Genomic DNA, 56,355 nt, shown 5'->3' on the forward strand with positions numbered 1-56,355 from the left:
GGCGCCGTCCGCTCTGCGTGGCGGGCGAGCGCCTGTTCCCGCTGGCCCCGCCCGCCGAGGAGGAGGCGGTCCGGCTGCTCGTGACGCGGGCCGCCCAGCACGGTGTGTCCGTCCGCGGCGGGGATCCCGCGGTACGGGAGCTGTGCCGGCGTCTCGAGGGGCTGCCGCTGGCGGTCGAGCTGGCCGCCGGGCGGCTGCGGACGCTGTCGCCCGCCCGGCTGCTGGAGCGGCTCGACGACCGGTTCGGGCTGCTGACCGGCGGGCCGCGCGACGTCCTGCCCCGGCACCGGACGCTGCGCACCGCGATCGGCTGGAGCCACGAGCTGTGCACGCCCGCGGAACGGCTGCTGTGGGCGCGGCTGTCGGTGTTCACCGGGACGTTCGACCTGGAGGCGGTCGAGTACGTGTGCAGCGGCGGCGGGCTGGCCGCCGGCGACGTCCTGGACGTGCTGGGCGAGTTGCTCGCCCAGTCCGTGGTGGCGCGCGAGGAGACGGCGGCGGGGGTGCGCTTCCGGATGCTGGAGACGGTCCGTGCCTACGGCGCCGACTGGCTGGCCGCCACCGGGGACGCCGACCGGCTGCGGCGGCGCCACCGCGACTGGTACGTCGGTCTGGCCACCTGGTGCGAGCTGGAGTGGTTCTCGCCCCGGCAGGCGGAGGTGGCGGCGCGGATCGAGACCGAGCTGCCGAATCTGCGCAGCGCCCTGGAGTACTGCACGACCGGCCCGGGCGAGGCGCATCTGGGGCAGTACCTCGCGGGCTGCCTGTGGTTCTGCTGGGCGGGGTGCGGCCGGCTCTCGGAGGGCCGGCACTGGCTGGAGCGCGCCGTCGCGCTGGACGGCGGCCACGAGCAGTCCCGGCTGAAGGCCCTGTGGGTGCTGGCGTACGTGGCGATCCTGCAGGGTGACACGGTGCCCGCGCTGGCGGCGCTCCAGGAGTGCCGTGAGGCGGCCCGCACCTCGGCGAGCACGACGGCGCTGGCGTACGCGGAGCACCGCGCGGGCTGCCTGGCCCTGGTCACGGACGACATGGAGCGCGCGGAGAAGCTGCTGCGCTCGGCGCTGGAGCGCTACCGGGAGATCGGTGAGCTGAACAGCACGGTGCTGATGGGCCAGGTCGAGCTGGCGATGACCCGGGCCTTCCAGGGCGATCTGCCGGACGCGGTCCGGCTGTGCGAGGACGTCCGCCGGATCTGCGACGACCACGGGGAGCGCTGGTCGCGGGCCTACGCGCTGTACGTGCTGGCGTACGCGGCCTGGCACGAGGGGAACGCGGGGTACGCCCGGGACCTGCTCGCCGACTGTCTCACCGACGCGCACGGCTTCCACGACCTGCTCGGCTCGGTGCTGGCGGTGGAGCTGCTCGCGCTGGTGACGGTGAGCGAGGGCGACGCCGAGGAGGCGGCGGTGCTGCAGGGCGCGGCGGGCGTGATGTGGGCGTCGGTGGGGCTGCGGCTGTTCGGGTCGGCGTACTACAACGCGCCGCACGAGCTGTGCGCGGCGCGGGCCCGCGAACGGCTGGGCGACGAGCGTTACGAGGAGTGCGTGCGCGAGGGGGCCGCCCTGGGCCGGGAGGCGGCCGTGGCCCGGGCCCTGGGGCGGGCCGGGAGGCGGGCGCTGCGGGCGCTGCCGGAACAGCGGGGGCAGGCGCGCGGCAGGACGGCGGGCAAGCGCGAGCCCGCCGCCTCGCCCACCCGGAAGGGCGGGGAGACGGCGGGCTGAGGTGCTACGGCCTGCTGGTGATCAGCGGGCGTAGTACTCGACGACGAGCTGCTCGTCGCAGATCACCGGGATCTCCTTGCGGTTCGGCTCGCGGTCCAGGCGGAACGCCAGGGCCTTGAGGTTCACCTGGAGGTAGCGCGGGGTCTCGCCCTCGGGGGCGAAGCCGCCCTCACGGGCGATCGTGAAGAGCGTCTTCTCCTTGGAGCGGTCGCGGACCTGCACGACGTCGTCGGGGCGGACGCGGAAGGACGGCTTGTCGACCTTCTGGCCGTTGACCTGGATGTGGCCGTGGACGACCATCTGGCGGGCCTGGTAGATCGTGCGGGCGATGCCCGAACGCAGGACCAGCGCGTCGAGACGGCGCTCCAGCTCGACGATCAGGGCCTCACCGGTCTTGCCCTGGACCTTGGAGGCACGCTCGTAGGCGCGGACGAGCTGGCGCTCGGACACGTCGTACTGCGCGCGCAGACGCTGCTTCTCCAGCAGACGGACCTTGTAGTCCGAGTTCTGCTTGCGGCCGCGGCCGTGCTCACCCGGCGGGTAGGGGCGGGCCTCGAAGTACTTGACGGCCTTCGGGGTCAGCGCGATACCGAGGGCACGCGACTTCTTGACCTTGGGGCGGGACTGGTTCGCCACTGTCTCTCATTTCGTAGTTCTCGGCTTGTCAGGGTTACGGAGGTCGCATCCGCAGCCGGGAGAACCCGCTGGTCCGCGAGGGACCGGTCGGGCAGCCGCTTCCCTGGTCTGGGCACATACGTGCAGCACGCGAGTGGCCCACCGACCGTCCCGGATCCCCGGGTGGTGGTGGGCTGCCCGCGACACCGTTCGACGGTGCGCGACGCTCCTGGAGCCGGTTCACGGGGAACCGGATCTCCGGCTGACTGTCCCGCTCTGACGGCACGGGACTCAGCGCTCCGGGCAGTCTACAGGGTGTTCAGGACCGCTTCCGACCGAGGTGTTTGCGGGTCCATTCCACCGCGTCCGCGTACCGGGCCTCGGCGCCGTGCCGGCTCGGGCTGTAGTACTCGCGGTCCTTGAGGGCGTCCGGCGCGTACTGCTGGGCGGCGATGCCCTCGGGCAGGTCGTGCGGGTAGACGTAGCCCTGGGCGTGGCCGAGCTTGGCGGCGCCCTTGTAGTGGCCGTCCCGCAGGTGGGGCGGCACGGACCCGGCCAGTCCCTTGCGCACGTCCTCCAGTGCGGCGCCGATCGCGGTCGTCGCGGAGTTGGACTTGGGGGCGAGGGCGAGCGCGATGGTGGCGTGGCTGAGGGTGAGGGCGGCCTCGGGGAAGCCGATCATGGCGACGGCCTGGGCGGCGGCGACGGCGATGGGCAGCGCGGTCGGATCGGCGAGGCCGATGTCCTCGCTGGCGGAGATCATCAGGCGGCGGGCGATGAACCGGGGGTCCTCGCCGGCCTCGATCATCCGGGCGAGGTAATGCAGCGCGGCGTCGACGTCGGAGCCGCGGATGGACTTGATCAGGGCGCTGGCCACGTCGTAGTGCTGGTCGCCGTCGCGGTCGTACGTGACCGCGGCCCGGTCGACGGTCTCCTCCAGCGTGGTCAGGGCGATCTCCGCCTCGCCCTTGTCCAGGGCGGCTCCGGCGGCGGCCTCCAGGGCGGTCAGCGCGCGGCGCGCGTCGCCGCCCGCGATGCGCAGCAGGTGTTCCTCTGTGTCCGCGGGCAGGGCGACGGCGGACTTCAGGCCGCGCTCGTCGGTGAGGGCGCGGCGCAGCAGGCCGCGCACGTCCTCGTCGGTGAGGGGTTCGAGGGTGAGCAGCAGGGAGCGGGAGAGCAGCGGGGAGATCACCGAGAAGTACGGGTTCTCGGTGGTGGCGGCGATCAGTGTCACCCAGCGGTTCTCGACCGCCGGGAGCAGGGAGTCCTGCTGGGCCTTGCTGAAGCGGTGGATCTCGTCGAGGAAGAGGACGGTCTCCTGGCCGTACCCGCCGGAGGCGCGGCGGGCGCCGTCGATGACCGCGCGGACCTCCTTGACGCCCGCCGTGATCGCCGACAGCTCCACGAAGCGCTTGTCGGTGACCTTGGAGACGACGTAGGCGAGGGTGGTCTTGCCGGTGCCGGGCGGGCCCCACAGGATCACCGACGAGGGTCCCGCCGGTCCGCCCCGTCTGCCGGCACCGGCCGTGGCCGCGGCCCCGCCCTTGTGGTCCGCGCCCTCTCCCACGAGCCGGCGCAGCGGCGAGCCGGGCTTGAGCAGGTGCTGCTGGCCCACCACCTCGTCGAGGGTGCGCGGGCGCATCCGGACCGCGAGGGGGCTGGCGGCCGGGTCCTTCTCCTGGCGTTCTTCTGCTGCGGCGGTGAACAGGTCGGGCTCCACGCTGAAACCCTATGGCACACCACTGACAACGCGGCCGGGCCCCGGGACCCGGGGGGCGGCTCAGGCCCAGAGGCTGCTGCCCCAGCGGGTCAGGATCAGCATGGCGATGACGCCGCTGTGCGTGACCGGGATGACCCAGGTGAACTCGGCGAGGAAGTTCTTCACCGGACGCGGGGCGGGCAGGAAGCCGTTGCGGATGTTGAAGGACGTCGTGTACCAGAAGGCGGTGAGCGTGGCCACCCAGGCCAGCGAGCACCACAGGCACAGCGCGTTGATCCGGTACAGGGACTCGAACTGCAGCCAGGTGACGAAGCAGACACCGAAGAGCGTGCCGAAGTTGAAGGTCAGCCAGTACCAGCGGGGGAAGCGGGCGCGGGCGAGCAGGCTCATGCCGACGCAGATGACGATGCCGTAGCAGACCAGGCCGAGCATGGGGTTGGGGAACCCGAAGACGGCGGCCTGCTTGCTCTCCATGACGCTGCCGCAGGACACGATCGGGTTGAGGCTGCAGCTCGGCGTGAAGGTCTTGCCGGACAGCTTGCCTTCGAGGATCTTCTGCTTGTCGATCGTGATGACCCAGGCGGCGAGCAGCCCGGCCGCGCCGGTGATCACCAGCAGCAGCGCGAAGGCACGGCTGCCGCCCACCGTCCGCGGTCCGGTGGCCGCGGGTTCCGGTCCGGGCTCCGTGGAGACGTCCTTGACTGTCGTCTTGCTCATCACGCCGATTCCGTCACTTGAGAGTTGGACCTTCTTCGGGCAGGGCCATTGTGCCGCACGCGCGCGTGTGCGCACCGTTCGATCAGCATAAGGAAGGGCGCGCGCAGGTCCCGGGAGGACGGTTCCGGGCGACGCTGTGCGCACCACGTCGAACGGACTCGCGGGGCCCGTACGGGGGCTCCGCGAGCGCTACGGGGACGTGGCCGCCGTCGACGGCATCGACCTGGGCGTCGAGAAGGGCGAGGTCTTCGGCCTGCACGGGCCCGGCGGGGCGGGCAGGAGCACCACCCCGGGGATCCTCCTGGGCGACCGCGCGCGGGATGCGGGAGAGGTCCCGGTGCCGGGAACGGGCCCGGCGAGCGGCACCCGCGCGTGGCGCTCAGGCGTCGGCATCGTCCGGCAGGACGAATCCGCGCCCGCCGGGTTGACGAGTGGCTCCGCCAGGGCTTGGGCGGGGTCTTCCTGCCGGACTCGGCCCGGGCGCCGGAACCGGGGCGGTCCGTGGCGGGTGTGCGCCGGGCGCCCGGCGCACACCCGCCCCGTGCTCAGCCGAGCCGGGCCTCCAGCTCGGCCACGATCTCGTTGACGCCGATCGCCGTCTGCTCGCCGGACTGCATGTCCTTGAGCTGGACGACGCCCTCGGCGAGGTCGCGCTCGCCGGCCACGAGCGTGTAGCGGGCGCCGCTGCGGTTGGCGTTCTTCATCGCGCCCTTGAGGCCCTTGTGGCCGTAGGAGAAGTCGGCCGCGATACCCACCTTGCGCAGTTCGGTGACCTTCGCGAACAGCACCCGGCGCGCCTCCTCGCCCAGCGGCACCGCGAACACGCTGGTGGCGGCGGGGAGATCGAGTTCGATGCCCTCCGCCTGGAGGGCCAGGACCGTGCGGTCCACACCGAGCGCCCAGCCGACCGAGGGCAGCGCGGGGCCGCCGATCATCTCGGACAGGCCGTCGTAGCGGCCGCCGCCGCCGACCGCGGACTGCGAACCGAGGCCGTCGTGGACGAACTCGAAGGTGGTGCGCGTGTAGTAGTCCAGGCCTCGCACCAGCTTGGGATCGTCCTCGAAGGAGACGCCCGCCGCACGGATCAGGTCGCGGACCTCCTCGTGGTACGCCTTGCAGGCGTCGCACAGGTAGTCGCGCAGCAGGGGGGCGCCGGTCAGCTGCTCCTGCACCGACTCGCGCTTGTCGTCCAGGACCCGCAGCGGGTTGATCTCGATCCGGCGGCGGGTGTCCTCGTCCAGGTCCAGGCCGCGCAGGAAGTCCTGCAGCGCGGCCCGGTAGACGGGACGGCACTCCTTGTCGCCCAGGCTGTTGAGCAGGATGCGGAAGTCGCTCAGTCCCAGCGAGCGGTACGCCTGGTCCGCGAGGATGATCAACTCGGCGTCGAGCGCGGGGTCCTCGGCGCCGATGGCCTCCGCGCCGACCTGGGAGAAGTGCCGGTAGCGGCCCTTCTGCGGGCGCTCGTAGCGGTAGTACGAGCCGGAGTACCAGAGCTTGACGGGGAGGTTGCCCGCCTTGTGGAGGCTGGCCTCCAGGGCGGCGCGCAGCACGGAGGCGGTGCCCTCGGGGCGCAGCGCGAGCCGGTCGCCACCCTTGGTCTCGAAGGCGTACATCTCCTTGGTCACGATGTCCGTGGACTCGCCGACACCGCGGGCGAACAGCTCGACGTTCTCGAAGCCGGGGGTCTCCACGTAGCCGTAGCCGGAGTTGCGCAGCGGGGCGGCGATGGCCTCGCGGACCGCCAGGTACGTCGCGGAGTCGGGCGGGATCAGGTCGTACGTGCCCTTGGGGGCCTTGAAGGTGCTCACGAAGTCTCTCGTCACATTCCTCGTCGGGGAGCCTCACCGGCGCCGTGTTCACGGCGGTCCGCGGCCAGCTGCCGCAGGTACGGGTTGGTGGCGCGCTCCTGGCCGATGGTCGTCTGGGGGCCGTGCCCGGACAGCACCACGGTCGAGTCGTCGAGCGGCAGGCACACGCGGGCCAGCGATCCGAGCATCTCGTCCATGTCACCGCCGGGCAGGTCGGTGCGTCCGATGGAGCCGGCGAAGAGCAGATCCCCGGAGAAGAGGACCGACGGGACGTCCGCGGCCTCGGGCATCTGGAAGGTCACCGACCCCTTGGTATGGCCGGGCGCGTGCGCGACGGAGAACTCCAGACCGGCCAGCCCCAGCTTCGCGCCGTCGGTCAGTTCCTCGACGTCGTCGGGCTCGCCGACGGTCAGCTCGCCCATCAGCGGCGCCCCGACGGAACGGCCGAGGGCCTTCTCGGGGTCGCTCATCATGTACCGGTCGGCCGGGTGGATCCAGGCCGGGACGCCGTGCGCGCCGCAGACCGGGACGACCGACGCCACGTGGTCGATGTGGCCGTGGGTGAGGACGACGGCGACGGGCTTGAGGCGGTGCTTCCTGAGCGCTTCCTCGACGCCCTGGGCGGCCTGGTGGCCGGGGTCGATGATCACGCACTCCTCACCGGCGGCGGGGGCGACGAGGTAGCAGTTCGTCCCCCAGGCCCCGGCGGGGAACCCGGCAATGAGCACGTTCGTCCTTCGTTTGTGTCGGTACGGGCGGGCATCGGGTGACTGCGCCTGTGGTCAGAGACTACCGGCGCTGCCGGATCCTCAGCGAACCCATATACGGTACGGGGCACACACGGGCGCCCGGTCCACCGGTCGCGCCGGTGCCGGTCGACACACGAGACGCATGAGGAGAGAACCCGGTGGTCAGCCAGGAGCAGCGGCGGCGTCAGCTCGCCCGGGAGAAGTTCTTGCGGCAGCAGCAGCGGCGCACCGCCGCGCGGCACAAGGCGCGCACGCGCAACGCGGTGATCGCGTCGGTGCTCGGCGTGGTCGTCATCGGTGGTGTGACGCTGTACACGACCGGGGCCCTCAAGAGCGACAAGAAGGACGACAAGGCCAAGGCGAGCGCGGACGTCTCCCCCAGCGCGTCGGCCCCCTCGAAGATGCCCGACCCCTGCGCGAAGCCGGCCGCGGGTTCGGTGAAGAAGCTGAGCTGGAAGAAGGAGCCGGCGATGTCGATCGACACGTCGGCGAAGTACACGATGAAGCTCGCGACCACGTGCGGCGACATCGACGTGTCGCTGAAGGCGTCCGCCGCCCCGCACACGGTGAACTCGTTCGACTACCTGGCCGGGAAGGGCTTCTTCGACCACACCAAGTGCCACCGGCTGACCACGAACGGCATCTACGTGCTGCAGTGCGGCGACCCGACCGGCACGGGCACCGGCGGCCCCGGCTACACGATCCCGGACGAGAACCTCAAGGACACGAGCCTCAAGGGCAACGTCTACCCGGCGGGCACGGTCGCGATGGCGAACACCGGGCAGAAGCACACCGGGGGCAGCCAGTTCTTCCTGGTCTACCAGAACAGCCAGCTGCCGCCCAACTACACACCGTTCGGTACGATTTCCGCATCCGGGATGACGGTGCTGAAGAAGATCGCCGCCGCCGGTGAGAACACGGGCGCCGGCGACGGGGCGCCCAACGCGACGGTCGTGATCAACCAGGCGACGGTCACGAAATCCTGACCGTCAACTGCGTAATTTCGGTCGCGCTGGATGCGGACAGGCCACCTGCCGGTCGCCTATGTTGGCCGTGACGAAACTGTGGACGATGCCCGGGGGAGCCTCGAAAGCCCCTCGCAGGCATCATGTGGAGGAGGCGCTGTGAGCAGCGACCCGTGGGGCCGCGTCGATGAGACGGGGACCGTGTACGTGCGTACGGCCGACGGCGAGCAGGTCGTCGGCTCCTGGCAGGCCGGCTCCCCCGAGGAGGCACTGGCCTACTTCGAGCGCAAGTACGAGGGACTGGTGGTCGAGATCGGCCTCCTCGAGAAGCGTGTGCGGACCACCGATCTGTCGGCGAAGGACGCGCAGGCCGCCATCGACCACCTCCGGGAGCAGGTGGACGCGCACCACGCGGTCGGTGACCTGGCCGCGCTGCGCACCCGCCTGGATCATCTGGTCGAGACCGTCGAGTCGCGGCGCGAGGAGCGCAAGGCGCAGCGCGCCCGGCAGGCGGACGAGGCCCGGCACGCCAAGGAGGCCCTGGTCACCGAGGCGGAGGAGCTGGCCGGGTCCGACCAGTGGCGGGTGGCCGGTGAGCGGCTGCGGGCGCTGGTGGACACCTGGAAGGGGCTGCCGCGCCTGGACCGCAAGTCCGACGACGAGCTGTGGCACCGCTTCTCGCACGCCCGGTCGGCGTTCTCCAAGCGGCGCAAGGCGCACTTCGCGCAGTTGGACGCGCAGCGCGAGGAGGCCCGCAAGACCAAGGAGCGGCTGGTCGCCGAGGCCGAGGCGCTGTCGGACTCGACGGACTGGGGTGCGACGGCGGCGCGTTACCGCGAGCTGATGGCCGAGTGGAAGGCCGCCGGCCGCGCGCAGCGCGAGCACGAGGACGACCTGTGGAACCGTTTCCGCGGTGCCCAGGACGTGTTCTTCGCCGCCCGCGGCTCGGTGTTCGCCGAGCGGGACGCCGAACAGGCGGAGAACCTGAAGCTGAAGGAGGAACTGGCCGAGGAGGCCGAGAAGCTCCTGCCGGTCGCGGACCTGAAGGCCGCCCGGGCCGCCTTCCGCTCGATCAACGAGCGCTGGGAGGCCATCGGCCATGTGCCGCGGGACGCCCGCCCCCGGGTCGAGGGCCGGATGCACACGGTGGAGCGGGCCCTGCAGGAGGCCGAGGAGAGCGAGTGGCGCCGGACGAACCCGGAGGCACGCGCGCGTGCCGAGGGTCTGACCGGTCAGCTCCAGGCCGCCGTGGACAAGCTGCGGGGCCAGATCGAGCAGGCGCGTGCCCAGGGCAACACCGCCAGGGCCGACAAGCTCGCCCGGGAGCTGGAGGGCCGCCAGGCGCTTCTGGACCAGGCTCTGAAGGGCCTCCAGGAGTTCGGCGGCTGACAGCTCCGGCAGGAGGCACGACCCGCCGCGGCAGGAGAGAGACCGGCCGGCCGCGGCGGGAGAGACCGGCCGAGAGGGCCCCGTACGGCGCGTACGGGGCCCTCTCGCCGTCCTGCCAGGCTTGGAGCTGCGAACAAAAGGCGCAGCTCTTACGCCCTGCTGCGGGCCGAGGTGACGCGGTACACGTCGTAGACACCCTCCACGCCGCGCACGGCGCGCAGCACGTGGCCGAGGTGCTTGGGGTCGCCCATCTCGAAGGTGAAGCGGGAGGTGGCGACCCGGTCGCGGGAGGTCTGGACGGCCGCCGAGAGGATGTTGACGTGCTGGTCGGACAGGACCCGGGTGACGTCCGAGAGCAGCCGGGAGCGGTCCAGGGCCTCGACCTGGATGGCGACCAGGAAGACCGAGGACTGGGTGGGCGCCCACTCGACGTCCAGGATGCGCTCGGGCTCCCGGGACAGTGACTCGACGTTGACGCAGTCGTTGCGGTGCACCGATACGCCGCTGCCGCGCGTGACGAACCCGATGATCGGGTCGCCCGGGACCGGCGTGCAGCAGCGGGCCAGCTTGACCCACACGTCGTCGACGCCCTTGACGACGACGCCCGGGTCGGCGCTGGAGCGGCGTTTGCGGCCGCGCCCGCGCGCGGGCGGCATGCTCTCGTCGATCTCCTCGGTGGCGGCCTCCTCGCCGCCGAGGGCCTGGACGAGCTTCTGCACGATGTTCTGCGCCGAGACGTGCCCCTCGCCGATCGCCGCGTACAGCGCGGAGATGTCCGAGTAGCGCATCTCGTGGGCGAGCGTGACGAGCGAGTCGCCGGTCAGGATGCGCTGGATCGGCAGGTTCTGCTTGCGCATGGCGCGGACGATGGCGTCCTTGCCCTGCTCGATCGCCTCGTCGCGGCGCTCCTTGGAGAACCAGGCCCGGATCTTGTTGCGGGCGCGCGGGGACTTGACGAAACCGAGCCAGTCGCGGGAGGGCCCGGCGCCCGCCGCCTTGGAGGTGAAGACCTCCACCAGGTCGCCGTTGTCCAGGGTGGACTCCAGCGGGACCAGGCGGCCGTTGACCCGGGCTCCTATGGTGCGGTGGCCGACTTCGGTGTGCACGGCGTAGGCGAAGTCCACGGGGGTGGCGCCGGCCGGGAGCGCTATGACGTCGCCCTTGGGCGTGAAGACGAAGACCTCGTTGCGGGAGAGGTCGAAGCGCAGCGACTCCAGGAACTCGCTGGGGTCCTCGGTCTCCTTCTGCCAGTCCAGGAGCTGGCGCAGCCACGCCATGTCGTTGATGGCGGCGTCCTTGCCGGCCTTGCCGGTGGACTTGGGCGCGTCCGTACGGACCTTGGAGGCACCCGCGACGGCCTCCTGCTTGTACTTCCAGTGCGCGGCGATGCCGTACTCGGCGCGGCGGTGCATGTCGAAGGTGCGGATCTGCAGCTCGACGGGCTTGCCGTTGGGGCCGATGACCGTGGTGTGCAGCGACTGGTACATGTTGAACTTGGGCATCGCGATGTAGTCCTTGAACCGGCCGGGGACCGGGTTCCATCGCGCGTGCACGGTGCCGAGGGCGGCGTAGCAGTCGCGGACCGTGTCGACCAGGACACGGATGCCGACCAGGTCGTAGATCTCCGCGAAGTCACGGCCGCGGACGATCATCTTCTGGTAGACGCTGTAGTAGTGCTTGGGGCGGCCGGTGACGGTCGCCTTGATGCGGGCGGCGCGCAGGTCCGACTGGACCTCGTCGGTGACGATCGCCAGGTACTCGTCGCGCTTGGGCGCGCGCTCGGCGACCAGGCGGACGATCTCGTCGTACATCTTGGGGTAGAGGATCGCGAAGGCGAGGTCCTCCAGTTCCCACTTGATGGTGTTCATGCCCAGGCGGTGGGCGAGCGGCGCGTAGATCTCCAGGGTCTCGCGCGCCTTCTTCTCCTGCTTCTCGCGCTTGAGGTAGCGCATGGTGCGCATGTTGTGCAGGCGGTCGGCGAGCTTGATGACCAGGACCCGGGGGTCCTTGGCCATGGCGACGACCATCTTGCGCACGGTCTCGGCCTGCGCGGCCTCACCGAACTTGACCTTGTCCAGCTTGGTGACGCCGTCGACGAGCAGGGTGACGACGTCACCGAAGTCGCGGCGCAGGTCCTCCAGGCCGTACTCGGTGTCCTCGACGGTGTCGTGCAGCAGGCCGGCCATCAGCGTGGCCGGGTCCATGCCCAGTTCGGCGAGGATGGTGGTGACGGCCAGCGGGTGCGTGATGTACGGATCGCCGCTCTTGCGCTTCTGCCCGCGGTGCCAGCGCTCGGCGACCTGGTAGGCGCGCTCGATCTGGCGCAGCGTGGCCGTCTCGATCTTCGGGTCGTTGCTGCGCACTATCCGCAGCAGCGGCTCCAGCACCGGGTTGTACGGGTTGGCGCGCTGGACGCCGAGCCGGGCGAGGCGGGCGCGGACGCGGTTGGAGGAACCGGAGCGGGCACTCTGGCCGGCGGCCGGGCGCACGGGGGCGGGCTTGGGACGCACGGACTCGGCGCTCTTCTCCACGGGCGCGGACTGGGCGCGCTCGACCGGCCCGCGCGTGTCGTTCTTCGCGTTCTTCGCGTTCGGCGCGGGCTTCGCCGCGGCTGCCGAGGCGGACTCGGGCTTGGCGGCGGTCAGTGGCTGGGCCTCGTCTGGCAAGAGGACTCCTCGTGCGCGATCCGGGTCCCCCGGTCAGGCTCCGGAGATCCCATGGTAGCGATCCCGGGCCTGCGGATCGCCTCCAGCCCGTGCGGGGGGCTGTTCACTGGAGGAACGCACGAGACGGGCACCGGATTCCTCCGGGCCCGTCTCCACCGGCCTCCCGCGGCGCCGCGGGAGGGGGCCTGCGAGGTGGTCAGACCCGCAGCAGCGCTTCCAGCGGGGCTCCGGCCAGGACGTCCTCCAGGCGGGCTCGGCCGCCGAGGAAGCCCAGTTCCATCAGGACCGCCACGCCGGCGACCTCGGCGCCCGCGCTGCGGATGAGCTGGACGGAGGCCTCGGCGGTGCCGCCGGTGGCGAGGACGTCGTCGACGACCAGGACCCGGTCGCCCGCGCTCAGGTCCTCGGCGTGCACCTCGATCTCGGCCGAGCCGTACTCCAGGTCGTAGGCCTGGCGCAGGGTCGCTCCGGGGAGCTTGCCCGCCTTGCGCACGGGGATGAAGCCGAGGCCGGCGCGGAGCGCGACCGGGGCGCCGAGGATGAAGCCGCGGGCCTCCAGGCCGACGACCTTGGTGGCGCCCTGCCGGGTGCCGATCTCCGCGAGCGCCTCGGTCAGCGCCGAGAAGGCCGCCGGGTCCGCCAGGAGCGGGGTGATGTCCTTGAACATCACCCCGGGCTCGGGGTAGTCGGCCACATCACGGATGCGGCTGAGCAGCAGTTCCCTGATGTCGGTCATCGGCGCTTCCCCGAGGGCCGGCCACGGCCGCGGCTGCGGGACGCGGACTGGTCGCGGGGACCGACCACGGCGGGCGCGGCGTCCTCGGGCTCGTCGTCGAAGTCCGTGGCGTCGTCGGAGGTGTCCGCCACCGGGGCGCCCTCGGTGCCGGCCTGCGCCCGCTTGGCCAGTACGCGCTTCTTGAGGGCCTTCATCTGCGGCTCGCGCTCCTTGAGGTCGGCGACGAGCGGCGTGGCGATGAAGATCGAGGAGTACGCACCGGCGGCCAGACCGACGAACAGCGACAGCGAGATGTCGTTGAGCATGCCCGCGCCGAGCGCGCCGCCGCCGATGAACAGCAGGCCGGCCACCGGCAGCAGCGCGACCACGGTGGTGTTGATGGACCGCATCAGCGTGCCGTTGATGGAGCGGTTGGCCAGGTCGCTGTAGGTCCAGCGGCTCTGCTTGGTGATGTCCTTCGTCTGCTCCTTGAGGCTGTCGAAGACGACGACCGTGTCGTAGAGCGAGTAACCGAGGATCGTCAGCAGACCGATCACCGTACCGGGCGTGACCTCGAAGCCGACGAGGGCGTAGATACCGGTGGTGATCGTGATGTCGTGGACCAGGGCGACCAGCGCGGCCACCGCCATGCGCCACTCGAAGGCGATGGCCAGGTAGATCACGACCAGCACCATGAAGATCGCCAGGCCCTCCCAGGCCTTGTTGGCGATCTGCTCCCCCCAGCTGGGGCCGACCAGGTCGGCGTTGATCTGCTCGGAGTTGACCTTCAGGTCCTTGGAGAGCGCGTCCTTGATCTCGTCGGACTTGCCGGTGTCGATGCCGGCGATCTGGATGCGCAGGCTGCCGTCACCGAGCTTCTGGACGATCGCGTCGTGCCCGGAGGCGTCCTCGGCGAACGTCTCGGCCTGGCTGACCGAGGCGCTCATGTGCTTCGGGGTGGTGAAGACCGCTCCGCCCTGGAACTCGATGCCCATGTTCAGGCCGCGCACCGCCAGGCCGAGGATGGCCGTGATGGTGATCAGGATGGAGATGCCGTACCAGATCTTGCGGTTCTTGACGAAGTCGTAGCCGACCTCGCCACGGTGGAGTCGGGCGCCGAGGCTGCCGATCTTCGACATCTCACGCCTCCTTCGGGTCGACGGGGCCGGTGGGACGGTTGGGGCGGCGTGTGCGGCGCAGCGGCGCCTTCGCACCCAGGGCCTTGGGGTCGAGGCCGGACCACTTGTGGCCGTTCGCGAAGAACTTCCTGCGGGCGAGGATCGTCATGAGCGGCTTGGTGAACAGGAACACGACGACCACGTCGAGCAGGGTGGTGAGCCCGAGGGTGAACGCGAAGCCCTGCACCTTGCCGACGGTGACGATGAAGAGCACCGCGGCCGCGAGGAAGGACACGAAGTCGGAGACGAGGATGGTGCGGCGGGCGCGCGGCCAGGCGCGCTCCACGGCGGGCCGCAGCGAGCGGCCCTCGCGGATCTCGTCCCGGATGCGTTCGAAGAACACGATGAACGAGTCCGCCGTGATGCCGATCGCGACGATGGCACCGCAGACGGCCGGGAGGTTCAGCGCGAAGCCGATGGCCGGGCCGAGCAGCGCCATGATCACGTAGGTGAGGATCGCGGAGACCAGCAGCGAGGGGATCGCGATGACCGACAGGCCACGGTAGAAGATCAGCAGGTAGAGGACGACCAGGGCGAGGCCGATGGCGCCCGCGATGAGGCCCGCGTGCAGCTGGTCGCCGCCGAGCGCGGCGGTGACGGTGGTGACGCTGTCCTCCTTGAAGGTCAGCGGCAGCGCGCCGTAGGACAGCATGTTGGACAGGCCCTCGGCCTCGGTCTGCGTGAAGCGGCCCGAGATCTCCGCGTTGCCGCCGGTCAGCGCCTGCTGGACGTACGGGTTGGAGACGACGTTGCCGTCCAGGACGATGGCGAACTCGTTCTGCGGCGTCTGGTTCTTGGCCAGCTGGCCGGTGATGTCCGCGAACTTCTTGGCGCCCTTGGAGGTGAACTCCATGGTGACGGTCCAGCCCGACGCGTTCTGCGTGTTGAAGACGGCCTGGGCCTTCTTGACGTCGGTGCCGTCCACGGCGGCCGGGCCGAGGAGGTACTTGGCCCACTGGCCCTGCGAGTCCTTGCCGCAGGCGACGGTCGGCTCGGTGGGCTTGACGCCCTTGCCGGCGGTGGCTCGGGCCGAGTCCTTGGAGCAGTCGAGGGCGGCGTACTGGGCCTGGAGCTTGGCGTTGGCGTCGCCGGAGGTGCCGCCGCTCGCCGAAGGGGAGGCGGAGCCCTTCGGGGTGGAGGACTTCTTCGGGTCCGCGCTGCCCGTGGCCCCGGTGGACGGGGTGGCGTCGGCCTTCAGGCCGTCGGTGACGGCGCGGCCCTGCTGGGACGCGGTCGAGGACGGGCTGGCGGAGCCGGAGGTGGCCTTGTCCTTGCCGCCGGTCTTGTCCGTGGCCTTGTCACCGGCCTTGTCACCGGCCTTGCCGGAGGCGCTGGAGGAGGGGGTCGGCGTCGGGCTGGCCGGAGGGGCCGCGCCGGAGACCTCGGTGGCGAGCACCGGACGGAAGTACAGCTTCGCGGTGGTGCCGACCTGCTCGCGGGCCTGCTTGGAGTTCGTGCCCTTGGGGATGTTGACGATGATGTTGCGATCGCCCTGGGTCTGGACCTCGGCCTCCGAGACACCGAGACCGTTGACACGGCGGTTCATGATGTCGACCGCGGTGTCCATGTTGGTCTTGTTGATCGCGGATTCCTGACCGCGCTCGGGGACCGCCCGCAGGGTGATGCTCGTACCGCCGGCCAGGTCGATGCCGAGGCGCGGGGTGGTGTGCCCCGAGGCGAACATGCCTCCGGTGAGCGCCACGATGGCGATCAGGATGAGGGCCAGCGAGCGCCATGGCTTGCTCTGGGCGCTCGCGCTCCGGCCCTTCTTAGGTGCTGCCACCTTCTCGTACTCCCTCTCGGGCCGCTCCGCGCCGGGTGGGCCCGGTCGGCGGCCATGACATGGTGTCGGGATCCCGCGCGAAGTGAACACGTCCCAGGGCGCGCGGGCGGTACCGCGCGCCCTGGGTGGTGACTACTTCGCCTCGGAGTCGCCGTCGGTCTTCTTCGGCTCTGCGTCCGTCTTCGCCTCGGTGGGGGCGTCGGCGGGCTCCTCCGCCTCGGCCGCGTCCTTCTTGCCGAGGTCGATGGGCTTGTCGTCGGAGGCGGCGGAAGCGTCGGCGGCGGGCTCGTCGGTCTCGGTGAGGGAGGAGGCGTCGTCGGGGACGATGTCGGCGTCGGACTTCAGGTCGTGTTCGATGCCGTGGACGATGCGGTTGTACTCGTCGTCGGACAGGACGGTCGCGATCGCGTTCTTGGCGAAGAGCAGCTCCACGCCCGGTCCGGCGTCGAGGAGGACCGTGTCGTCGTTGACCTCCTTGACCGTCGCGTACATGCCGCCGATGGTGCGGACTCCGCTACCGGGCTGCATCTGGTTCCGCATGGTGGCGGCCTGCTGCTGCTTGCGCTTGGCCGACCGGGTCATCAGGAACATGGCCCCGATGAGCACGATGAACGGGAGGAGGGTCACGAGACTCACGGGTCGGAACTTCCTTCACACGACCGCGATGGGGAGCGGCCTGATGGTTGGGGGTGTGCATGCTGCCTGCAAGGGCGGCATCGGCGGAGTCTAAGGGAGTCCGCGCGCAGGGAACAACGCTCAGCATGGCACCTGGGTTCCTCCCCGGGCCAATGGATCGCCGTCACGCCCCGAACAGGTCCTGTTGTCCGTTTCCCCCGCCCGGCGCGCCGGGCGGGGTGAGGCCGAGGTGCGCCCATGCCGCGGGGGTGGCCACCCGGCCGCGCGGGGTGCGGGCGAGCAGGCCCTCGCGGACGAGGAAGGGCTCGGCGACCTCCTCGACGGTCTCGCGCTCCTCCCCCACCGCGACCGCCAGCGTCGACAGGCCGACGGGGCCGCCGCCGAACAGCTTCAGCAGCGCCTGCAGGACCGCCCGGTCCAGCCGGTCCAGGCCCCGGGGGTCGACCTCGTAGACGGCGAGGGCCGCCGCGGCGATCTCACGGGTGATGACGCCGTCGGCCTTGACCTGCGCGTAGTCCCGTACGCGGCGCAGCAGGCGGTTGGCGATGCGGGGGGTGCCGCGGGAGCGGCCGGCGATCTCGGCGGCGCCCTCGGTCCCGATCTCCACGTCGAGCAGGCTCGCCGATCGGTGCACGACGCGTTCCAGCTCGGCGGGCTCGTAGAACTCCATGTGGGCGGTGAAGCCGAAGCGGTCGCGCAGCGGAGGCGGCAGCAGTCCCGCGCGGGTGGTGGCGCCGACCAGGGTGAACGGCGGCAGCTCCAGCGGGATGGCCGTGGCGCCGGGGCCCTTGCCGACGATGACGTCGACGCGGAAGTCCTCCATCGCCATGTACAGCATCTCCTCGGCGGGCCGGGACATGCGGTGGATCTCGTCGAGGAAGAGGACCTCGCCCTCCTGGAGCGAGGACAGGATGGCGGCGAGGTCGCCCGCGTGCTGGATGGCGGGGCCCGAGGTGATGCGGATGGGGGCGCCCATCTCGGCCGCGATGATCATCGACAGGGTGGTCTTGCCGAGGCCGGGGGCGCCGGAGAGCAGGACGTGGTCGGCGGTGGCGCCGCGCGCGCGGGCGGCGCGCAGCACCAGGTCGAGCTGCTCGCGGACCTTCTCCTGGCCGATGAACTCGCCGAGGTCCTTGGGGCGCAGGGCGGCCTCGACGGCCTGGTCCTCGCGGTCGGCCGCGGAGCCCACCAGCCGCTCGGCGGCGGTGTCGTCCGTGTCGTCCCAGTTCATGTGGTGTGCCTTACGACGGTCGGGGTCAGCGGGCTCGGTTCAGGGTCTGCAGGGCGGCCTTGAGCAGGGCGCCCACCTGGGGGGTGCCGCCTGCGGCCTCGGCCTGCGGGGCCACGGCGGTGACGGCCTCGTCGGCCTCCCGGGTGGCGTAGCCGAGGCCGATCAGCGCGGCGTGCAGCTGGTCGCGCCAGCCCTGGGTGACGGGTGCGCCGACCGCGGGGGCGCCGACGGGTGCGCCGAGGCGGTCCTTCAGTTCGAGGAGCAGCTTCTGGGCGCCCTTCTTGCCGATGCCGGGGACGGCGGTGAGGGCCTTCTCGTCGCCGGTGGCGACGGCGCGGCGCAGGGCGTCGGGCGTGTGCACGGCGAGCATGGCCTGGGCGAGGCGGGGGCCGACGCCGCTGGCGGTCTGGAGCAGTTCGAAGACCTGGCGCTCGTCGTCGTCCGCGAAGCCGTACAGGGTCAGTGAGTCCTCGCGCACCACGAGGGAGGTGTGCAGCCTGGCGGGCTGTCCGGTGCGCAGCGCGGACAGGGTGTTCGGGGTGCACTGGACGGCCATCCCGACGCCGCCGACCTCGATCACCGCGGCGTCGGGGGCGAGGGCGGCGACCGTGCCGCTGACGAAGGCGATCATGCCGTGCTGCCTTTCGGATGCGGGGCTGTCCTCCGGGACGGGGGTGCCGCCGGGGACCGGGTGGCCGGGGACGCGGCCGACCCCGGTGCCGCGGCGGTGTGCAGGGCGACGGCCCGCTGGAGCCGGTTCTGCGCGGGGGCGCGCCAGATGTGGCAGATGGCGAGTGCGAGCGCGTCCGCGGCGTCGGCGGGCCTGGGGGGCGCGGCGAGCCGCAGCAGGCGGGTGACCATGGCACCCACCTGGGCCTTGTCGGCCCGTCCGCTGCCGGTGACGGCGGCCTTGACCTCGCTGGGGGTGTGCAGGGCGACCGGGATGCCGCGGCGCGAGGCGCACAGGATGGCGACGGCACTGGCCTGGGCGGTGCCCATGACCGTACGCACGTTGTGCTGGCTGAAGACGCGCTCCACCGCCACGTACTCGGGGCGGTGCTCGTCGAGCCACTGCTCGATGCCCTGTTCGACGGCGACCAGGCGGTGGCCGAGGTCGGCGTCCGCGGGTGTGCGGACGACCCCGACACCGACCATGGTCAGCGGCCGGCCCGCGACGCCCTCCACGACACCGACCCCGCAGCGGGTCAGCCCCGGGTCCACCCCCAGTACGCGCACGCGATCTTTCCCTTCGATCTCCTGTCCGCGCAGGCTATCGGGTGCCACTGACAACGGCGGCGGGCCGGGGGACGTGTCCCTCCGGCCCGCCGGGACCGCCGTGCGTGCGGGGTGTCAGGCGTCGACCTTCTCCATGACCTCGTCGCTGACGTCGAAGTTGGCGAAGACGTTCTGCACGTCGTCGCTGTCCTCGAGCGCGTCGATCAGCTTGAAGATCTTCTTGGCGCCCTCCTCGTCCAGCTCGACCTGCATGGTCGGGACGAAGTTGGCGTCGGCGGAGTCGTAGTCGATGCCTGCGTCCTGGAGGGCGGTGCGGACCGCGACCAGGTCGGTGGCCTCGCTGAGGACCTCGAAGGTCTCGCCGAGGTCGTTGACCTCCTCGGCGCCCGCGTCCAGGACGGCCGCGAGGACGTCGTCCTCGGTCAGCTCGCCCTTGGGGACGATCACGACGCCCTTGCGGTTGAACAGGTACGACACCGAGCCCGGGTCGGCCATGGAGCCGCCGTTGCGGGTCATGGCGACGCGGACGTCGGAGGCGGCGCGGTTGCGGTTGTCGGTGAGGCACTCGATGAGCACCGCGACACCGTTCGGCCCGTAGCCCTCGTACATGATCGTCTCGTAGTCGGCGCCGCCGGCCTCGAGACCGCCACCGCGCTTGATCGCGGAGTCGATGTTCTTGTTCGGGACCGACTGCTTCTTGGCCTTCTGCACGGCGTCGTAGAGCGTCGGGTTGCCGTCCAGGTCGACTCCGCCCATGCGCGCGGCGACCTCGATGTTCTTGATCAGCTTCGCGAAGAGCTTGCCGCGCTTGGCATCGATGACGGCCTTCTTGTGCTTCGTCGTGGCCCATTTAGAGTGGCCGGACATCTGCCTGTCTCCTTCGCGTAAACCCATCCTGTACGAACGCCCCCGGGCCTGAAGCAGCCGGGAGGTACCCCCGGAGATCCTACAAGGACTCCGCCGCCCGCATCGCGCGCACCATGTCGACGAACAGGGCGTGCACGCGGTGGTCGCCCGTCAGCTCCGGGTGGAACGACGTGGCCAGCGCGTTGCCCTGGCGGACCGCCACGATGTGGCCGCCATGCTCGGCGAGCACCTCGGCCCCGGCGCCGACGGACTCGACCCAGGGGGCACGGATGAAGACGCCCTCCACAGGATCGCCCTCCACGCCCCGGACGTCCACGGCGGCCTCGAAGGATTCGTTCTGCCGTCCGAATGCGTTGCGGCGCACGATCATGTCGATGCCGCCGACGGTCTCCTGGCCCGAGCGCGGGTCGAGGATCTTGTCGGCCAGCATGATCATGCCCGCGCAGGTCCCGTAGACCGGCATGCCGGCGCGCACACGCGCGCGCAGGGGCTCCATCACGCCGAAGAGGACGGCCAGCTTGGAGATGGTGGTGGACTCGCCGCCGGGCAGGACCAGGCCGTCGACCTCGGCGAGTTCTTCGGGGCGCCTGACCGGCCTGGCCACGGCGTCGGCCGCGGCCAGGGCGATGAGGTGCTCCCGCACGTCGCCCTGGAGGGCCAGGACGCCGATGACAGGGGCTGCGCTGCTCACGGGGTGGTCACCAGCCGCGGTTGGCGTAGCGCTCGGCCTCGGGGAGGGTGTCGCAGTTGATGCCGACCATGGCCTCGCCCAGGTTGCGGGACGCGTCCGCGATGATCTTCGGGTCGTCGTAGAAGGTGGTGGCCTTCACGATGGCGGCGGCACGCTTGGCCGGGTCGCCGGACTTGAAGATGCCGGAGCCGACGAAGACGCCCTCGGCGCCGAGCTGGCGCATGAGCGCGGCGTCGGCCGGGGTGGCCACACCGCCGGCGGAGAACAGCACGACCGGGAGCTTGCCCAGCTCGGCGACCTCCTTGACCAGCTCGTAGGGGGCGCGCAGCTCCTTGGCGGCGGCGTACAGCTCGTTGTTGTCGCAGCCGCGCAGCTTGGCGATCTCGCCCTTGATCTGACGCAGGTGGCGCACCGCCTCGACGACGTTGCCCGTGCCGGCCTCGCCCTTGGAGCGGATCATCGCGGCACCCTCGGCGATGCGGCGCAGGGCTTCGCCCAGGTTGGTGGCACCGCAGACGAAGGGAGTGGTGAAGGCCCACTTGTCGGAGTGGTTGACCTCGTCGGCCGGGGTCAGGACCTCGGACTCGTCGATGTAGTCCACGCCGAGCGACTGCAGGACCTGCGCCTCGACGAAGTGGCCGATGCGGGACTTGGCCATGACCGGGATGGAGACGGCCTCGATGATGCCCTCGATCATGTCCGGGTCGGACATGCGGGCCACGCCGCCGTCCTTGCGGATGTCGGCCGGGACCCGCTCCAGGGCCATGACGGCGACGGCGCCCGCGTCCTCGGCGACCTTCGCCTGCTCCGGCGTGACGACGTCCATGATCACGCCGCCCTTGAGCTGCTCGGCCATGCCGCGCTTGACGCGGGCGGTGCCGGTCTCGGGAGTCTGGGCGGAATCGGGAATCGTGGTGGACACGGGTGACCTCACTCGGGTGGAAAGAGGGGGTTGATGCACCCCAGAGGTAACGCGAGTGGACCAGTCCACGGCAAGGGCCAATGGTGAGCGGGTGGATCCTTTTCACCGCTCCCCTTCGGCGGCGGGCCGGGCGGGCGGACCGGGCGGGCGCGCCGGGCGGCCGGTCCGCTAGGCGACGCGTTCCACCAGTGCCTGCGGCGGTTCGTCGTCCATCTCGAAGGCCAGCGGGAACGGGGCGTGCCCGGCGAGGCGGAACCAGCGCACCTTGCGGTGCTCGCGCAGTCTGCGGGCCGCGCCCACGGCGTCGTTGTGGAAGCGGCGGGCCATCGGGACCCGGCGCACCGCCTCGGCCAGCTCGCGCGCCGCCGCCTCGCCGCCGGGCACCGCCCGGACCGCCTCCACCTGCTGCGTCTCGGCGAACACCGCCCGCAGCGCCTGGCTCAGCTCGCTCTCGGCGACCTCTCGGTGCTCCTCCTCGGACTGCCGGGCGGCGTGCGCGGCCTCGTAGAGCACGATCGAGGCGGCCGGGTCGAGCACTCCGGAGGTGGCCAGTTCCTGGGCGACGGAGGCGCGGCGCAGCAACTGGGCGTCGAGCGCGGCCCGGGCGGCGTCGATCCGGGCGTGCAGCCGGTCCAGCCGCCCCGCCGTCCAGCTCAGGTACAGCCCGACGACGACGAGCGCGACAAGGATCCAGATGAGCGTTGCGGTCACGGGCGGCAAGGCTACCGGGAGGGCCGGGAGCCGACGCCCGCAGCCGGCACGCCGCCGCTGCCCCTGCGCTCCCCCGCGCCCGGTGGCCCCCGGCCGGGCCGGCTCCCGCCCCGGCCGGGGCCCGGTCAGTCCCGGGCCAGTCCCAGGCGGGCGCGCAGGCCCGTGGCGCGGTCGTCGGCGGCCACCGCCGCGGCACCGGCGGTGACCGTCTCGTAGACGGAGAGGATGTCCGCACCGACCGTGGACCAGTCGAAGCGGCGCACGTGGGCCCTGCCGCGCTCACGGAGTCCGGACCGGCGGGCCGGATCCGCCAGCAGGCGCACGGCCGCCTCGGCCAGGGCGTCCGCGTCCTCGTTGGCGAACAGCTCGCCGGCCTTGCCCTGGTCGAGGACCTGCGCGAAGGCGTCGAGGTCGGAGGCGAGCACCGGGGCACCGGCGGACATCGCCTCCACGAGGATGATGCCGAAGCTCTCCCCGCCGGTGTTGGGTGCCACGTAGAGGTCGACGCTGCGCAGGAACCGCGCCTTGTCCTCGTCGCTGATCACGCCGAGGAACTGCACGCGCGCGTGCAGCTCGCGCGGCAGGCTCGCCACGGCCTCCTCCTCGTCACCCCGGCCGGCCACCAGCAGCCGGGCCCCCGGGCGGGCGGCGAAAATCTTCGGCAGGGCGCGCATCAGCACGGGCAGGCCCTTGCGGGGCTCGTCGATGCGGCCCATGAAGCCGACCGTCTCCCCCTGCCACTCGGGCCGGGGTTCGGCGCGTGCGAAGAAGTCGACGTCGACGCCGTTGGGGATGACGACGGCGTCCCCGCCCAGGTGTTCGACGAGGGTGCGCCGCGCGTACTCGCTCACCGCGATCCGGGCGCTGATCTTCTCCAGGGCGGCCTGGAGGATGGCGTACGCGGCGACCATCGCCCTGGAGCGCGGGTTGGAGGTGTGGAACGTCGCCACGATCGGTCCCTGCGCCGCCCAGCAGGTCAGCAGGCCCAGGGACGGCGAGGTCGGTTCGTGGATGTGGATCACGTCGAAACGGCCCTCGTGCAGCCAGCGCCGTACCCGGGCCGCCGAGAGGAAGCCGAAGTTCAGCCGGGCCACCGACCCGTTGTACGGCACCGGGACCGCGCGGCCTGCCGAGACGACGTAGGGCGGCAGCGGGGTGTCGTCGTCGGCGGGGGCGAGGACGGACACCTCGTGGCCCAGGCGGACGAAGTACTCGGCGAGGTCGCGGATGTGGAACTGCACGCCCCCGGGGACGTCCCAGGAGTACGGGCAGACGATGCCGATCCTCACGCCGCCTCCCCGCGCGTCTGGGCACGGCGGGGCTCCAGGTCAGCGAGCCACAGGCGCTGCAGCATGTGCCAGTCCTCCGGATGCTCGGCGATCCCCGAGGCGAAGGCATCGGCCAGCGCCTGTGTCATGACGGACGTCTTCTCGGGCCGGGTGCCTGTCCCGGGTACCTCGATCGGGGGATGGACGCGGCCCTTCATGACGGGTGAGTCGTCGTACCAGAGGGTGACGGGCAGCAGCAGGGCCCCGGTCTGCTGGGCGAGCAGGGCGGGTCCCGCGGGCATGCGGGCCGTCTCGCCGAAGAACTCGACCTCGACGCCGGAGGAGGACAGGTCGCGGTCGGCGACGAGGCAGACCAGGCCGCCCTCGCGCAGCCGCCGGGCGAGCGTGCCGAAGGCGGAGCCGCCGCTGTGCGGCAGGACCTCCATGCCGAGGCCCTCGCGGTAGGCGACGAAGCGGTCGTAGAGCGTCTCGGGCTTGAGGCGCTCGGCGACGGTGGTGAAGGGCGTGTTCAGCTCGGTGGTGACCCAGGCGCCCGCCAGGTCCCAGTTGGCCAGGTGCGGCAGCGCGAGGACGACACCCCGTCCGGAGGCGAGGCCGTCGGTCAGGTGGTGCACGTCCTTGGGGGCGAAGCCGCCGCGCACCCGCTGCGGGCTCCAGGCGGGCAGCCGGAAGGACTCCATCCAGTAGCGCAGGTAGGAGCGCATGCCCGCACGGGACAGCTCCGCGAGCCGCTCGGGGGACGCGTCGGGCACCACGCGCGCGTAGTTGGCCTCCAGCCGCAGGACGCCCTTGCCGCGCCGCCTCCAGGCGAGGTCGGCGATGCCGCGGCCGAGCCGGACGGCGGCGGGTTCGGGGAGCTTCTTGACGGTGCTCCAGCCCAGGCCGTACAGGGAATCGGTGAGCCGCTCGCGGGCGCTCATGCCGACGCCCCGCTCCCCTGGTTCTCCTGCCGGGCGGCCTCGGCGTCCGCCTCCGCCGACTCGCGGCGCACGGTGACGACGCGCTGCACCAGGGTGACCAGGCTGCCTGCCGCGACGATCCACAGCGCGACCGGCAGCAGGTACTGGATGCCGGGCACGCCGAACTTGTGCAGGCCCGCGAAACCGGCCGCGACCAGGGAGATCACCAGCCGCTCGGCGCGCTCGACCAGGCCGTTGACGGCGACCGGCAGCCCGATCGACTCGCCGCGCGCCTTGGTGTACGACACCACCTGGCCGCTGGCCAGGCAGAAGATCGACACCGCGCACAGCGTGTTGTCGTCGCCCTGCCCGGCGTACCAGAGGGCGAAGCCGCCGAAGATGGCGCCGTCGGCCACCCGGTCCAGGGTGGAGTCCAGGAAGGCGCCCCAGCGGCTGGAGCGGCCGAGCTGGCGGGCCATGTTGCCGTCGACGAGGTCGGAGAAGACGAAGAGCGTGATCACGACCGTGCCCCAGAAGAACTCGCCCCGGGGGTAGAAGACCAGCGCGCCCGCGATCACCCCGGCGGTGCCCAGGAGCGTGACCGTGTCGGGGCTCACGCCCCGGCGGATGAGAAACGCGGCGAACGGTGTGAGGACACGCGTGAAGAATGCACGCGCGTACTTGTTCAGCATGGCCTTCCCGAGGGTCGCTGTCGCCGGGCGGCCCCTGCTGGCCACCGGCTGGCCCATCGTAGCCACGCGCGCGCGTGGGCGGCGTCCGGGCACCCGAGGGCCCCCGCCGGGCGGCTGCCGGGCACTCGCGGGAGGCGGGATCGGGTCCTTCGTATGGACGCGGCATGACGGGAGTGCAAAGCTCGAATGACCGCGGGCGTCGCAGGAGCCGCCGGTGACGCGGTGCCGCGTGTCCGCGCCCACAGTGACCTCACCGTGCACGGGAGGCAGGACCATGGGCGACAAGGCGCACACACATCCCGGAGCCGCCGGCAGGGCGATGGCGGCCGACCGGCCCGCGTCCCTACGGAACGTGGTGCTGGTCGGCCACTCCGGAGCGGGCAAGACGACCCTGGTGGAAGCTCTCGCGCTGACCGCGGGAGCGGTGAACCGGGCCGGCCGCGTCGAGGACGGCGGCTGTGTCTCGGACTACGACGACATCGAGCACCGGCAGCAGCGTTCGGTGCAGCTCTCCCTGGTGCCCGTCGAATGGGACGGCATCAAGATCAACCTGCTGGACACACCCGGCTACGCGGACTTCGTCGGGGAGCTGCGGGCCGGCCTGCGGGCCGCGGACGCGGCGCTCTTCGTCGTCTCGGCCTCCGACGGCGTGGACGGCTCGACCCGCATGGTGTGGGAGGAGTGCGCGGCCGTGGGCATGCCGCGGGCCATCGTGATCACCCACCTGGATGCCGCCCGCGCGGACTTCGAGGAGATGACCCGGGTGTGCGCCGAGGCGTTCGGCGCGGACGACCCCGACGCGGTGCTGCCCCTGTACCTGCCGCTGCACGGCCCCGAGGGCCCCGACGGACACGCGCCGGTCACCGGCCTGGTCGGGCTGCTGACGCAGAAGCTGTTCGACTACTCGACCGGGGAGCGCAAGGAGTCCGAGCCGGGCGAGGACGAGCTGCCGCGGATGGACGAGGCGCGCGGCCGGCTCATCGAGGGGATCATCTCCGAGAGCGAGGACGAGACCCTCATGGACCGCTACCTCGGCGGGGAACGGGTCGACGTGGAGACCCTGATCAAGGATCTCGAACGGGCCGTCGCGCGCGGGGTCTTCTTCCCCGTCCTGGCCGCCGCGCCCGCCGCCGAGGGCGCCCGGCAGGGCATCGGCACGGTGGAACTGCTGGAGCTGATCGTCCGCGGCTTCCCGACTCCCCTGGAGCGCGAGGCGCCCGCGGTGACCACGGTCGACGGCCGCCCGCGCGAGCCGCTTCCGTGCGCCCCGGACGGCCCGCTGGTCGCGGAGGTCGTGAAGACCTCCTCCGACCCGTACGTCGGCCGGGTCTCCCTGGTGCGCGTCTTCTCCGGCACCCTGCGCCCCGACGAGACGGTGCACGTCTCCGGGCACGGGCTGACCGACCGCGGCCACGAGGACCACGACGTGGACGAGCGGATCGGCGCCCTGGCGACGCCGTTCGGCAAGCAGCAGCGACCGGTGACGCACGCGGTCGCCGGCGATCTGGTCTCCGTGGCCAAGCTGACCCGGGCCGAGACCGGCGACACGCTCTCCGCCAAGGACGACCCGCTGCTGATGGCCCCCTGGGAGATGCCCGACCCGCTGCTGCCGCTCGCCATCCAGGCGCACAGCAAGGCGGACGAGGACAAGCTCTCCCAGGGCCTGGCCCGGCTGGTCGCCGAGGACCCGACGATGCGCCTGGAACAGAACCAGGACACCCACCAGGTGGTGCTGTGGTGCCTGGGCGAGGCCCACGCGGACGTCGCCCTGGAGCGGCTGCGCAGCCGCTACGGCGTCCAGGTCGACGTCGTCCCGCACCGCGTCTCCCTGCGGGAGACCTTCGCGACCCGGGCCGCCGGCCGGGGCCGGCACGTCAAGCAGTCCGGCGGGCACGGACAGTACGCGATCTGCGAGATCGAGGTGGAGCCGCTGCCGGGCGGCTCGGGCATCGAGTTCGTGGACAAGGTCGTCGGCGGGGCCGTCCCGCGCCAGTTCATCCCGTCCGTGGAGAAGGGCGTACGGGCGCAGGCGGCCAAGGGGGTGGCGGCCGGCCACCCGCTGATCGACGTCCGGGTCACGCTGCTGGACGGCAAGGCGCACTCGGTGGACTCCTCCGACGCCGCGTTCCAGACGGCGGGCGCGCTGGCGCTGCGGGAGGCGGCGGCCGACGCGAAGATCCATCTGCTCGAACCGGTCGCCGAGGTGAGCGTCCTGGTCGGCGACGACTACGTGGGCGCCGTGATGAGCGACCTGTCGGGGCGGCGCGGCCGGGTGCTGGGCACCGAGCAGGTCACCGGCGGGCGCACGCTGGTGCGGGCCGAGGTGCCCGAGATCGAGATCGGCCGGTACGCGATCGACCTGCGGTCCCTGTCGCACGGCACCGCCCGCTTCGACCGCCGCTACGCGCGGCACGAACCGATGCCGCCGCAGGTCGCCGACCGGCTGCGCCAACAGGAGCGCGAGGCCTCTTAGTCGATGCGCCGGGCGCACAACGGAGCGGCGCCGTGAGGGCGTACGGGACGTTTCGCTGCGAACAGGTGGGCGGCTTCGGCCGTCCACCTCCGCGTGCCGGCGGGTGCCGATACGCTGATGACCTGATCAACAGGTGTGCGGGGCCGGGAAGTCGGGAAGGCCGCAGGTGCAGAGGCGGCGGCAGTGGGGGCGGCGGTGACGGACGGATTCGATTTCAGTCCAGGGGCTCAGATTCCCCTGTCGGGTGCGGCGGGGCAGACGGCGGCGACGTTCGCGCTGGCCGCCGCCGCCTACCGTGACGACGAAGTGGACAAGATCAAGGAAGCCGACAACGAGTGGCACCAGTCCACGGTCAAGCCGCCCCGCCCGTGGGCGAGGATCCTCCGCCCGCGTCTGGGCGAGGCGTTCTCCCGTGCGGTGATCGACCGCATGCTGGGCGCCGGGCGCAAGCCGCTGATCCAGTCCTTCGGTCTGGAACCCCAGGTCGTCGTGGAGCACTGCCTGGCGGCCCACCGCATCCGCCGCGAGCGCGACAACTGGCTCTCGGCGGTGACGGTGCTGTGCGGGCTGCTGTTCCTGCCCGGCTTCCTGGTGTGGCTGCTGGTGTTCGTGCTGCGCACCACGATGAGCAGGCGGGAGGACAAGCGCGCCGGGATGCTCGCCACCACCCTGCTGGTCGCCGTGGGCGCGCTCGCCGTGCTCTTCCTGGTCAAGATGCCGTTCCACGGCTTCTGGGCGTGGTACGCGCGCGCGGCCGTGGTCATGCCGGTCGTCGGCTGGTTCTGGGCCAAGCGGATCTGTGAGCGCACCGCGCGGGACCTGCGGGAGCGCTGGGAGGGCCTGCTCTCCGGCGGCGGGGTCGGCGCGAAGATCCCCGAGGCGGTCCCCGGCAACCCGGGGGACGCCGCCGAGCAGGTCCGCAAGGAACTCGCCCGGCTCAGCGCCGAGCAGCGCTCCAACTCCGTCTTCTACGCCGGTCCCAAGGGCATCCTCGGCATGGGCACCCGCTGGGGCAGCTGGCAGCTGGCCGAGGATCTGGTGTCGGCCGACCCCGGCAAGGAGTTCCACCCGTTCCGCAGCTGGGACGTGATCACCGCCATCCAGGGCGGCCTGGGCATGCTGGAGCGCACGTCCATCAACACCGGCGGCTTCCCCAAGCCGACGATCACGCACTGGATCGTCACGCCGATCGGGGAGAACGCCAAGGAGGTCGCCCGGCCCGGCGGCGCGGACGTCGACGCGTACACCGTGCGCAGCCACGCCGTGCAGGACATCTGCAACAAGCAGCAGTTCGGCAGCGGCGACCGCCACTACCTCGGTGTGCAGTGGACCCTGTGGGACGGCCACCTGGTGATCACCATGATGATCACCGTCACGGTGCTGCACAACACCCTGCGCATCGAGGTCACCGGCCACGCCCTCGGCCCGGTCAACCCGCTCTTCAACGGCAAGCCCGCCGCCAAGGAGAAGGAGGTGCAGAAGGCGCTCCGGTTCTGGGAGACCCGCAAGGTGAAGCTGCCCCTGGTGGACACCGACGAGGTGGTACGGCTCGCCGCCCGCGCCCCCCTGACCTGGTACCCGCCGCTGCTGAACTGGCTCGGCGGCAGCCTGGTCCTCCCCGAGCCGTTCGGCCTGCGGCACGCCTGGGCCGACCAGCCCTGGCGCCACCGCTTCATGGCCGACGACGCCCTGCGCGCCGCCACTCCCGTGCTCCGGGTGGTCCACGCGGCGGCGCTGAAGGTCCTGCGGGACAACGGCGTGGACGTGGAGAAGTTCGGCAACCGCTCCTCGGTGCTCAGCGGCGCCGTCCAGGACGTGTCGCCCAAGAAGGCCGACCTGTACGACGCGTAGGCGGGCCGGGGAGGCCGCGGAGCCGGGGCCGGCGGCTACGCCGGCCAGGCCTCCGCGAGCATCTTGCGGGTGTCGGCGAGCAGCTGCGGCAGGACACGGGTGTGGCCGACCACCGGCATGAAGTTCGTGTCGCCGCCCCAGCGGGGCACGATGTGCTGGTGGAGGTGGGCGGCGATGCCCGCGCCCGCCACCGAGCCCTGGTTCATGCCGATGTTGAAGCCGTGGGCGCCCGAGGCGGCCCGCAGCGCCCGCATGGCCTGCTTGGTCAGCTCCCCCAGCTCGGCGGTCTCCGCCTCAGTGAGGTCGGTGTAGTCGGCGACGTGCCGGTAGGGCACGGTCATCAGGTGGCCGCCGTTGTACGGGTACAGGTTGAGCACCGCGTACACCTGCTCGCCGCGTCGGACGATCAGCCCGTCCTCGTCGGACTTGGCCGGGATGGCGCAGAAGGGGCAGCCGTCCTTCGCCCCTGGACCGGTCGGCTTGTTCTCGCCCTGGATGTAGGCCATCCGGTGGGGCGTCCACAGACGCTGGAACGCGTCCTGCGTCCCCACTCCGATCTGCTGCTCCGGCTCACTCGTCATGCAAGGCAGCATATGGCTTCGGCGGTTCACGGCGTGTCGGCGGGGCGCCCGGAACAGGATGTGCGGCCAGGCTCGGCCGGTGGACGGCGACGGCCCGGTGACCCGCCGCGAGCGGCGGGTGGACGCCCCGCTCGCGGTGGCCTCCCCGTACGCGGTGCTGGTCCCCGGCAAGAGCCTGCCCAGGGCACCGGCCGACGGCTGCCGGGCGGTGCCGGCCGCGAGCTGGGCCGTCTTCGCCGTCGGCCACGGGGTGCACCGGCGGCTGAGCAGCCAGGGCGTGCGCTTCGTGCGCCGGCGCCGGCCGGACACGCTGGCCGTCCCGCTGCCGCTGCTGCGGCCGGTGCGGATCCTGCGGGTCTACGACGCCGTGCGGCGTCGGCGCGGGCGCACGCGGTGCCCGTTGCAGGCGCGGGTGATGCTGTACGCCGGTCTGTCGGCACTGCTGCCCGGCCTGGCCGGATCCCTGACCGTGTACGGCCCGGAGCACCGTGCCCCGCGCGCCACGATCCGCACGTTCGGCGAGTCGGTGTGGGGGACGTGCTCCACGCCTGCCGCCGTCGGCCACGGGGACGTGACGCCGGTGACATCGGCCGGCCGGCTGGTGGCGGTCGTCCTGATGGGCTGCGGGCCGGCGCTGCCGGGCGCGGCGACCGGGGCGTTCTCGTCCGGGCCGACGCAGCGCCCCGCGCAGCCGGGCGAGGAGCGAAGGCCCCCGGGGAGCTGAGCTTCCCGGGGGCCTTCGCGGGCCGGTCCGCAGGTGCCGGGGCCGGTTCGCAGAGGTGCGGTCACGGACGCCCGGTCACCGGTGCCGGATCAGACCTGCGCCCGCTCCTCGACGACCTTCACGATCTTCGCGATGGCGTCCTCGAAGGGGATGCCGTTCTCCTGGGAGCCGTCGCGGTAGCGGAAGGAGACGGCGTTGTTCGCCATGTCCTCGTCGCCCGCGATGACCATGAAGGGCACCTTCTGCTTCTGGGCGTTGCGGATCTTCTTCTGCATGCGGTCGGAGGACGAGTCGACCTCGACCCGCAGACCCTTCTTCTTCGCCGCGGCGGCGAACTTCTCCAGGTACTCCACGTGCCCGTCGCCGATCGGGATGCCGAGCGCCTGCACCGGCGCCAGCCAGGCCGGGAACGCGCCCGCGTAGTGCTCCAGGAGCACGGCGAAGAAGCGCTCGATGGAGCCGAAGAGCGCGCGGTGGATCATGACCGGGCGCTGCTTGGAGCCGTCGGCGGCCGTGTACTCCAGGTTGAACCGCTCGGGCAGGTTGAAGTCGAGCTGGACCGTCGACATCTGCCAGGTCCGGCCGATCGCGTCCTTGACCTGGACGGAGATCTTCGGGCCGTAGAAGGCGGCGCCGCCCGGGTCCGGGACCAGTTCGAGTCCCTGCTTCTCGCCGACCTGGCGCAGGGTCTCGGTGGCCTCCTCCCAGACCTCGTCCGAACCGACGAACTTCTCCGGGTCCTTGGTGGACAGCTCCAGGTAGAAGTCGCTCAGACCGTAGTCGCGCAGCAGGTTGAGCACGAAGGTGAGGGTCTTGTCGAGCTCCTCGGCCATCTGCTCACGCGTGCAGTAGATGTGCGCGTCGTCCTGGGTGAAGCCGCGCGAGCGGGTCAGGCCGTGCACCACGCCCGACTTCTCGTACCGGTACACGGTCCCGAACTCGAACAGGCGCAGCGGCAGTTCGCGGTAGGACCGGCCGCGCGCGTCGAAGATCAGGTTGTGCATCGGGCAGTTCATGGGCTTCAGGTAGTAGTCCACGCCCTCGTCGAGCTGCATGGGCGGGTACATGCCGTCGGCGTACCAGTCCAGGTGGCCCGAGGTCTCGAAGAGCTTCCCCTTGGTCGCGTGCGGGGTGTAGACGAACTCGTAGCCCTCCTCCTCGTGACGGCGGCGCGAGTAGTCCTCCATGACCCGGCGGACGGTGCCGCCCTTGGGGTGGAAGACGGCGAGACCGGAGCCGATCTGGTCGGAGATGGAGAACAGGTCCAGCTCGTTGCCCAGTTTGCGGTGGTCGCGCTTCTCGGCCTCGGCGAGGAAGTCGAGGTACTGCTTCAGCTCGTCCTTGGACGGCCAGGCGGTGCCGTAGATGCGCTGGAGCATCGGGTTCTTCTCGCTGCCGCGCCAGTAGGCGGCGGCGTTGCGCATCAGCTTGAACGCCGGGATCAGCCGGGTGGAGGGCAGGTGGGGACCGCGGCAGAGGTCCTTCCAGCACAGCTCGCCGGTCTTGGCGTCCAGGTTGTCGTAGATCGTCAGCTCACCGGCGCCGACCTCGACGTCCGCGCCGTCGTCGTGCGAGGCGGAGCCCTTGAGGCCGATCAGCTCCAGCTTGTACGGCTCGTCGGCCAGTTCCTCGCGGGCGGCCTCGTCGGTGACGACGCGGCGGGAGAACTTCTGGCCGCGCTTCTGGATCTCCTGCATCTTCTTCTCGATGGCCTTGAGATCCTCGGGCGTGAACGGCCGCTCGACGTCGAAGTCGTAGTAGAAGCCGTCCCGCACCGGCGGGCCGATGCCCAGCTTGGCCTCGGGGAAGATCTCCTGCACGGCCTGGGCCATGACGTGCGCGGTGGAGTGGCGCAGGATGTTCAGGCCGTCCTCGGAGGAGATCTCCACGCCCTCGACGGTCTCGCCGTCCCGGACCTCGTACGCCAGGTCCTTCAGCTCGCCGCCCACGCGCGCGGCGATGACGGAGCGCTCGCCGGCGAAGAGGTCAGCGGCCGTGGTGCCCGTCGTCACCGTGCGCTCTTCCCGCTCGGAATCGCGTTGGATGATCACACGGACGTCTGACACCGGTCTCTCCTGACTGCAGGTGGGGTGCGGCGCCATACCGGGAGCGCGCGCACTGGGATGGTACCGAGACAGGGGTGCCCTCCGCGAAACGGTTCTTTCTCAGTCGTCCGGGCCACGCTCCGGCCCGGCGTCCGGCGCCCCGAAGAAGTCGGTGTCCTTCGGTTCCTCCTCCAGCGACTTCATCAGCCGGTCCCGCTCCTCGTCGTCCACCCGCACGGGGACGACCTCGCACGCGCCGGTGATCCGGCGGAAGCCGCCCCTGCTCTCCAGCCGTCCGAGCACCCGCACCGGCAGGCCCACGAGGTGGGCGTGCCCGGCGGTGCGGTAGTCCTCCTCGTCCAGGGTCACGCGGACGTAGGGCACCTCGGCCCCGGAGAGCACCCGCAGCCGCACGGTTCCCTCGCCGTGCGGCTGGGTCCTGCGCATCCTGACCACCGCGCCGGTGACGCGCACGGGCACGGACGGCTCGGCGCGCAGGTAGCGGGCCCCCGCGTCGCGCAGGACGGGCAGGTCGCCCGGCGAGAACTCGACGGCCTCTGCGGCGGCGCAGTCCGCCGGGACACCGGCGGCCGGTGCCCAGTCGACCGCGATCCGCGCGCCCTCGGTGCCGCGCACCAGCGCGACCAGCGCCTCGGTCAGCTCGCGGCTGGCACCGGCCCGCACCGCGCCGTCGAAGGCGTCCATGGCGCCGGTGGCCCGCCGGTAGTCGATGGCCTCGCGGACGGCGTAGACCGCCTGGTGGAGCCGTACGGCGAGCGGCCGGGCGGGGTCGACCGGCACGAGCGCGGTGAGGCCGGCGCCGCCGGCCGCGGAGCCGACCAGGACGTGGCCGAGGCAGGCGGCGGCCGGGCGGCGGTGCCGTGCGCCGTGGTAGCCGGTCCGCGCGCGGGTGGCGAGCGCGGCGGCGAGCAGGGTCTGCCGGGCGGCGGAGCGCAGCCGCTCCTCGACGGTCCAGGGCGCGGTCCCCGCGGGCCCGCCGGGCACGTCCCGCCACCAGTGGATCTCGTCGCTGGGTACGGCGAGGGCGGCCAGCACGGCGTGTGCGGACGGCGTCCGGCAGCGGGCCAGGGCGTCCAGCGCCTCGCCGAGCAGGTCGTCGCTGTCGGGGAAGGCACGGCTGACGGGCACCAGCAGGCTCGTGGCGCCGCCGGGCCCGGGCGGGGTCCAGCGGCCGTAGTGCCCGGCGGCGCCGCCGCGGCGCTGCCAGCCGTGCCGGTGCAGCAGGGCGGCGAGCACGGCCGGGTCGACGTCGGCGGGGCGGGGGGTGCGGTCCAGGGGGGTGCCGACGGGGTGCGGCGGCGCCGGGCGCCGCGGCTCGTCGAGGGGGCGGTGCGTCACGGTCTGCCTCCCGTCCCGACCCGCGTCATGATCTCGCACAGGGCCCGGTCGTCGAAGATGCGCGAGGTCGGTATGCGCACGGTGGTCCGGTGCCGGCCGGTGACGGGGTGGCCGGCGAGGTTGACCCAGTAGCAGCAGTGCCTCAGATCGAGCCGGTCGTGTCCGGCGCGCAGCCACTGGTCCTGGGAGCGCGGCACGATCATCACGACCAGGATCTTGTGGACCGAGACCGGGGTGCGGGCGAGCTTCGCCAGGTGGGCGTTGTCCAGCGTGAAGGAGAAGTACGGGCCCGGCGGGTGGGGCGGGATCTGGTAGGTGCACTTCAGCTGCACCTTGATGGTCACCTCGTCGTCGACGGTGTGACCGGGGGCGCTGTGGCTGACGTGCCAGTCGATGCCGTTGTCCGGGAAGGGCTGCGACAGCGAGCAGCCCGCCGCGGCGGCGACCGCGTGCAGATATCCCACCTGCAGTGTCTCCATGCAGGCGGTGGTGGCGAGTGTGCCGCGCCTGCTGCCCGCGCGGTCGGGCAGCAGCCCGCCCCGCTCGGGCTGCGCCATCACCATGACCGACAGCCTTCCGGACCGAGGGGATTACGGAGCGATCGCCGGGTGGATCGCCGAGCGCGCGCCGAACGACCTGCGGGACGTGCCGGGCGGACCGGCGGGGCGCGCGGCCCCGGTCCCCGGAGCGGGCCGTGAACTGCAAAGACCCGTACTCCTGTTGTCTCCTTCCGGCGTACGGCGCAAACGGCCCGGGTATCACCGGATCGGGCGGCGGACGGCACGTCAGCCGCCTTGGTGGAGCGAGGAGTTGTGGTCGACATGACGTGCTGCTGGTACGAGGGGCCGCTGGCCGCCTTCGACACGGAGACCACGGGCGTCGACGTCGAGACCGACCGCATCGTGTCGGCCGCCGTCGTCGTCCAGGACGCGCCGGGCGCCCGTCCGCGCACCAGGCGCTGGCTGGTGAATCCCGGGGTGCCGGTGCCCGAGGCCGCGACGGCGGTGCACGGGCTGACGGAGGACCATCTGCACCGCAACGGGCGCTGGCCGGCCCCGGTGATGCACGAGATAGCCGAGGAGCTGGCGGAACAGGCCGCCCTGGGCCGCCCGCTCGTGGTGATGAACGCGCCGTTCGATCTGACGCTGCTGGACCGGGAGTTGCGGCGGCACCGCGCCTCCTCGCTGGGCCGCCGGCTGGAGGCGTCGCCGCTGTGCGTGCTGGATCCGCGGGTGCTGGACAAGCACCTCGACCGGTATCGCAAGGGCCGGCGCACCCTCACCGATCTGTGCGCGCACTACGAGGTCACGCTGGCGGACGCGCACGACGCGGCGGCGGACGCGCTGGCCGCGATGGAGGTGGTCCGGGCGCTCGGCCGCCGCTTCGCGGCCCGTCTGGAGCGCCTGTCCCCCACCGAGCTGCACACCCTGCAGACCGGCTGGCACGCGGCCCAGGCGCGCGGGCTGCAGGCGTGGTTCGCGCGCACCGGCGCGGAGGAGACGGTGGACCCGTCCTGGCCGCTGCGGCCCCAGCTTCCCGCGGCGGCATGAAGAAGCACCGCCGCCGCAGTCGCCCGCGGTGACATGAAGAAGGCCGGTCCGACGATGCGGACCGGCCTTTCCCGGTGGGCGATACTGGGTTCGAACCAGTGACCTCTTCGGTGTGAACGAAGCGCTCTCCCACTGAGCTAATCGCCCGGGAACGCACTGAACAATACAGGGCGCCGTGGCCTTCCTTCAAACCGCTCCGAGGCGCGCGGCCAGGCCGCGCCGTCCGGAGCGCATCATGAGGCGGTGGTTGAGCCGGAAGACCGGCCTGCCCGGCACGGCGAGGCGGCGCAGCAGCGGCTTGTTCACGTCGACGACCTGGTCGTAGCGGGCCAGGGTGCCCGCGCCCCGAGCGGTCAGGGTCCAGCGCGCCCAGCCGTCGATGTCCCCGCTCATCGCCACTTCCAGGACCCCGGCCGCCGGATCGCGGCGCACCTCGCGGGCGGTGAACGTCATGTCGTACGGAAGGAGGGAGCGGATCCGGACGACGCCGGTGGTCGCGTCGGTCCGCCGGACCTCCCGCACCTGGCGCCACCACCGGGGGTAGTCCTCGATCCGCTCCAGCGCGCCGTACACGGCGGCGGGCGGCGCGGGCAGGGGCCACAGGCTGCGGAAGCGGTAGTGGGTCCAGTCCATGGGCCTCAGTCTGCCCCGCCGCCGCTGCCGCGCCGCACGGTCTCTTCCTCGCCGCACCCCCGTAACGCGGCGAACGCGGCGAGGAAAAGTGACGGGGTATTGGAAAACCGCGCGGTAACCGCCGGGGATTTCCGCGGGCGGTTCGTGCGGGCACTTCCGGCGGGAAAAGAGACGGTCCCGAAAGTCCGTCTTCACCGGTCTTCGGATACTTCTTCTCGGAGGCGGCAATGGAGCCGCACCGGCTCCGCGCGGCTCTCTCGGCGCGCTCCCTGACTCCCTCTGAGGTAACGGACCGTCACCGGCCGACCGCCGGGCCGGGGTTCCCCGCGCGCATCCCGCGCCACACCCGCCCGACCGGGAGGGCGGCCGGCCGAGACCGGCGAAAGCCGGGACGGGCGGCAGACCGGGACGGGACCGGCGGAGGCCACCGCCGCGGCGCGGTGCGGGCGGGGACGCGAGGCGGGTGCGGGCGCAGACGACGGCGGCCCGCCTGCGTGATCGCAGACGGGCCGCCGTCCCGGGTGGGCGATACTGGGTTCGAACCAGTGACCTCTTCGGTGTGAACGAAGCGCTCTCCCACTGAGCTAATCGCCCGGGCGCAGGAAGAACATTACCGCATGTCAGGGTGTGCACGGCACCACGGGGGCGCGAGGAGCACGGACCGGTCCGGCCGGGGTGGCGGCGGCGCGCGCCGGAAGCGCGCCCCGTACCCCTCGGACCCGGTCAGGGGCCGGTCAGGGACCGGTCAGGGGCCGGTCACTGGTTCTTGATGCTCCAGGGCATGACGAGCCCGAACTTCCAGAAGTAGACGCCGGCCAGCCCGCCGATGATCACGAGCCCGGTCACCGTCAGGATGATGTTGCGGCGGCGCACCTTCGGGTCGAGCGCCCGCTGGGCCGCCTCGGTGACCTTGCGCTTGGTCCAGCGCAGCACCAGCTGGGCCCAGACGAACTCGGTCGCCCAGACGGCCATGCCCCCGAAGATCACCACCCAGCCCGGGCCGGGCAGCGGGAGCAGGACGACGCCGCTCACCACGACCGCCAGGCCGACGACGAAGACACCGACCTGCCAGCTCACGTGGAGCACACGGCGTGACCGGATGAATTCCGGCGCGCGTGAACCCAGGCCGCGCCGGTCCCGGCTGTCGGCCGCCTCCGCCTCCATCTTCGCTCCGTCCGACGCTCCGGCAACCTCGCCCGGCCGGTCACTCCCCGTATTCATGTGGCTGAACCCTACCGGAGAGAAACCTGTCACCGGAATGGCCGTACCACCCGAAGGGGTTCTCGGCCGGAAGAGTTACGTAAAGACAGGCAAAACACTCAGAGGGGTTTACAACGGCACCGTAGGTGGCATGTCGATTTCGCCGACGTGCGAATCCCCGAGCGCACACTGAGCGAAAGGCCCTGGCGCTTATGAACACCACGGTCAGCTGCGAGCTGCACCTGCGCCTCGTTGTGTCGAGCGAGTCCTCCCTGCCTGTCCCCGCAGGCCTGCGGTACGACACGGCCGACCCCTACGCCGTGCACGCCACCTTCCACACCGGAGCCGAGGAGACCGTCGAGTGGGTGTTCGCCCGCGACCTCCTCGCCGAGGGGCTTCACCGTCCCACGGGAACCGGCGACGTCCGAGTCTGGCCGTCGCGCAGTCATGGTCAGGGCGTCGTGTGCATCGCCCTGAGCTCTCCGGAGGGCGAGGCCCTGCTCGAGGCCCCAGCGCGGGCCCTGGAGTCCTTCCTGAAGCGGACGGACGCTGCCGTGCCCCCCGGCACGGAACACCGGCACTTCGATCTGGATCAGGAGCTGTCGCACATCCTCGCGGAGAGTTAGCGGTAGGCCGTCGAGGCCCTTCGAGCTGCCCGTTGCCGTCCACTCGGGGAGACGGCTCGGGCCAGGACAACCGCACACAGAGCGCACCGGTGCCGGTCTCCCCGTCGGGGGCCGACACCGGTGCGCTCCCGTGCGCCCGCGCCTGCGGCGGCACCACAGCCACTACCATCGGCCTGCATCGGCGGGCGTGTGCCCGATCCCCAGGCCAGGGAGCGAAACGTGCTGATCACCCACGACACCCGGTGTGCGCTCGACACCGTGGTGGATCTGGTGAACACCGCACCGGAGGACGACGCGGCGCCGGACGGGCTGGCCGATGTCGCGGGGCTCGCGGACTTCGTACGAAAACACGACATGAGCGATGTCGGGCTGCTCTCGGAGTTCGATCTCTCGGCGGTGCGCCGGATCCGCGGCCGCTTCGCCGGCATCTTCTCGGCCGCGGACTCCCGTACGGCCGCGGGAATGATCAACGAGCTGGTGGCCGCGGCGGGCACCACTCCCCGGCTGACGGATCACGACGGGTACGACTGGCACGTGCACTACTTCGCCCCCGGCGCGTCGGTCGCCGACCACCTGGCGGCGGACTGCGGCATGGCGCTGGCGTTCTTCGTGGTGGCCGGGGAGCAGGAGCGGCTGCGGCGCTGCGAGGCGCCCGACTGCCGGCGGGCCTTCGTCGACCTCTCCCGCAACCGCTCGCGGCGCTACTGCGACAGCAGGACCTGCGGCAACCGGCTGCACGTGGCCGCGTACCGGGCACGGCGCAAGGAAGCGGCGGGCTGATCTCCGAAGGCGCTCTCCGCCATGTCGTGGTCCCCGGCGGGTGACGCCGAGGAGCCACGCGTACGGCTCACAGCAACAGCAGGTCGTGCAACGCAGCCATGAGCAGCAGACTCCCGATCACCGCAAGGAAGATCATCAGCGGTGGCTGGGAAAGGGCGAAGAGGCACCCGCGCGGCTTGTCCTTCTGCGGCGCGGCCTCGCTCTGGGTCGTGTCCACCATTTCGCGGCGATGATGACGCAGCCGGCACCGGCGGCGCGATCAACACGCACGGAATGTCCGGGACGTCGCCGGTTTCCGTGATCTTCGCTTCGGATGCGGAGCGGGCCTGATCGTTTCCAGGACCGTTTACGGAAGGCGCCCTCGGGCCGCCCTGCCGCGCGGGCCCCGGACCGCTCTCACGCGCCGCTCACGTGCCGGTTCATATGCCGTGCTTCTTGAGGATCGCCTCGATGTCGCTGAAGTCCTCCTCGGCGCGGGGCGCGGACGCGGGACGCGAGGCGGGGCGCGCGGTGGGGGTGGCGGACGGTCGGGCGGTGGACCCTGCCTGCCGTCCGGCCGCGCCGAGAGAGGGGGCCGGGGCCGGGGCCACCGCGTCCTGGGCCGCGGCGCGGGCCGCCGCCCGGCGCTCCTTGCGCGTGCCGCCCCGGCGGCGCTCGACCGCGCGGGTGGTCGCGAAGAGGACCCAGGCACAGCCGAGCAGACCGAAGCCGGCCCAGGCGGCCGGGCTGAAGGCGGTGTCGGTCAGCCAGCCGACGACCCCGGTCATCACCAGGGCGACCGGGACGAGGGAGTAGGCGGCGATGCGGGCCGCCGCGAGGAACCGCCTGCGGTAGGCGGTGACCGCGGCGATGCCCAGGCCGGCCGCGGAGACGGCGGAACAGACGGTCTCGGCAATCATCCGGTCCTCCATGCGGGCGCTCGGCGGTCGGGGCGGTTCGCCCCTTCCATCCTGCCCCTTCCGGAGGCCGGGAGGCGATGTCCGGGAGGGAGATCAGGGACATCTCCGGGTCGCCTCCTTCCCAGGTGCCGCTGCGGGCGGTGATTGGGTCCTGCGCGGCGGGCCTGGAAGACTGGAGCCATGAACGACTCCTCCTCCGCACGCACGGTCCCGGTTCTCGAGGTCTGGTGCGAACTGCAGTGCCCCGACTGCCGCAGCGCGCTGGACGACCTGCGCGCCCTGCGCGACCGCTACGGCGACCGGCTGGAGCTGCGGCTGCGGCACTTCCCGCTGGACAAGCACCAGCACGCCTTCGCCGCCGCGCAGGCCGCGGAGGAGGCCGCCGAGCAGGACCGGCTGTGGCCGTACGTGGAGGCGGTGCTCGCCCGGGTCGAGGAGCTGGGGCGCGAGGGGGAGCCGCTGCTGGTCGAGGTGGCCCGCGAACTGGGTCTGGACGCCGAGGAGTTCGACACCGCGCTCATCGACGGCCGGCACATCCTGGCCGTGGACGCCGACCAGGCCGAGGGCAAGGCGATCGGGGTGACGGGCACGCCGACGTACGTCGTCGGCGGGGAGCGTCTGGACGGCGGCAAGAGCCAGGACGGTCTGCGCGAGCGGATCGAGGAGATCGTCGACCGGCTGCTGGCGGAGTCCGGCCCGGCAAAAGGCTGAGGTTCCCGCACGGCGGTCCCTCCGGCGGCCCGCACCGGCGGTCCCCCACCGCGGCTCCCGGCAGCGGCTCCTTACGGCAGCTCCTTGTAGAGGGCGTAGAGGACCGGGCGGTAGCCGAGGGAGTCGTACAGGCGCTCCGCGGGGGTGTTGCCCGCGAAGACATTGAGGCCCAGAACGCGTTTGCCGGCGGCCACCGCCTGCGCCTCCGCGAGCAGCATCAGGGACCGGCCGTGGCCCCGGCCGCGGAAGCGCGCGTCGGCCTCGACGTCGTAGACGAAGGCCCTGTCCTCGTCGATCGAGAGCCACAGGGTGCCGACCGGGGTGCCCTCGTGCTCCAGGACGCTGAGCAGCACGCCGGGGGTCGCCGGTCCTTGCGGGAGCAGCCTCGCGTGGTCGGTCTCCGACTTGGCGTGCGCCTCGTCGGCGGGCACGCCCCGGTCGATCCAGGTCTGCGTGTAGGTGGCCTTGCCGTGTTCGAGCCAGGGCCCGTACTCGGCCTCCGTCATCGCTCTGCCCCGGCTTCCCGCGGGCAGCTCGGGCGCGCTCGCGCCGAGTTGCTTCTCCATGCCGCGGTTGCGCTGGACGTAGCCGAGGGCCGTCACCCATCGGAGCGCGGCGTCCTCGGGGGTGGCGGGCACGCTGATCTCCATGCGCCGGCAGCCCCAGCCGCGCGCCACTTCCTCGGCGGCCAGCGCGGCCACCGTGCCGCGGCCCCGCCCGCGGTCGGGCGCGTCGATGCGCAGTTCGAGGATCCGGGCGACGGCCGGTCCGAAGACGGGGTGGGTCGACAGGTGGGTCACGCCGACGGGCCGGCTGTTCACGCAGACCTGGTAGCGGCGCGAACGGGTCCCGTCGGCGTTCTGCTGGATCGGCTCGGTGGGCCGCAGTGTGGTGGTCATCAGGGGGAGTTCTACCCGCCGCGACCGCTCGCGTCAGCCCCTTTTCCCGCGGCCGGGCCCGCCGGGCCGGTGCAGGACGGGACGCCGGGCCGGCCGGGGCCGCGCGTCCGGCCCGTGCGGACCGCTCGCCGCCGCCTGAGCCTTGTCGTCACATTCCCGTCCGCCCCGCGGGCGGGAATGTGACGAGAGGGCCTAGGGATCCAGGTCGTCGCCGGAGCGTTCGGCGAAGATCCGCATGGCCTTCGCCGTCACCGGGCCCGCCGCTCCGGGCAGCGCGCGCTCGTCGACGCGGTGCACGGCCTGGACGTCGCGCAGGGTGGAGGTGAGGAAGACCTCGTCGGCCCGCTCCAGGACGTCCAGCGGCAGGTCGGTCTCCTGGGCGCCGGTCCACTCGATGGCGAGCGCGCGGGTGATGCCCGCCAGGCAGCCGGAGGCGAGCGGCGGGGTGTGGATCTCGCCGTCGAGGACGACGAAGACGTTGGAGCCGGTGCCCTCGCAGAGCCGTCCGGCCGTGTTGCCGAACAGCGCCTCCGAGGCGCCGTGTTCGCGGGCGCGGGCGAGGGCGACGACGTTCTCCGCGTAGGAGGTGGTCTTCAGACCGGTGAGCGCGCCGCGTTCGTTGCGGGTCCAGGGGACCGTGACGACGGAGGTGGAGTCGGGGCGGCGGGTGGTCTCGCCCAGGGCGACGACGAGGGTCGTGCCGTGCTCGCCCCGGTCGGAGCCGAGGGGGCCGTCGCCGCCGGTGTAGGTGATGCGCAGACGGCCGAGCGGGGCCGGGTTGGCCGCCAGGACGGCGGCGCAGGCGCGGCGCACCTCGTCGTGGTCGGGGTCGGGCAGGCCGAGGCCGCGCGCCGACCGGGTCAGCCGGTCCAGGTGACGGGTGAGCGCGAACGGCTTCCCGTCGGTCGCCTTCACCGTCTCGAAGACGCCGTCGCCCACGGTCAGCCCGTGGTCGAGGACGGAGACGCGCGCGGACCCGGTGTCCCGCAGCCCGCCGTCGAGCCAGATCTTCATGCGTGCAGGTCCTCTCCGCCGTGCTCGTACGTCCCTGACGCTACCGCGAGCAGCCGGGCCGCCTTCAGTTCGGTCTCCTGCCACTCGCCGTCCGGGTCGGAGTCCCAGGTGATGCCGGCTCCGGCGCCGAAGCGCAGCACGGCGGGCGCGCCGGGGGTCCGGTCGGGCCTGTCGATCCAGAACGTGCGGATGCCGACGGCCAGCTCGCCCGTGCCCCGGTCGGCGTCGACCCAGCCGAGGCCGCCGCAGTAGGGGCCGCGGGGAGCGGTCTCCAGGGCGTCGATGATCCGCCGGGCGCTCGACTTGGGGGCGCCGGTGATCGAGCCGGCCGGGAAGGCGGCGGCGAGCAGGTCGGGCCAGCCGGCGCCGGGGCGCAGCTCGCCGCGGACCGAGGAGACGAGGTGGACCAGGCCGGGGTGCTTCTCCACGGCGCACAGGTCGGGGACGGTGACGCTGCCGGTGGTGCACACGCGCCCGAGGTCGTTGCGGACCAGGTCCACGATCATCAGATTCTCGGCGTGGTCCTTGTCGAGGAGCTCCGCCTCGGTGCGGGCGGTGCCCTTGATGGGCCCGGACTCCACCGTCCGCGCCTGACGGCGCAGGAACAGTTCCGGGGAGGCGGTGGCGATCTCCACGCCGTGCTCCGGCAGGCGGATCGTTCCCGCGTACGGTGCCGGGTTGCCGCGGGCCAGGACGGCGCTCAGCGCGTCCACGTCGGCGTCGGCGGCCACCGGCGCGGACAGCACCCGGCAGAGGTTGACCTGGTAGACCTCGCCGGCCGCGATGTGCTCGCGGATGCGGCGCACGCCCGCGGTGTACGCGGCGCGGTCGAGGGAGGACGTCCAGTCTCCGGTGCCCGGTCCGCGCCATCCGCCGGGCGCCGGGGCGGGGACGGGTTCGTGCCGTACGTCGCGGAAGCGGGCGCAGGTCAGCCGCCCCTCGTAGTCGGCGGCGACGGCCCAGAAGCCGGTGGAGTCCAGGGCCGCGGGATCGCCGGTGACGTCCGCCAGGCCGGTGGCGACGCGGTCGCCGAAACGGGCGAGAGGAGGCAGGTCGAGCACGGGTCCGAGTCTAGGGCCGGTGTCCGGCGGGTGGCCCTGGCGTGTCCTGCCGGGGGCCTGACCAGGTCCTCACGACGGCGTACCGCAGCACGCTGCGCAAACGCGTTTTTGTGCTGGCCCGGGAATCCGCTAGAGTTCAACACGTCGCCGGGACGCGCAAGCGGACCGAACCGACAGGCGGACGTAGCTCAGTTGGTAGAGCGCAACCTTGCCAAGGTTGAGGTCGCGAGTTCGAGCCTCGTCGTCCGCTCGCAGGAAAGAAGGGGACTCCCGGTCCCCTGCACTCCTGGTGGAGTGGCCGAGAGGCGAGGCAACGGCCTGCAAAGCCGTCTACACGGGTTCAAATCCCGTCTCCACCTCCAAGGACGATTAGCTCAGCGGGAGAGCGCTTCCCTGACACGGAAGAGGTCACTGGTTCAATCCCAGTATCGTCCACTGGGTCCGCCGTCCCGTACGGTGTGATCCGGACCCGCGCGATTAGCTCAGCGGGAGAGCGCTTCCCTGACACGGAAGAGGTCACTGGTTCAATCCCAGTATCGCGCACGCACAGTCCGTGACCTTCGCGTCACGGTTCTGCGGACGATTAGCTCAGCGGGAGAGCGCTTCCCTGACACGGAAGAGGTCACTGGTTCAATCCCAGTATCGTCCACACCGCGGAAAGCCCCCGGCCGTCTCGTACGGCCGGGGGCTTCTTCGTGCCGGTGCGCGCCCGGTGCTCCGGGCCCGACGCCGCCGGGGTGCCGCCCGGTGCACCGAGCCCGGTGCCTCGGGCGCGGTCCCCCGATGGCTCAGCTGGAGAAGAGCATGTGGCCGAAGCTCTTGTGCCGGTGGCCGTGGCCGTAGTGCCCGTGGTGACCGCCGTGCGGTGCGCCCCACGCGGGGGCCGGCGGCGCGGGGTAGGCCTGCGGGGCGGGCGGTGGCGGTGCGGGCTGCGACCACTGGGCCTCCAGCCGGGTCAGCGCCTCCAGCTCGCCGTAGTCGAGGAAGATGCCGCGGCAGCCGCTGCACTGCTCGATCTGGATGCCGTTGCGGTTGTAGGTGTGCATCGGCGCGTGGCACTTCGGACACTGCATGCTCGGCTCAACTCCTCACCGGTGGGTCCTGCTTCGGGTACCGCCTGGACAGACTCCGTCCGGCCGCGGTCGGTTGCACCCTACGTCGGCAGGCCGCCGGACAACTGCGCGGGGACGGAGGTCATTCGGGCGCAGGCGTCCACCACGGCCTGTTCGGCCCCGTCCAGCGCGCGCCCGGCCGCGGCCGCCTTCGCGACGGCCCGTGCGGCGGTCTGCACGGTCAGGGCGCGGGCGGCGGTCTCCAGCGCGGCCCACGGGTCGCCGTCCGCCGGGACGGCCGGGCCGCCCGCCGCCCGGTAGGCGGCCAGGAACCGGCTCCAGTCGCCGGGCGGCAGCAGTCCGCAGGCGAACCAGGCGGCGGGGCGGGCCAGGTCCCAGGCGGGTGTGCCGGTGCCGAGGTCGTCGATGTCGATCAGCAGCCACGGGCCGTCGGGGGCCGGGTGGCGCACGAACTGCCCCAGGTGCAGGTCGCCGTGGCAGACGGTCCGCGCGCCAGGCTGGGGGGCCTGGGCGCGCGCCCAGGCGGGCAGCGTGGCCCAGGCGCTCAGCACCGGGCGGGCCGCCGGGTGGCCGGGCGCCTCGGCGCGGAGCCGGGCGACGGCCCGGGCGGCCTTGAGCGGACCGCGCATGGGCGGCAGACCGGGAGGCACCGGGCCGCGGTGCAGCCGGGCGAGGAGCGTGGCCGCGGCTTCCCAGGGAGCGGCCTCGGGGATACCCGGGTCCACAGGGGTCCCGTACGGCCAGAAGGTGACGAGACGGTCGTGGAGCGTGGCCGGTACCGGGCCGAGCGGGGGCAGCAGGACGCCGGGGCGAGTGGCGGCCGCGGCGAGACGGCGGGCGAGGGCCACGGGATCCGTGCCGGGCGCGTGGACCTTGCCGACGGTGCCCGAATGGAGGACGACGGTGGCGTCGGGGCGGTCGGCCAGGACGGTGGTGGCGCAGCCGCAGCCGGTGGTCGCGTCCGGGTGGGCCGCCGCCGTGACCCGCGCGGTCAGCTCAGTCAGCAGCGGGGCATCGGCGGTGGTCACGGGCTCCCCCTGGCGTGGTACGTACGGCGTCGTGGCGGCGGGCGTACGAGCGTACGGGGTGGGCGGAGCGGGGGAATCGGGAGGGGCCTGCGGTGGGCGGGCGAGGTGGCGGGCCGGGTCGCTCGGGAGTGAGCGGGCGCACGGACGTGCGGGGCAGCGGCCTGCCGGTGCGCGGACGTCGGTGGCCTGCCGGTGCGCGGACGTCCAGGGACGCGCGGCGGCCTGGGGTGAGCGCGCGGGCCGGCAGGCGGGCCGGGCGGCTTGACGGTGAGCAGCCGGGCGGGCAGGCAAGCAGGGCGGGCGGGCCGGGCGGCCTGACGGTGAGCGGCCGGGCGGGCAAGCAGGGCGGCCTGGGGCTGAGCGGCCGGGGCAGGGCCAGGTGGTCCGGACACGGCAATGCCGGCGCAGCTCCCCAGCTGCGCCGGCATCCTGCCGTCCGCCGCACCCCCGTCCCCACGGGGTTTCATGGGTGGATGTCCCCGCCCGGACCGCTCTTCCGGGCCTGGGGCGCCGCTCAGCGCCCCAGCATCACTCCCACGGACGACGCTTGTGTGGCCACTGTCTCCCAGCCGTCGAAGACGAGCAGGAGCAGGGCCGCCAGGGGAAGGGCCATCACGGTCGCCACCACGGGGTGGCGACGGCCCGTGCGGCGGGGGCGCACGAGGCGTCCCTGCGCGCGGATGAGTGTCCGCGGTGCCGTGTGGGCCATGGTCCCTCTCCTGACCGTTTCGGTTGTCGTCGGCAGCGGCGGGTGTCTGACCTCGGGGGACGAGTGCTGCGCCCGCCGCTTGACCTCAAATGTAGGCGCGCGGCGGAAGGCGGGCGTCATGCCGTCGTACCGATTGCCGGGCCTCCCGGAGGATGAGCCGCGGGCCGGGGCGTACTCCCCTGGGTGGAGACGTCCTGCGGCGTCTCGGGGTCATCCCTGAAGGGGTGCCCAAACTGCCCGGCTTTTCCGGACACGGCCGGTGACATCGCTCACTTCCGCCCGGCGGCCGGGTGCCGTCCCGCCCCGCTCGCCGTCCGTCCTTCCCGCCGCTTTCCTCCACCCCGGCCCCCTGTTCCGCACCGCCCGCGCCCTGCGTCCGCCAGGCTCCGCCCGGCGCCCAATCCCCCTTGCGTCACAGCCGGTTGGGATCTTGTGCCGGAACCGCCCGGTCCGCCGGCGGATCCGCTGACCCTCGCTCAACTCTCGCGCACGGCACTGACAATCGATCGGGTCGAGAGGGCGCGGCCTCTGCGCGTGAGCGGCCCCGGAAACGTAAGCTGTGGCTCGTCACAGGGACCGGGCAGCGGGGATGAACATGGCGATGATGCGCCTGAGGCGCGAGGACCCGCGCGTCGTCGGCTCGTTCAGGCTTCACCGACGGCTCGGCGCGGGCGGGATGGGCGTGGTCTACCTGGGCTCCGACCGGAAGGGCCAGCGCGTCGCGCTGAAGGTCATCCGGCCGGATCTGGCGGAGGACCAGGAGTTCCGCTCCCGGTTCGCGCGCGAGGTCTCGGCGGCGCGGCGGATCCGGGGCGGCTGCACGGCACGGCTGGTGGCCGCGGACCTGGAGGCGGACCGTCCGTGGTTCGCCACGCAGTACGTGCCCGGGCCCTCGCTGCACGACAAGGTCGCCGACGAGGGGGCGCTGGGCGCGGCGGAGGCCGCCGCCATCGGGGCCGCCCTGTCCGAGGGACTGGTCGCGGTCCACGAGGCCGGGGTGGTGCACCGGGACCTCAAGCCGTCCAACATCCTGCTGTCCCCCAAGGGGCCGCGGATCATCGACTTCGGCATCGCGTGGGCGACCGGCGCCTCCACCCTCACCCACGTCGGCACGGCGGTGGGCTCTCCCGGCTTCCTCGCCCCGGAGCAGGTGCGCGGCGCCGCCGTCACCCCGGCCACCGACGTGTTCTCGCTGGGGGCGACGCTCGCGTACGCCTCCACGGGCGACTCGCCGTTCGGGCACGGCAGCTCGGAGGTGATGCTGTACCGCGTGGTGCACGAGGAGCCCCAGTTGCGCGGTGTGCCGGACGCGCTGGGCCCGCTGGTGCGCGCCTGCCTGGCCAAGGATCCCGAGGACCGGCCCAGCACGCTGCAGCTCTCGCTCCGCCTGAAGGAGATCGCCGCGCGCGAGGCGCAGGGCCTGGGCGAGCTGCGGCCGCCGGCGCCGCGCGCCGCCGAGGCGGACCGGCCGACCGGCCGGATGGCCGACACCTACCCCGAGGAGCAGCGGGCCACCTACCCGGGCCAGCAGCGCGCCACGTCCCCGGGCCGGCAGCGCGCCGCTCGGCCCGAACCGCAGCGTGCCCCCTACCCCGAGCAGCGCCGCGGCGCCGACCAGCAGCGCGTCGGCCACTCCGAACCGCGCGGCCGACGGCGTCCTCAGGCCCCTTCCCAGGGCACTCCGCGCACGCCCGCTCCGCGCGGCAGCGCCCCGTCCGCACGGGGCGGCGCGCCTTCGCGCGCCGGTGGCGCCCCCCGGGACGGCGGCGCGCCGCGCGCGACCGGCGCGTCCTCCCGTGCGGGCGGCGGGCGGCCGATCCCGGCCTCCCGGAGCGGTTCGCGCACGGACGGCGGCCGGTCCGCCCCGCGCGGCGCCGCGGGACGGCAGCGGCCCCGCGGGACCTCCACCGGTCTGCGGCCCGCCAACCCGAGGCTGCTGCGGCAGCGGCTGTTCGTGTTCGTGGTGGTGACGCTGCTCGTGGCGCTCGGTATCGCGGCGGCACAGGGCTGCCAGGGCCCCTCGCGGGGGCTCGGCGGCGACGGGAGCGGCGTACGGGTGGGCCAGGAGGACGTCCGGGAGCACGCCCAGGGGCATGTCCCGGCACCCGGGCTCTGACCGCCCGGGAGAACCTTCCGTCCTCCGGCCGGCCCGGTGGGGTCACACCCCGGGACGGCCGGTGGCGACGGCGTAGAAGGCGACCGCCGCTGCGGCCCCGACGTTGAGGGAGTCGACGCCGTGGGACATGGGGATGCGCACCCACGCGTCGGCCGCGTCGAGCGCCCGGCGGGACAGGCCGTCGCCCTCCGCGCCGAGCATCAGCGCCACCCGGTCCATCCGGTGCGGGGCGGCCTCGTCCAGGGTCCTGGCCTTCTCGTCGGGCGTGAGGGCGAGCAGGGTGAAGCCCGCCTCGCGGACCGCCTCCAGACCCTGCGGCCAGGTGTCGAGGCGGGCGTACGGCACGGAGAAGACCGCGCCCATCGAGACCTTGACGCTCCTGCGGTAGAGCGGGTCGGCGCAGTCCGGTGAGAGCAGGACCGCGTCCATGCCGAGGGCGGCGGCGGAGCGGAAGATCGCGCCGATGTTGGTGTGGTCGTTGACCGCTTCCATGACCGCGACCCTGCGGGCGCCGCTCAGCAGGCCGGCCGCCGTGGGCAGCGGCTTGCGCCCCATGGAGGCGAGGGCGCCGCGGTGCACGTGGTACCCCGTGACCCGTTCGGCGAGTTCGGGGGCGACCACGTAGACCGGCGCGTCGAGGGTGTCGATGACGTCGCGCATGACGTCGGCCCACTTGGCGGACAGCAGCATGGACCGCATCTCGTACCCGGCCTCCCGCGCCCGGCGGATGACCTTCTCCCCCTCGGCGATGAACAGGCCCTCGGCGGGTTCGCGCCTGCGGCGCAGTTCCACGTCGGTCAGGTCCGTGTAGTCGCGCAGACGCGGGTCGTCGGGGTCCTCGACGGTGATGAGATCGGCCACGGGGTGATACTGCCTTGTCCTGGTGCGGTGTTGTCCCGCTGCGGGGAGGTCCCGTCGCGGGGATTGTCCTGGTGCGGTGAGGTCGCGCTCGGGCTGCCCTGCCGCGGTGATGCGGGACGTGACGTCCGCTGGGGCGCCCCGCGCCGGCGGCCCTGGTCAGGCCGGGCGCGGCCCCACGGCGACGACCGGGCCGACGACGATGACGGCCGGCGGCTTCACGTCCTGGGCCCGCACGGTCTCGGCGACGGTCGCGAGGGTGGCGTCGACGCGGCGCTGGGCGGCCGTCGTGCCCTCCTGGACCAGGGCGACCGGGGTGTCCGGTGCCTTGCCGTGGGCCACCAGCGTCTGCGCGATCCGGCCTATCTTGTCGACGCCCATGAGGATCACGAGCGTGCCGGTCAGCTTCGCCAGGCTGGGCCAGTCGACCAGGGACCGCTCGTCGTCGGGGGCCACATGGCCGCTGACCACGGTGAACTCGTGGGCGACCCCGCGGTGGGTGACCGGGATGCCCGCCGCGCTCGGCACGGAGATGGAGCTGGAGATGCCGGGCACCACGGTGCACGGGATGCCGGCTTCGGCGAGCGCCTGGACCTCTTCCATGCCCCGTCCGAAGACATAGGGGTCGCCGCCCTTGAGCCGCACCACCGACTTGCCCTGCTTCGCGTGCTCGACGAGCGCGTTGTTGATGGCCTCCTGGGCCATGAAACGGCCGTAGGGGATCTTCGCGGCGTCGATCACCTCGACGTGCGGCGGGAGTTCGGCGAGCAGGTCGCGCGGGCCGAGCCGGTCGGCGATGACGACGTCCGCCTCGGCGAGCAGGCGCCGGCCCCGGACCGTGATCAGGTCCGGGTCGCCGGGCCCGCCGCCGACCAGGGCGACGCCGGGGGTGCGCGCGCGGTGGTGGGGGGCGCCCAGGGTGCCGTCGCGCAGGCCCTCGACGACCGCGTCGCGGACGGCGGCGGTGTGGCGGGGGTCGCGATCGCTCGCGTGCTCGCTGAGCACGGCGACGGTGACGCCCGCGCTGTGGCCGGTGGCCGGGGTCCAGGCGGTCGCCGCCTCGGCGTCGTCGGCGCGCACGCACCACACGCGCCGGCGCTCGCCCTCGGCGGAGGCCCGGGTGTTGGCGTCGTGGTCGCTGGTGGCGATCAGCGCGTACCAGGCGTCCGCGAGGTCACCGTCCTGGTAGGGCCGCCGTTGCCAGGAGATCTCACCGGCGTCCGCCATGGCCTCCACGGAGGCCGTCGCTCCGGGCGAGACGAGGACGATGTCCGCGCCGGCCGCGATGAGCGCGGGGAGGCGGCGCTGGGCGACCTGGCCGCCGCCGAGGACGACCACACGACGGCCGGTCAGGCGGAGACCGAGGGGGTAGACGGGGTGTTCGGCCATGGTGGTGGGGCTCCTCGTCCGGGCGGTCGCGGCGGTGCGCCGAGCGACGGGGTGGAAGAAGTCGAAGCGGTACGGGGTGGGGCGCTACGGCTCCGGAGCAGCCCTGACGTGCGGATCTTAGACGTGGGTTCAGCGTATGCCGGGGCCGGGGGGTGCGCAGGGGGTGCGTACCCGCCCGGTCCCGGCATACCGGGTCACTTCTCGGTGACGCCCGCCGAGTCGAACGTCGCCACCTCGTGCATCGCGCGGGCCGTGCTCTGCACCAGCGGCAGGGCGAGCAGCGCGCCGGTGCCCTCGCCCAGGCGCAGGTCGAGGTCGACCAGGGGGCGCAGGCCCAGCTTGTTGAGGGCGGCCACGTGGCCGGGTTCGGCGCTGCGGTGGCCGGCGATGCAGGCGGCCAGGACCTCCGGGGCGATCGCACGGGCCACCAGCGCGGCGGCACCGGCGCTGACGCCGTCGAGGATCACCGGCGTGCGCAGCGAGGCGCCGCCGAGCAGCAGGCCGACCATGGCCGCGTGCTCGAACCCGCCGATCGCGGCGAGCACGCCGATGGGATCGGCCGGGTCCGGCCGGTGCACTTCGAGGGCGCGCCGGACCACCTCGGTCTTGCGGGCCAGTGTCTCGTCGTTGATGCCGGTGCCCCGGCCGGTGACCTCGGCGGGGTCGGCGCCGGTGTAGACGGAGATGAGGGCCGCGGAGGCGGTGGTGTTGGCGATGCCCATCTCGCCGGTGAGCAGGGCCTTGTTGCCGGCCGCCACCAGGTCGCGGGCGGTCTCGATGCCGACCTCGATGGCCTTCCTGGCCTCCTCGCGGGTCATCGCGGGCCCGGTGGTCATGTCGGACGTACCGCCGCGGATCTTGCGGGGCAGCAGGCCCGGCGTGGCCGGGAGGTCGGCGGCGACGCCCACGTCGACGACGCAGACCTCGGCGCCCACCTGGCTCGCGAAGGCGTTGCAGACCGCTCCCCCGCCGAGGAAGTTGGCCACCATCTGAGCGGTGACCTCCTGCGGCCAGGGGGTGACGCCCTGGGCGTGCACCCCGTGGTCCCCGGCGAAGATCGCGACGGCCGCGGGCTCCGGGATCGGGGGCGGGCACTGCCGGGACAGGCCCGACAGCTGCGCGGAGATGATCTCCAGCATGCCCAGCGCACCGGCCGGCTTGGTCATGCGCTTCTGCCGCTCCCAGGCCTCGCCGAGCGCCTTGGCGTCCAGCGGGCGGATCTGGGCGACGGTCTCGGCGAGCAGGTCGTGCGGGTCCTCGCCGGGCAGTGCGCGACGGCCGTACGTCTCCTCGTGCACCACCCAGGACAGCGGACGGCGCTTGGACCACCCGGCCTGCATCAGCTCGGGCTCGTCCGGGAACTCGTCGACGTACCCGACGCACAGGTAGGCGATGACCTCCAGGTGCTCGGGCAGGCCGAGGGCGCGGACCATCTCCCGCTCGTCGAAGAAGCTGACCCAGCCGACGCCGAGCCCTTCGGCGCGGGCGGCGAGCCACAGGTTCTCGACGGCGAGCGCCGCGGAGTACGGCGCCATCTGCGGCTGGGTGTGCCGGCCGAGGGTGTGCCGGCCGCCGCGCGTGGGGTCGGCGGTGACGACGATGTTCACCGGGGTGTCGAGGATGGCCTCGATCTTCAGTTCCCTGAACTGCTTGGCGCGGCCCTTCGGCAGCGACTTGGCGTAGGCGTCGCGCTGCCGCATGGCCAGTTCGTGCATCGCCCGGCGGGTGTCGGCGGAGCGGATGACGACGAAGTCCCAGGGCTGGGAGTGGCCGACCGACGGGGCGTGGTGCGCGGCCTCCAGGACGCGCAGCAGCACCTCGTGGGGGATGGGGTCGCCGCGGAAGCCGTTGCGGATGTCGCGGCGCTCGCGCATCACCTTGAGCACGGCCTCGCGCTCGGCCTCGTCGTAGCCGGGCGCGGCCGGACCCGCCGGCCGCGGTGCCTCGGCGGCGGACGCGTCCTCCTCCCGCGGCTCCTCCCCGGAGTCCTCCTGGCCGGCGCCACGGGTCTCCAGGTCCTCCGCCCGCTGGACCACGTCGGGGTCCGGCTCGTCGGCGGCGGGGACCGCGTCACCCGCGCGGGGCGCCGGGACGGCGGCCACGGGATCCTGGGGCGTCTGCGGCTGCGCGGCCTCGGCGGCGGGCCGGTGCTGCGGCACGACGACCGGGTGCGGCGGGGCCGGCGACAGGTGGGGGGTGGTCGGCACCGTCCCGTCGGCCGGTACGAAGTCCCCGGCCGGCGCGTCGGCCGCCGGGCCTGCGGCCGTGGGCGCTTCCGGGGTCTCGGCGGGCCGGGCCGGTGCCGGGTGGGAGGCGGACGCCGGGGCGGCGAGCGGGACTTCGGCGGGGGCGGTGGCCCCGGCCGGGTCCGCGGCTTCGGCCGGTACGGGGCCGGCCTCGTGCGCCTGGGCGGCCTGCGCCCCCGGGACCGTGGAGGCGCCCGCGGTCTCCGGGGCCGTAGGCGTGTGCGGGGCCTCGGCCGGGAGGGGGGCGCCGGGCACGCCTGCGGCCCCGGGTGCGCCGGCGGCTCCGGGTGCGCCGGAGGCCGGTGCGTCGGAGGCTTCCGGAGCCGCGGGAGCCTGGACGGCCGGGGCGGGGTCCGGGACGCCGGGTCCGGCCGCCGGGTCCGCCTGCCCGGCGAGGGGCGGTACGGGGATCGACACGGACTCTTCCTGCTGGGCGGCCGGTACGCCAACGGTGGGGGCCTCACCCTGGGCGGGTGCGTCGGGCAGGGAAGCCGCCGCCTCGGGCTCGGCGGACACGGCCGCCGGCTCGGCCGCCTCGGGGGCGCCGGGGGCCTGCGGCTGCGGCTGGGCGGCGTCCTGCGGGGCCACCGCGACGGGCGGGGCGTCCTGCGGTGCCTGCGGGTCCTCGGCGGCCCGCTGAGGCGCGGCGGCCTGCTCGACGGGGACGCTCTGGGGAGCGGCCTCCTCGGCGGGGGCGCTCTGCTGGGGGGCGGCAGGCTCCTCGGCGGTGGCCTGATCACCGGGGGCGGCAGCCTCTTCGGCGGGCGCGGCGGCCTGCTCCGCGGCAGGGGGCCGGGGGGTGGACTGCCCGTCGGCGCCGGCCGGCTGTGCGGCGTCGGCGGGGCCGTCGGCCCCGGGGGCCTGGACGGACTGCGGAACCTGAGCGTTCTCCGGGGCCTGGGCGGCCTCCGGGGCCTGGGCGGCCTCCGGGGCCTGGACGGCCTCTGTCGTGGGCCCGTTTGCCGCGGACACCTCGGCCTCGGGAGCCTCGCCCGCGGCGGGCGCCGCCGGCTCCGGAACGGAGGTGGCATCCGCGGCCTGGTCCGCGGGGTCCGCCTGGCCGGCCTGACCCGTCTGGGCAGCGGGTACCGCCTGCGGGGCGGGAGCCTGCGACGTGGTCGCGGGCATGGAGGCGGGCTCGGGCGCGGGCTCGGCCGCCGGGGCCGCTGCAAAGACGCCCTCCGCCTCCGCGCCGGGGGCGGCCTCGCCGGAGTCACCGGCAGGTACGGTCCCGGGGCCACCGGGCTCCTGCGCGACGGCGTCGGCGTCGGCCCCTTCGGGCGACTGCCCGGCCGCCGGGTCCACGGCGTCGGTCACCTCACCGGGCGCGGGACCGCTCCCGGAAGCCGTGCCCGGAGCCGCAGCGACCGCCGGGCCCTCCGCGCTCTCCGCCACCTCCGTGCTCTCCGCGGCCTCCGCGCCTTCCGGCGCCTGCGCGTCCGCGGCCTGCCGGGTGCCCTCCGCCCCGCTCGCGGGCAGGGGGGCGTGCGCCGCGGCCGGATCCTCGGGCGCCACTGCCCCCGCCTGGGCCGCGAGCCGGGCGACGGCGGCCTGGGCCGCCCCGACCGGTTCGGCTTCCGTGACCGGCCCGGCATGCGGAACAACCGTTTCCGCAGCCGTGGCCCGCGCGTCCGCCTGCGGAGCCGCGGGCGCGGCCACCGGCGCGTGCGCGGTCCGCACGTCCTGCGCGCCCCAGGGAGCCGCGCCCTGCGGCGCCCCGAGCGGCTGCGGCACGCCCGCCTGCTGGGCGTCGGAGTGCTCGGACCCCGGGGCGGTGGCGGCCGGTCCGGGCTGCCGTACCGGCGCGTCGGCCGGACCGCGGTCGGCCAGCGAGCGCACCGGGCTGGCGGAGGCGTCGGGGGTGGGCGGACCGAGGTGCAGCGGGCGGCGCGAAGGCGTCGCGGGCGGCGCCCCCGTCGGGTCGGGGTGCAGGACGCCGCTCAGGTCGACGGAGCCGCTGTCGCGGCCACCCGTCTCGTGCGGGCCCGGCTGGTGGACGGCCTCGACGACCGGCTCCGGGGCGGGCGGCGGCACTTCGTTGCCCCAGGCGCCCTGGGAGCCCGGCAGCAGGAGGTCTTCGTCCTCGGCGGGAGACTCGGAGAGGTAGGTGTACGCGCCGTGCGCGGGGACGCCCGGCTGTTCCACCATGCCTGCGCTCTCCGGCAGCCCCTCGCCCGGGACCTGGCCGGTGTCGGTCATGCGTACCCCTCGCCCATCGGTTAGTGCTCCTACGACCAGCTCACCGGGAACGGCGCACCGACCGCCCCCCGGTGAAGAACGAGCGTCCGTGCCCAGCGGCACGAGCGACCCGCCCAAAAAAGGCGACAAAGCCATTGAGTGGCATTGTCGCGGTCGTCCGCCCGCCGCGACAGCGTCATCCGTCACGGTCCGCTGTGGACTGCGCCACGTTGCGCGTCCTCCGGTTCTGCCGTACCACACCCACCGCAAAACGGGCGGGTTTTCCGGACATTGACGAACGAAGCTCCGGAACCTCCCAGTGCGGTACAACGATCGGCCAGCCTACCGCGCGCGGTACGACAACCCGATCACGGGGCGCGGTCCGCGGGGCCGCGCCGGTCGGCCGCCGGCCTGCCGTCAGCGCGTCGCTCCGCTCGGCGGCATTTCCCCGCTGAGCAGGAACGCGACGCTCCGCTCGGTCTCCGTCCAGGCCCGGGTGTCGAGTTGGACGGACTGGAGCAGGGCGCACTCGACGCGGTAGCCGTGCTCGGTGAGGCCGCGGCCGACGCGTTCGGCGGCGTCGCGGGTCGCGGCGTGGGCGACGATGCGCTGCGGGCGCCGGTCGGCCACCGCTTCGACGACGGCCGCTCCCCCGCCGCCGACCCGGACGACGTCCGGTTCGGGCAGGTCCTCCAGGACGTGCGGGGCGATGCCGTGCAGCACCTGCACCTGGACGCCGAAGCGGCGCGCGGCGGTCTCGGTGCGGGCGCAGGCCCGCGGGTCGCGGTCGACTGCGATGACGGCGGCGCCGCCGCGGGCGGCCTCGGTGGCGAAGGCGCCGCTGCCGCAGCCGATGTCCCAGACCAGGTCTCCGACGCGCGGCCCCAGCCGGGCGAGTTGCGCGGCGCGCAGGAGGCCGGTCTCCCCCTCGCCCAGCGGTCCGTCGTAGGCGTCGGCGGGCCGGGTCCAGCCGCGCGGCCCGTCGGCCGGGTCTCGCCCGGCGATCCAGCCGCCGCTCTCGCCGGATGCGGCGCCCTGGACGGCGGGGGCCCGCCCGCCGTTGCCGCCGATGACGATGACGACGTTCGGGTCGCGCCAGGTGTGGTCGGCGGCCTTGTCGGAGGTGACGACGGTGACCTGTTCGCGCGCGGT

At 73.1% G+C, this 56,355-nt stretch carries 49 protein-coding genes, 7 tRNA genes and 1 pseudogene (2 of these 57 running past the window's edge); 17 read left to right on the plus strand and 40 right to left on the minus strand.

All coding sequences use genetic code 11. The annotated features are described in order from the left end of the window. Positions 1-1,721, plus strand: the 3' portion of a protein-coding gene (locus IG64_RS24795; RefSeq protein ID WP_199811651.1) for an ATP-binding protein. 523 nt of this gene lie to the left of the window's left edge; the window shows 1,721 of its 2,244 coding nt (coding positions 524-2,244); its start codon lies beyond the left edge, outside the window; it ends in the stop codon at positions 1,719-1,721. Positions 1,722-1,742: 21 nt separating this feature from the next. Here IG64_RS24795 and rpsD read toward each other — a convergent pair whose 3' ends face one another. The 3 genes from rpsD to IG64_RS24810 all read right to left on the minus strand — a co-directional run bounded on the left by rpsD (position 1,743) and on the right by IG64_RS24810 (position 4,773). Beyond that, entirely contained in the window at positions 1,743-2,357 is a 615-nt protein-coding gene (gene rpsD, locus IG64_RS24800; RefSeq protein WP_009187613.1) for a 30S ribosomal protein S4, read from the minus strand. A gap of 298 nt (positions 2,358-2,655) precedes the next feature. Then, positions 2,656-4,056: a replication-associated recombination protein A gene (locus IG64_RS24805; protein WP_037860025.1), complete on the minus strand. Its 1,401-nt coding sequence runs from the start codon at positions 4,054-4,056 to the stop codon at positions 2,656-2,658. Between the two features lie 60 nt (positions 4,057-4,116). Further along, complete coding sequence (locus tag IG64_RS24810; RefSeq protein WP_037860027.1) at positions 4,117-4,773, minus strand: vitamin K epoxide reductase family protein; 657 nt, start codon at positions 4,771-4,773, stop codon at positions 4,117-4,119. Positions 4,774-4,909: 136 nt separating this feature from the next. Between IG64_RS24810 and IG64_RS39270 the strand changes: the two are divergent. Next, a pseudogene (locus IG64_RS39270) lies at positions 4,910-5,203 on the plus strand (ATP-binding cassette domain-containing protein); the annotation flags it as partial. 115 nt (positions 5,204-5,318) lie between these two features. Here IG64_RS39270 and hisS read toward each other — a convergent pair. Both hisS and IG64_RS24820 read right to left on the minus strand, forming a co-directional pair. Next, positions 5,319-6,581 carry a histidine--tRNA ligase gene (gene hisS, locus IG64_RS24815; RefSeq protein ID WP_037860235.1) on the minus strand — a complete coding sequence of 421 codons (1,263 nt, stop codon included), beginning with the start codon at positions 6,579-6,581 and terminating at the stop codon, positions 5,319-5,321. A gap of 11 nt (positions 6,582-6,592) precedes the next feature. Beyond that, complete coding sequence (locus IG64_RS24820; RefSeq protein ID WP_037860028.1) at positions 6,593-7,309, minus strand: MBL fold metallo-hydrolase; 717 nt, start codon at positions 7,307-7,309, stop codon at positions 6,593-6,595. 179 nt (positions 7,310-7,488) lie between these two features. Here IG64_RS24820 and IG64_RS24825 point away from each other — a divergent pair, with 179 nt between their 5' ends. Together IG64_RS24825 and IG64_RS24830 are read left to right on the plus strand one after the other, a co-directional pair. Next, positions 7,489-8,316, plus strand: coding sequence for a peptidylprolyl isomerase (locus IG64_RS24825; RefSeq protein ID WP_037860029.1), 828 nt, complete (start codon positions 7,489-7,491; stop codon positions 8,314-8,316). Positions 8,317-8,454: 138 nt separating this feature from the next. Next, positions 8,455-9,684 carry a DUF349 domain-containing protein gene (locus IG64_RS24830; protein ID WP_037860030.1) on the plus strand — a complete coding sequence of 410 codons (1,230 nt, stop codon included), beginning with the start codon at positions 8,455-8,457 and terminating at the stop codon, positions 9,682-9,684. 149 nt (positions 9,685-9,833) lie between these two features. Here IG64_RS24830 and relA read toward each other — a convergent pair whose 3' ends face one another. The 15 genes from relA to pgsA all read right to left on the minus strand — a co-directional run bounded on the left by relA (position 9,834) and on the right by pgsA (position 25,257). After that, complete coding sequence (gene relA, locus IG64_RS24835; RefSeq protein ID WP_037860032.1) at positions 9,834-12,350, minus strand: GTP pyrophosphokinase; 2,517 nt, start codon at positions 12,348-12,350, stop codon at positions 9,834-9,836. 196 nt (positions 12,351-12,546) lie between these two features. Further along, positions 12,547-13,086: an adenine phosphoribosyltransferase gene (locus IG64_RS24840; protein WP_037860034.1), complete on the minus strand. Its 540-nt coding sequence runs from the start codon at positions 13,084-13,086 to the stop codon at positions 12,547-12,549. Further along, positions 13,083-14,204, minus strand: a complete 1,122-nt coding sequence (gene secF, locus IG64_RS24845; protein ID WP_037860036.1) for a protein translocase subunit SecF — start codon at positions 14,202-14,204, stop codon at positions 13,083-13,085. The genes IG64_RS24840 and secF overlap by 4 nt, the downstream gene beginning before the upstream one ends. Before the next feature lies 1 nt (position 14,205). Continuing rightward, positions 14,206-16,026, minus strand: coding sequence for a protein translocase subunit SecD (secD, locus tag IG64_RS24850; protein WP_037860038.1), 1,821 nt, complete (start codon positions 16,024-16,026; stop codon positions 14,206-14,208). A 132-nt stretch (positions 16,027-16,158) separates the two neighbouring features. Further along, positions 16,159-16,662 (minus strand): preprotein translocase subunit YajC, encoded by a 504-nt coding sequence (yajC, locus tag IG64_RS24855; RefSeq protein ID WP_037860039.1) that lies wholly within the window; start codon positions 16,660-16,662, stop codon positions 16,159-16,161. A 163-nt stretch (positions 16,663-16,825) separates the two neighbouring features. Further along, positions 16,826-17,893 (minus strand): Holliday junction branch migration DNA helicase RuvB, encoded by a 1,068-nt coding sequence (gene ruvB / locus IG64_RS24860; RefSeq protein WP_037860041.1) that lies wholly within the window; start codon positions 17,891-17,893, stop codon positions 16,826-16,828. A 25-nt stretch (positions 17,894-17,918) separates the two neighbouring features. Next, positions 17,919-18,524, minus strand: coding sequence for a Holliday junction branch migration protein RuvA (gene ruvA / locus IG64_RS24865; RefSeq protein WP_037860044.1), 606 nt, complete (start codon positions 18,522-18,524; stop codon positions 17,919-17,921). Next, positions 18,521-19,129 (minus strand): crossover junction endodeoxyribonuclease RuvC, encoded by a 609-nt coding sequence (ruvC, locus tag IG64_RS24870; RefSeq protein WP_051813310.1) that lies wholly within the window; start codon positions 19,127-19,129, stop codon positions 18,521-18,523. Before ruvC ends, ruvA begins: the two co-directional genes overlap by 4 nt. Positions 19,130-19,243: 114 nt before the next feature. After that, entirely contained in the window at positions 19,244-19,996 is a 753-nt protein-coding gene (locus IG64_RS24875; protein ID WP_037860046.1) for a YebC/PmpR family DNA-binding transcriptional regulator, read from the minus strand. 79 nt (positions 19,997-20,075) lie between these two features. Next, positions 20,076-20,687 (minus strand): pyridoxal 5'-phosphate synthase glutaminase subunit PdxT, encoded by a 612-nt coding sequence (gene pdxT, locus IG64_RS24880; RefSeq protein WP_037860048.1) that lies wholly within the window; start codon positions 20,685-20,687, stop codon positions 20,076-20,078. A gap of 7 nt (positions 20,688-20,694) precedes the next feature. After that, entirely contained in the window at positions 20,695-21,543 is an 849-nt protein-coding gene (gene pdxS, locus IG64_RS24885; protein ID WP_234438606.1) for a pyridoxal 5'-phosphate synthase lyase subunit PdxS, read from the minus strand. 234 nt (positions 21,544-21,777) lie between these two features. Further along, entirely contained in the window at positions 21,778-22,320 is a 543-nt protein-coding gene (locus IG64_RS24890) for a membrane protein (RefSeq protein ID WP_037860053.1), read from the minus strand. A gap of 125 nt (positions 22,321-22,445) precedes the next feature. Further along, positions 22,446-23,609: a glycosyltransferase family 4 protein gene (locus IG64_RS24895; RefSeq protein WP_037860055.1), complete on the minus strand. Its 1,164-nt coding sequence runs from the start codon at positions 23,607-23,609 to the stop codon at positions 22,446-22,448. Then, on the minus strand, positions 23,606-24,529 hold the full coding sequence (locus IG64_RS24900; protein ID WP_037860056.1) for a phosphatidylinositol mannoside acyltransferase: 924 nt from the start codon (positions 24,527-24,529) through the stop codon (positions 23,606-23,608). Before IG64_RS24900 ends, IG64_RS24895 begins: the two co-directional genes overlap by 4 nt. Further along, positions 24,526-25,257: a phosphatidylinositol phosphate synthase gene (gene pgsA, locus IG64_RS24905; RefSeq protein ID WP_037860059.1), complete on the minus strand. Its 732-nt coding sequence runs from the start codon at positions 25,255-25,257 to the stop codon at positions 24,526-24,528. Before pgsA ends, IG64_RS24900 begins: the two co-directional genes overlap by 4 nt. A gap of 217 nt (positions 25,258-25,474) precedes the next feature. On the opposite strand from pgsA, the gene IG64_RS24910 reads away from it, so the two are divergent. Then, complete coding sequence (locus IG64_RS24910; RefSeq protein ID WP_037860062.1) at positions 25,475-27,673, plus strand: elongation factor G-like protein EF-G2; 2,199 nt, start codon at positions 25,475-25,477, stop codon at positions 27,671-27,673. Positions 27,674-27,868: 195 nt separating this feature from the next. Next, on the plus strand, positions 27,869-29,524 hold the full coding sequence (locus IG64_RS24915; protein ID WP_037860246.1) for a hypothetical protein: 1,656 nt from the start codon (positions 27,869-27,871) through the stop codon (positions 29,522-29,524). A 35-nt stretch (positions 29,525-29,559) separates the two neighbouring features. On the opposite strand, the gene IG64_RS24920 is transcribed toward IG64_RS24915, so the two are convergent. Further along, entirely contained in the window at positions 29,560-30,117 is a 558-nt protein-coding gene (locus IG64_RS24920) for an HIT family protein (RefSeq protein ID WP_037860066.1), read from the minus strand. Between the two features lie 67 nt (positions 30,118-30,184). On the opposite strand from IG64_RS24920, the gene IG64_RS24925 reads away from it, so the two are divergent. Then, the gene (locus tag IG64_RS24925; RefSeq protein ID WP_037860068.1) at positions 30,185-30,829 is read left to right on the plus strand and encodes a potassium channel family protein; all 645 of its coding nucleotides are present in this window, start codon (positions 30,185-30,187) and stop codon (positions 30,827-30,829) included. An 89-nt stretch (positions 30,830-30,918) separates the two neighbouring features. Here the strand turns inward: IG64_RS24925 and thrS are convergent, their stop codons facing one another. The 3 genes from thrS to IG64_RS24940 all read right to left on the minus strand — a co-directional run bounded on the left by thrS (position 30,919) and on the right by IG64_RS24940 (position 34,796). Beyond that, positions 30,919-32,895: a threonine--tRNA ligase gene (gene thrS / locus IG64_RS24930; RefSeq protein WP_037860070.1), complete on the minus strand. Its 1,977-nt coding sequence runs from the start codon at positions 32,893-32,895 to the stop codon at positions 30,919-30,921. A gap of 99 nt (positions 32,896-32,994) precedes the next feature. Then, complete coding sequence (locus IG64_RS24935; protein ID WP_037860073.1) at positions 32,995-34,233, minus strand: hypothetical protein; 1,239 nt, start codon at positions 34,231-34,233, stop codon at positions 32,995-32,997. Then, on the minus strand, positions 34,230-34,796 hold the full coding sequence (locus IG64_RS24940) for a DUF4365 domain-containing protein (protein ID WP_037860076.1): 567 nt from the start codon (positions 34,794-34,796) through the stop codon (positions 34,230-34,232). Before IG64_RS24940 ends, IG64_RS24935 begins: the two co-directional genes overlap by 4 nt. A gap of 258 nt (positions 34,797-35,054) precedes the next feature. Here IG64_RS24940 and IG64_RS24945 point away from each other — a divergent pair, with 258 nt between their 5' ends. After that, positions 35,055-35,783: a 3'-5' exonuclease gene (locus IG64_RS24945; RefSeq protein ID WP_037860251.1), complete on the plus strand. Its 729-nt coding sequence runs from the start codon at positions 35,055-35,057 to the stop codon at positions 35,781-35,783. Positions 35,784-35,858: 75 nt separating this feature from the next. Here the strand turns inward: IG64_RS24945 and IG64_RS24950 are convergent. The 4 genes from IG64_RS24950 to IG64_RS24965 all read right to left on the minus strand — a co-directional run bounded on the left by IG64_RS24950 (position 35,859) and on the right by IG64_RS24965 (position 37,637). Continuing rightward, a tRNA-Val gene (locus tag IG64_RS24950) sits at positions 35,859-35,930 on the minus strand. Positions 35,931-35,969: 39 nt separating this feature from the next. Continuing rightward, on the minus strand, positions 35,970-36,416 hold the full coding sequence (locus IG64_RS24955) for an SRPBCC family protein (protein WP_037860077.1): 447 nt from the start codon (positions 36,414-36,416) through the stop codon (positions 35,970-35,972). A gap of 522 nt (positions 36,417-36,938) precedes the next feature. Continuing rightward, positions 36,939-37,010: transfer RNA gene (locus tag IG64_RS24960), tRNA-Val, on the minus strand. A gap of 162 nt (positions 37,011-37,172) precedes the next feature. Further along, positions 37,173-37,637: a TIGR02611 family protein gene (locus IG64_RS24965; RefSeq protein ID WP_037860078.1), complete on the minus strand. Its 465-nt coding sequence runs from the start codon at positions 37,635-37,637 to the stop codon at positions 37,173-37,175. Positions 37,638-37,828: 191 nt separating this feature from the next. Here IG64_RS24965 and IG64_RS24970 point away from each other — a divergent pair, with 191 nt between their 5' ends. Beyond that, positions 37,829-38,242: an SsgA family sporulation/cell division regulator gene (locus IG64_RS24970; RefSeq protein WP_004002642.1), complete on the plus strand. Its 414-nt coding sequence runs from the start codon at positions 37,829-37,831 to the stop codon at positions 38,240-38,242. 219 nt (positions 38,243-38,461) lie between these two features. Further along, positions 38,462-39,022, plus strand: coding sequence for a CGNR zinc finger domain-containing protein (locus IG64_RS24975; RefSeq protein WP_037860079.1), 561 nt, complete (start codon positions 38,462-38,464; stop codon positions 39,020-39,022). A 67-nt stretch (positions 39,023-39,089) separates the two neighbouring features. Here the strand turns inward: IG64_RS24975 and IG64_RS41665 are convergent, their stop codons facing one another. Beyond that, the gene (locus tag IG64_RS41665; RefSeq protein ID WP_199811652.1) at positions 39,090-39,242 is read right to left on the minus strand and encodes a hypothetical protein; all 153 of its coding nucleotides are present in this window, start codon (positions 39,240-39,242) and stop codon (positions 39,090-39,092) included. 199 nt (positions 39,243-39,441) lie between these two features. Then, positions 39,442-39,921, minus strand: a complete 480-nt coding sequence (locus IG64_RS24980; RefSeq protein ID WP_037860253.1) for a hypothetical protein — start codon at positions 39,919-39,921, stop codon at positions 39,442-39,444. A gap of 180 nt (positions 39,922-40,101) precedes the next feature. Between IG64_RS24980 and IG64_RS24985 the strand changes: the two genes are divergently transcribed. Continuing rightward, on the plus strand, positions 40,102-40,632 hold the full coding sequence (locus tag IG64_RS24985; RefSeq protein WP_037860080.1) for a DsbA family protein: 531 nt from the start codon (positions 40,102-40,104) through the stop codon (positions 40,630-40,632). A gap of 71 nt (positions 40,633-40,703) precedes the next feature. Here IG64_RS24985 and IG64_RS24990 read toward each other — a convergent pair whose 3' ends face one another. The 3 genes from IG64_RS24990 to IG64_RS25000 all read right to left on the minus strand — a co-directional run bounded on the left by IG64_RS24990 (position 40,704) and on the right by IG64_RS25000 (position 43,606). Then, positions 40,704-41,531 (minus strand): GNAT family N-acetyltransferase, encoded by an 828-nt coding sequence (locus IG64_RS24990; RefSeq protein WP_037860083.1) that lies wholly within the window; start codon positions 41,529-41,531, stop codon positions 40,704-40,706. Between the two features lie 192 nt (positions 41,532-41,723). Continuing rightward, on the minus strand, positions 41,724-42,545 hold the full coding sequence (locus tag IG64_RS24995; RefSeq protein ID WP_037860085.1) for an aminotransferase class IV: 822 nt from the start codon (positions 42,543-42,545) through the stop codon (positions 41,724-41,726). Beyond that, positions 42,542-43,606 carry a chorismate-binding protein gene (locus tag IG64_RS25000; protein ID WP_037860087.1) on the minus strand — a complete coding sequence of 355 codons (1,065 nt, stop codon included), beginning with the start codon at positions 43,604-43,606 and terminating at the stop codon, positions 42,542-42,544. Before IG64_RS25000 ends, IG64_RS24995 begins: the two co-directional genes overlap by 4 nt. A gap of 177 nt (positions 43,607-43,783) precedes the next feature. On the opposite strand from IG64_RS25000, the gene IG64_RS25005 reads away from it, so the two are divergent. From IG64_RS25005 to IG64_RS25025, 5 genes are all read left to right on the plus strand, one after another. Next, positions 43,784-43,856 (plus strand) — tRNA-Gly (locus tag IG64_RS25005). Between the two features lie 38 nt (positions 43,857-43,894). Then, a tRNA-Cys gene (locus tag IG64_RS25010) sits at positions 43,895-43,968 on the plus strand. Between the two features lies 1 nt (position 43,969). Further along, a tRNA-Val gene (locus tag IG64_RS25015) sits at positions 43,970-44,041 on the plus strand. A gap of 36 nt (positions 44,042-44,077) precedes the next feature. Next, positions 44,078-44,149, plus strand: a tRNA-Val gene (locus IG64_RS25020). 34 nt (positions 44,150-44,183) lie between these two features. Further along, positions 44,184-44,255, plus strand: a tRNA-Val gene (locus tag IG64_RS25025). A gap of 139 nt (positions 44,256-44,394) precedes the next feature. On the opposite strand, the gene IG64_RS25030 is transcribed toward IG64_RS25025, so the two are convergent. From IG64_RS25030 to IG64_RS25040, 3 genes are all read right to left on the minus strand, one after another. Beyond that, positions 44,395-44,679 (minus strand): zf-TFIIB domain-containing protein, encoded by a 285-nt coding sequence (locus IG64_RS25030; RefSeq protein ID WP_037860090.1) that lies wholly within the window; start codon positions 44,677-44,679, stop codon positions 44,395-44,397. Positions 44,680-44,759: 80 nt separating this feature from the next. Then, complete coding sequence (locus IG64_RS25035) at positions 44,760-45,707, minus strand: phosphotransferase family protein (RefSeq protein WP_037860096.1); 948 nt, start codon at positions 45,705-45,707, stop codon at positions 44,760-44,762. Between the two features lie 514 nt (positions 45,708-46,221). Beyond that, positions 46,222-46,416 (minus strand): hypothetical protein, encoded by a 195-nt coding sequence (locus IG64_RS25040; RefSeq protein WP_037860099.1) that lies wholly within the window; start codon positions 46,414-46,416, stop codon positions 46,222-46,224. 589 nt (positions 46,417-47,005) lie between these two features. On the opposite strand from IG64_RS25040, the gene IG64_RS25045 reads away from it, so the two are divergent. Continuing rightward, entirely contained in the window at positions 47,006-48,532 is a 1,527-nt protein-coding gene (locus IG64_RS25045) for a serine/threonine protein kinase (protein ID WP_051813314.1), read from the plus strand. Positions 48,533-48,574: 42 nt separating this feature from the next. Here IG64_RS25045 and IG64_RS25050 read toward each other — a convergent pair whose 3' ends face one another. The 4 genes from IG64_RS25050 to cbiE form a co-directional block, all read right to left on the minus strand. Next, positions 48,575-49,393, minus strand: a complete 819-nt coding sequence (locus IG64_RS25050) for a TrmH family RNA methyltransferase (RefSeq protein ID WP_037860101.1) — start codon at positions 49,391-49,393, stop codon at positions 48,575-48,577. A gap of 156 nt (positions 49,394-49,549) precedes the next feature. Further along, positions 49,550-50,779: a uroporphyrinogen-III C-methyltransferase gene (gene cobA, locus IG64_RS25055; protein WP_037860105.1), complete on the minus strand. Its 1,230-nt coding sequence runs from the start codon at positions 50,777-50,779 to the stop codon at positions 49,550-49,552. Positions 50,780-50,973: 194 nt separating this feature from the next. Continuing rightward, positions 50,974-55,224: a nicotinate-nucleotide--dimethylbenzimidazole phosphoribosyltransferase gene (gene cobT, locus IG64_RS25060; RefSeq protein ID WP_037860108.1), complete on the minus strand. Its 4,251-nt coding sequence runs from the start codon at positions 55,222-55,224 to the stop codon at positions 50,974-50,976. A gap of 396 nt (positions 55,225-55,620) precedes the next feature. Beyond that, positions 55,621-56,355, minus strand: partial view of a precorrin-6y C5,15-methyltransferase (decarboxylating) subunit CbiE gene (gene cbiE, locus IG64_RS25065; RefSeq protein ID WP_037860111.1) — the 3' portion only. It continues 510 nt past the right edge of the window; the window shows 735 of its 1,245 coding nt (coding positions 511-1,245); its start codon lies beyond the right edge, outside the window; it ends in the stop codon at positions 55,621-55,623.

The sequence above is a fragment of the Streptomyces sp. NRRL S-340 genome (assembly GCF_000720185.1).
Taxonomy (GTDB): Bacteria; Actinomycetota; Actinomycetes; order Streptomycetales; family Streptomycetaceae; genus Streptomyces.

Bases quoted from the DNA above. Each gene is read 5' to 3' on its own strand.
- IG64_RS24810 (WP_037860027.1), bottom strand. From the start codon at position 4,773: ATGAGCAAGACGACAGTCAAGGACGTCTCCACGGAGCCCGGACCGGAA.
- IG64_RS25045 (WP_051813314.1), top strand. From the start codon at position 47,006: ATGAACATGGCGATGATGCGCCTGAGGCGCGAGGACCCGCGCGTCGTC.
- IG64_RS24945 (WP_037860251.1), top strand. From the start codon at position 35,055: ATGACGTGCTGCTGGTACGAGGGGCCGCTGGCCGCCTTCGACACGGAG.
- IG64_RS24910 (WP_037860062.1), top strand. From the start codon at position 25,475: ATGGGCGACAAGGCGCACACACATCCCGGAGCCGCCGGCAGGGCGATG.
- ruvB (WP_037860041.1), bottom strand. From the start codon at position 17,893: ATGAACTGGGACGACACGGACGACACCGCCGCCGAGCGGCTGGTGGGC.
- IG64_RS24940 (WP_037860076.1), bottom strand. From the start codon at position 34,796: ATGGTGATGGCGCAGCCCGAGCGGGGCGGGCTGCTGCCCGACCGCGCG.
- IG64_RS24985 (WP_037860080.1), top strand. From the start codon at position 40,102: ATGAACGACTCCTCCTCCGCACGCACGGTCCCGGTTCTCGAGGTCTGG.
- IG64_RS24980 (WP_037860253.1), bottom strand. From the start codon at position 39,921: ATGATTGCCGAGACCGTCTGTTCCGCCGTCTCCGCGGCCGGCCTGGGC.
- IG64_RS24970 (WP_004002642.1), top strand. From the start codon at position 37,829: ATGAACACCACGGTCAGCTGCGAGCTGCACCTGCGCCTCGTTGTGTCG.
- IG64_RS24965 (WP_037860078.1), bottom strand. From the start codon at position 37,637: ATGAATACGGGGAGTGACCGGCCGGGCGAGGTTGCCGGAGCGTCGGAC.
- IG64_RS24990 (WP_037860083.1), bottom strand. From the start codon at position 41,531: ATGACCACCACACTGCGGCCCACCGAGCCGATCCAGCAGAACGCCGAC.
- IG64_RS24955 (WP_037860077.1), bottom strand. From the start codon at position 36,416: ATGGACTGGACCCACTACCGCTTCCGCAGCCTGTGGCCCCTGCCCGCG.
- IG64_RS41665 (WP_199811652.1), bottom strand. From the start codon at position 39,242: ATGGTGGACACGACCCAGAGCGAGGCCGCGCCGCAGAAGGACAAGCCG.
- cobA (WP_037860105.1), bottom strand. From the start codon at position 50,779: ATGGCCGAACACCCCGTCTACCCCCTCGGTCTCCGCCTGACCGGCCGT.
- IG64_RS24920 (WP_037860066.1), bottom strand. From the start codon at position 30,117: ATGCTGCCTTGCATGACGAGTGAGCCGGAGCAGCAGATCGGAGTGGGG.
- cobT (WP_037860108.1), bottom strand. From the start codon at position 55,224: ATGACCGACACCGGCCAGGTCCCGGGCGAGGGGCTGCCGGAGAGCGCA.
- pgsA (WP_037860059.1), bottom strand. From the start codon at position 25,257: ATGGGCCAGCCGGTGGCCAGCAGGGGCCGCCCGGCGACAGCGACCCTC.
- pdxS (WP_234438606.1), bottom strand. From the start codon at position 21,543: ATGGCCGAGCAGCTCAAGGGCGGCGTGATCATGGACGTCGTCACGCCG.
- IG64_RS25030 (WP_037860090.1), bottom strand. From the start codon at position 44,679: ATGCAGTGTCCGAAGTGCCACGCGCCGATGCACACCTACAACCGCAAC.
- IG64_RS24995 (WP_037860085.1), bottom strand. From the start codon at position 42,545: ATGAAGATCTGGCTCGACGGCGGGCTGCGGGACACCGGGTCCGCGCGC.
- IG64_RS24900 (WP_037860056.1), bottom strand. From the start codon at position 24,529: ATGAGCGCCCGCGAGCGGCTCACCGATTCCCTGTACGGCCTGGGCTGG.
- ruvA (WP_037860044.1), bottom strand. From the start codon at position 18,524: ATGATCGCCTTCGTCAGCGGCACGGTCGCCGCCCTCGCCCCCGACGCC.
- IG64_RS24840 (WP_037860034.1), bottom strand. From the start codon at position 13,086: ATGACCGACATCAGGGAACTGCTGCTCAGCCGCATCCGTGATGTGGCC.
- IG64_RS25040 (WP_037860099.1), bottom strand. From the start codon at position 46,416: ATGGCCCACACGGCACCGCGGACACTCATCCGCGCGCAGGGACGCCTC.
- IG64_RS24875 (WP_037860046.1), bottom strand. From the start codon at position 19,996: ATGTCCGGCCACTCTAAATGGGCCACGACGAAGCACAAGAAGGCCGTC.
- secF (WP_037860036.1), bottom strand. From the start codon at position 14,204: ATGTCGAAGATCGGCAGCCTCGGCGCCCGACTCCACCGTGGCGAGGTC.